48 protein-coding genes (2 of these 48 only partly in view) are annotated in these 57,671 nt (G+C 72.2%); 31 read left to right on the forward strand and 17 right to left on the reverse strand.

From position 1 onward, the window contains the following. The 4 genes from OG982_RS22370 to OG982_RS22385 form a co-directional block, all read right to left on the reverse strand. Positions 1 to 912, reverse strand: the 5' portion of a protein-coding gene (locus OG982_RS22370; protein WP_266949165.1) for a hypothetical protein. Its footprint begins 162 nt before the window's first position; the window shows 912 of its 1,074 coding nt (coding positions 1-912); the start codon lies at positions 910 to 912; its stop codon lies off the left edge, out of view. Then, the gene (locus OG982_RS22375) at positions 894 to 1,658 is read right to left on the reverse strand and encodes an ABC transporter ATP-binding protein (RefSeq protein WP_266784033.1); all 765 of its coding nucleotides are present in this window, start codon (positions 1,656 to 1,658) and stop codon (positions 894 to 896) included. Before OG982_RS22375 ends, OG982_RS22370 begins: the two co-directional genes overlap by 19 nt. Before the next feature lie 175 nt (positions 1,659 to 1,833). Then, positions 1,834 to 3,195 carry an aspartate aminotransferase family protein gene (locus tag OG982_RS22380; protein ID WP_030162551.1) on the reverse strand — a complete coding sequence of 454 codons (1,362 nt, stop codon included), beginning with the start codon at positions 3,193 to 3,195 and terminating at the stop codon, positions 1,834 to 1,836. A 3-nt stretch (positions 3,196 to 3,198) separates the two neighbouring features. After that, a complete protein-coding gene (locus OG982_RS22385) occupies positions 3,199 to 3,702 on the reverse strand; it encodes an Lrp/AsnC family transcriptional regulator (RefSeq protein WP_030298396.1) in 504 nt (167 codons plus the stop codon). 169 nt (positions 3,703 to 3,871) lie between these two features. Between OG982_RS22385 and OG982_RS22390 the strand changes: the two genes are divergently transcribed. The 3 genes from OG982_RS22390 to OG982_RS22400 all read left to right on the forward strand — a co-directional run bounded on the left by OG982_RS22390 (position 3,872) and on the right by OG982_RS22400 (position 7,147). Then, positions 3,872 to 5,311, forward strand: coding sequence for a gamma-aminobutyraldehyde dehydrogenase (locus OG982_RS22390; protein ID WP_266784030.1), 1,440 nt, complete (start codon positions 3,872 to 3,874; stop codon positions 5,309 to 5,311). Positions 5,312 to 5,404: 93 nt separating this feature from the next. After that, entirely contained in the window at positions 5,405 to 6,583 is a 1,179-nt protein-coding gene (locus OG982_RS22395) for a PotD/PotF family extracellular solute-binding protein (RefSeq protein ID WP_266784028.1), read from the forward strand. A gap of 96 nt (positions 6,584 to 6,679) precedes the next feature. Next, positions 6,680 to 7,147, forward strand: coding sequence for a hypothetical protein (locus tag OG982_RS22400; RefSeq protein WP_266949166.1), 468 nt, complete (start codon positions 6,680 to 6,682; stop codon positions 7,145 to 7,147). Here the strand turns inward: OG982_RS22400 and OG982_RS22405 are convergent. The 5 genes from OG982_RS22405 to OG982_RS22425 all read right to left on the reverse strand — a co-directional run bounded on the left by OG982_RS22405 (position 7,116) and on the right by OG982_RS22425 (position 12,120). Beyond that, positions 7,116 to 8,366, reverse strand: a complete 1,251-nt coding sequence (locus OG982_RS22405; RefSeq protein WP_266949168.1) for a serine hydrolase — start codon at positions 8,364 to 8,366, stop codon at positions 7,116 to 7,118. The two genes, OG982_RS22400 and OG982_RS22405, sit on opposite strands and share 32 nt — an antisense overlap. Positions 8,367 to 8,546: 180 nt before the next feature. After that, positions 8,547 to 9,215, reverse strand: coding sequence for a response regulator transcription factor (locus OG982_RS22410; protein WP_266949170.1), 669 nt, complete (start codon positions 9,213 to 9,215; stop codon positions 8,547 to 8,549). After that, positions 9,212 to 10,384 (reverse strand): sensor histidine kinase, encoded by a 1,173-nt coding sequence (locus OG982_RS22415; RefSeq protein WP_266949171.1) that lies wholly within the window; start codon positions 10,382 to 10,384, stop codon positions 9,212 to 9,214. Before OG982_RS22415 ends, OG982_RS22410 begins: the two co-directional genes overlap by 4 nt. Next, the gene (locus tag OG982_RS22420; protein WP_266784018.1) at positions 10,384 to 11,082 is read right to left on the reverse strand and encodes a glycerophosphodiester phosphodiesterase; all 699 of its coding nucleotides are present in this window, start codon (positions 11,080 to 11,082) and stop codon (positions 10,384 to 10,386) included. Before OG982_RS22420 ends, OG982_RS22415 begins: the two co-directional genes overlap by 1 nt. Before the next feature lie 12 nt (positions 11,083 to 11,094). Beyond that, the gene (locus tag OG982_RS22425; RefSeq protein WP_266784016.1) at positions 11,095 to 12,120 is read right to left on the reverse strand and encodes an adenosine deaminase; all 1,026 of its coding nucleotides are present in this window, start codon (positions 12,118 to 12,120) and stop codon (positions 11,095 to 11,097) included. Positions 12,121 to 12,230: 110 nt separating this feature from the next. On the opposite strand from OG982_RS22425, the gene OG982_RS22430 reads away from it, so the two are divergent. After that, a complete protein-coding gene (locus tag OG982_RS22430; protein ID WP_266949172.1) occupies positions 12,231 to 12,935 on the forward strand; it encodes a DUF4190 domain-containing protein in 705 nt (234 codons plus the stop codon). A gap of 77 nt (positions 12,936 to 13,012) precedes the next feature. On the opposite strand, the gene OG982_RS22435 is transcribed toward OG982_RS22430, so the two are convergent. Next, positions 13,013 to 14,647: a TROVE domain-containing protein gene (locus OG982_RS22435; protein WP_266784012.1), complete on the reverse strand. Its 1,635-nt coding sequence runs from the start codon at positions 14,645 to 14,647 to the stop codon at positions 13,013 to 13,015. 464 nt (positions 14,648 to 15,111) lie between these two features. After that, positions 15,112 to 15,681 (reverse strand): NADAR family protein, encoded by a 570-nt coding sequence (locus OG982_RS22440; protein WP_266949173.1) that lies wholly within the window; start codon positions 15,679 to 15,681, stop codon positions 15,112 to 15,114. Between the two features lie 194 nt (positions 15,682 to 15,875). Here OG982_RS22440 and OG982_RS22445 point away from each other — a divergent pair, with 194 nt between their 5' ends. The 8 genes from OG982_RS22445 (at position 15,876) to OG982_RS22480 (ending at position 25,654) form a co-directional block, all read left to right on the forward strand. Further along, positions 15,876 to 17,393: a gamma-aminobutyraldehyde dehydrogenase gene (locus OG982_RS22445; protein WP_266949959.1), complete on the forward strand. Its 1,518-nt coding sequence runs from the start codon at positions 15,876 to 15,878 to the stop codon at positions 17,391 to 17,393. A 72-nt stretch (positions 17,394 to 17,465) separates the two neighbouring features. Continuing rightward, positions 17,466 to 18,716: a spermidine/putrescine ABC transporter substrate-binding protein gene (locus OG982_RS22450; RefSeq protein WP_266949174.1), complete on the forward strand. Its 1,251-nt coding sequence runs from the start codon at positions 17,466 to 17,468 to the stop codon at positions 18,714 to 18,716. Between the two features lie 67 nt (positions 18,717 to 18,783). Continuing rightward, positions 18,784 to 19,953, forward strand: coding sequence for an ABC transporter ATP-binding protein (locus OG982_RS22455; RefSeq protein WP_266784006.1), 1,170 nt, complete (start codon positions 18,784 to 18,786; stop codon positions 19,951 to 19,953). Beyond that, complete coding sequence (locus tag OG982_RS22460) at positions 19,950 to 20,879, forward strand: ABC transporter permease (protein WP_266784004.1); 930 nt, start codon at positions 19,950 to 19,952, stop codon at positions 20,877 to 20,879. Before OG982_RS22455 ends, OG982_RS22460 begins: the two co-directional genes overlap by 4 nt. Further along, positions 20,879 to 21,673: an ABC transporter permease gene (locus OG982_RS22465; protein WP_266784002.1), complete on the forward strand. Its 795-nt coding sequence runs from the start codon at positions 20,879 to 20,881 to the stop codon at positions 21,671 to 21,673. The genes OG982_RS22460 and OG982_RS22465 overlap by 1 nt, the downstream gene beginning before the upstream one ends. A gap of 32 nt (positions 21,674 to 21,705) precedes the next feature. Beyond that, positions 21,706 to 23,124, forward strand: a complete 1,419-nt coding sequence (locus tag OG982_RS22470; protein ID WP_266784000.1) for an FAD-binding oxidoreductase — start codon at positions 21,706 to 21,708, stop codon at positions 23,122 to 23,124. 154 nt (positions 23,125 to 23,278) lie between these two features. Continuing rightward, positions 23,279 to 23,755 (forward strand): hypothetical protein, encoded by a 477-nt coding sequence (locus tag OG982_RS22475; protein WP_266949175.1) that lies wholly within the window; start codon positions 23,279 to 23,281, stop codon positions 23,753 to 23,755. Positions 23,756 to 23,893: 138 nt separating this feature from the next. After that, positions 23,894 to 25,654, forward strand: a complete 1,761-nt coding sequence (locus tag OG982_RS22480; RefSeq protein WP_266949961.1) for a chitinase — start codon at positions 23,894 to 23,896, stop codon at positions 25,652 to 25,654. Here OG982_RS22480 and OG982_RS22485 read toward each other — a convergent pair. After that, positions 25,639 to 26,460: a phosphatase PAP2 family protein gene (locus OG982_RS22485; protein ID WP_266783996.1), complete on the reverse strand. Its 822-nt coding sequence runs from the start codon at positions 26,458 to 26,460 to the stop codon at positions 25,639 to 25,641. The genes OG982_RS22480 and OG982_RS22485 overlap by 16 nt on opposite strands. A gap of 133 nt (positions 26,461 to 26,593) precedes the next feature. Then, a complete protein-coding gene (gene gabT, locus OG982_RS22490) occupies positions 26,594 to 27,928 on the reverse strand; it encodes a 4-aminobutyrate--2-oxoglutarate transaminase (protein ID WP_266783994.1) in 1,335 nt (444 codons plus the stop codon). 239 nt (positions 27,929 to 28,167) lie between these two features. On the opposite strand from gabT, the gene OG982_RS22495 reads away from it, so the two are divergent. The 11 genes from OG982_RS22495 (at position 28,168) to OG982_RS22545 (ending at position 44,895) form a co-directional block, all read left to right on the forward strand. Further along, positions 28,168 to 30,516 (forward strand): ATP/GTP-binding protein, encoded by a 2,349-nt coding sequence (locus OG982_RS22495; RefSeq protein ID WP_266949176.1) that lies wholly within the window; start codon positions 28,168 to 28,170, stop codon positions 30,514 to 30,516. A 206-nt stretch (positions 30,517 to 30,722) separates the two neighbouring features. After that, positions 30,723 to 32,303 carry a PucR family transcriptional regulator gene (locus tag OG982_RS22500; protein WP_266783990.1) on the forward strand — a complete coding sequence of 527 codons (1,581 nt, stop codon included), beginning with the start codon at positions 30,723 to 30,725 and terminating at the stop codon, positions 32,301 to 32,303. Positions 32,304 to 32,589: 286 nt separating this feature from the next. Further along, entirely contained in the window at positions 32,590 to 34,035 is a 1,446-nt protein-coding gene (locus OG982_RS22505) for an aldehyde dehydrogenase family protein (protein WP_266783988.1), read from the forward strand. Positions 34,036 to 34,188: 153 nt separating this feature from the next. Continuing rightward, positions 34,189 to 36,132, forward strand: a complete 1,944-nt coding sequence (locus OG982_RS22510) for an acyl-CoA dehydrogenase family protein (protein WP_266783986.1) — start codon at positions 34,189 to 34,191, stop codon at positions 36,130 to 36,132. A gap of 73 nt (positions 36,133 to 36,205) precedes the next feature. Continuing rightward, positions 36,206 to 37,561, forward strand: a complete 1,356-nt coding sequence (locus tag OG982_RS22515; RefSeq protein ID WP_266783984.1) for a hypothetical protein — start codon at positions 36,206 to 36,208, stop codon at positions 37,559 to 37,561. Between the two features lie 21 nt (positions 37,562 to 37,582). Then, positions 37,583 to 38,836 carry a 1-deoxy-D-xylulose-5-phosphate reductoisomerase gene (gene dxr / locus OG982_RS22520; RefSeq protein WP_266783982.1) on the forward strand — a complete coding sequence of 418 codons (1,254 nt, stop codon included), beginning with the start codon at positions 37,583 to 37,585 and terminating at the stop codon, positions 38,834 to 38,836. Further along, entirely contained in the window at positions 38,833 to 40,134 is a 1,302-nt protein-coding gene (locus tag OG982_RS22525; RefSeq protein WP_266783980.1) for an RIP metalloprotease, read from the forward strand. The genes dxr and OG982_RS22525 overlap by 4 nt, the downstream gene beginning before the upstream one ends. Before the next feature lie 186 nt (positions 40,135 to 40,320). Next, entirely contained in the window at positions 40,321 to 41,478 is a 1,158-nt protein-coding gene (gene ispG / locus OG982_RS22530; RefSeq protein ID WP_266783978.1) for a flavodoxin-dependent (E)-4-hydroxy-3-methylbut-2-enyl-diphosphate synthase, read from the forward strand. Positions 41,479 to 41,624: 146 nt separating this feature from the next. Next, positions 41,625 to 42,470, forward strand: a complete 846-nt coding sequence (locus tag OG982_RS22535; protein ID WP_266949178.1) for a GNAT family N-acetyltransferase — start codon at positions 41,625 to 41,627, stop codon at positions 42,468 to 42,470. 113 nt (positions 42,471 to 42,583) lie between these two features. Then, positions 42,584 to 43,153 (forward strand): GNAT family N-acetyltransferase, encoded by a 570-nt coding sequence (locus tag OG982_RS22540; RefSeq protein ID WP_266783974.1) that lies wholly within the window; start codon positions 42,584 to 42,586, stop codon positions 43,151 to 43,153. A gap of 44 nt (positions 43,154 to 43,197) precedes the next feature. Continuing rightward, complete coding sequence (locus tag OG982_RS22545) at positions 43,198 to 44,895, forward strand: proline--tRNA ligase (protein ID WP_266783972.1); 1,698 nt, start codon at positions 43,198 to 43,200, stop codon at positions 44,893 to 44,895. Between the two features lie 73 nt (positions 44,896 to 44,968). Here the strand turns inward: OG982_RS22545 and OG982_RS22550 are convergent, their stop codons facing one another. Genes OG982_RS22550 through OG982_RS22565 form a run of 4 tightly spaced genes read right to left on the reverse strand, consistent with a single transcriptional unit; the run spans position 44,969 to position 48,109 of the window. After that, positions 44,969 to 46,081, reverse strand: a complete 1,113-nt coding sequence (locus OG982_RS22550; RefSeq protein ID WP_266949179.1) for a slipin family protein — start codon at positions 46,079 to 46,081, stop codon at positions 44,969 to 44,971. A gap of 42 nt (positions 46,082 to 46,123) precedes the next feature. Further along, on the reverse strand, positions 46,124 to 47,026 hold the full coding sequence (locus OG982_RS22555; protein ID WP_266783968.1) for an aminoglycoside phosphotransferase family protein: 903 nt from the start codon (positions 47,024 to 47,026) through the stop codon (positions 46,124 to 46,126). A gap of 16 nt (positions 47,027 to 47,042) precedes the next feature. Beyond that, on the reverse strand, positions 47,043 to 47,501 hold the full coding sequence (locus tag OG982_RS22560) for a ferritin-like domain-containing protein (RefSeq protein WP_266783966.1): 459 nt from the start codon (positions 47,499 to 47,501) through the stop codon (positions 47,043 to 47,045). After that, positions 47,498 to 48,109 carry a hypothetical protein gene (locus OG982_RS22565; protein WP_266783964.1) on the reverse strand — a complete coding sequence of 204 codons (612 nt, stop codon included), beginning with the start codon at positions 48,107 to 48,109 and terminating at the stop codon, positions 47,498 to 47,500. The genes OG982_RS22560 and OG982_RS22565 overlap by 4 nt, the downstream gene beginning before the upstream one ends. Positions 48,110 to 48,234: 125 nt before the next feature. Between OG982_RS22565 and rimP the strand changes: the two genes are divergently transcribed. The 8 genes from rimP to OG982_RS22605 form a co-directional block, all read left to right on the forward strand. Next, positions 48,235 to 48,747, forward strand: coding sequence for a ribosome maturation factor RimP (rimP, locus tag OG982_RS22570; protein ID WP_266783962.1), 513 nt, complete (start codon positions 48,235 to 48,237; stop codon positions 48,745 to 48,747). Positions 48,748 to 48,749: 2 nt separating this feature from the next. Then, on the forward strand, positions 48,750 to 49,760 hold the full coding sequence (gene nusA, locus OG982_RS22575; protein WP_266783960.1) for a transcription termination factor NusA: 1,011 nt from the start codon (positions 48,750 to 48,752) through the stop codon (positions 49,758 to 49,760). 145 nt (positions 49,761 to 49,905) lie between these two features. Further along, a complete protein-coding gene (locus OG982_RS22580) occupies positions 49,906 to 50,193 on the forward strand; it encodes a YlxR family protein (protein WP_266783958.1) in 288 nt (95 codons plus the stop codon). Between the two features lie 148 nt (positions 50,194 to 50,341). Then, the gene (gene infB / locus OG982_RS22585; RefSeq protein WP_266783956.1) at positions 50,342 to 53,458 is read left to right on the forward strand and encodes a translation initiation factor IF-2; all 3,117 of its coding nucleotides are present in this window, start codon (positions 50,342 to 50,344) and stop codon (positions 53,456 to 53,458) included. Positions 53,459 to 53,636: 178 nt separating this feature from the next. After that, positions 53,637 to 53,930 carry a DUF503 domain-containing protein gene (locus tag OG982_RS22590; protein ID WP_008737690.1) on the forward strand — a complete coding sequence of 98 codons (294 nt, stop codon included), beginning with the start codon at positions 53,637 to 53,639 and terminating at the stop codon, positions 53,928 to 53,930. Positions 53,931 to 53,956: 26 nt separating this feature from the next. Next, positions 53,957 to 54,409 carry a 30S ribosome-binding factor RbfA gene (gene rbfA, locus OG982_RS22595; RefSeq protein WP_266783953.1) on the forward strand — a complete coding sequence of 151 codons (453 nt, stop codon included), beginning with the start codon at positions 53,957 to 53,959 and terminating at the stop codon, positions 54,407 to 54,409. After that, positions 54,406 to 55,314 (forward strand): tRNA pseudouridine(55) synthase TruB, encoded by a 909-nt coding sequence (truB, locus tag OG982_RS22600; RefSeq protein ID WP_266783951.1) that lies wholly within the window; start codon positions 54,406 to 54,408, stop codon positions 55,312 to 55,314. The genes rbfA and truB overlap by 4 nt, the downstream gene beginning before the upstream one ends. Positions 55,315 to 55,628: 314 nt before the next feature. Beyond that, on the forward strand, positions 55,629 to 57,671 hold the beginning of the coding sequence (locus OG982_RS22605) for a hypothetical protein (RefSeq protein ID WP_266949180.1). 2,064 nt of this gene lie beyond the right edge of the window; the window shows 2,043 of its 4,107 coding nt (coding positions 1-2,043); the start codon lies at positions 55,629 to 55,631; the stop codon falls past the right edge of the window.

Below are 57,671 nucleotides of genomic sequence, written 5' to 3' on the forward strand. Positions count from 1 at the left end.
GGCCTCCACCGCCGATGTGAGGAGTGTCGCTGCCGCGCACAGCACGACCAGCACGGCGGCGGGTCCCGTCAGCGGGCCCAGCGGAAGGAGCGCCGCGCCCCGCTCGGGCAGGGCCGAGACGGTGAGGGCGCCCGCGCCGACGGCGCACAGCACCCCGAGCGGGCGCCCCAGCCGGGGGGCCTCCTCCTGCAGGGCCCGGCCGGCCAGCAGGCGCAGCGCCCCGGGGCGGACGGCCTGGACCAGGGCTCCGCAGGCATAGGCCAGACCCGGCCCGGCCAGGGCGAGACCGACGGCGGTCAGGGACCAGCCGGCCGCCATGCCGGCATCGCCGTGCCCGAAGGCGGCTTCGACGGCGAGCCCGCAGGCGGTGAGGGCGATGCCCCAGGGCAGTCCGGTCTGCGGGGCGAGCGGCGGGTGCGGCCGCAGCGCGAGCGAGGTCGCGAGGGAGGCGGCCAGCGGGACCAGGGCCAGCAGGGTGAGGGCGGCCGCCAGGGGCAGTGGCCGGTCGGCGTGCAGTCGGGCGGCCGCGGCGCCGTCGAAGGGAAGCCCGGCGAGGTCGCCCCGTAGATGGAGGAAGGCGGCCAGCGCGAGCGCGCTGCCGAGCGCGCAGGCGACGGCGGTGGAGATCGCCGCGGCCAGCGTGAGCCGGACGGGCCCCAGCCCGACGGCGTCGAGCCCTTCCAGGGGCCGGGTCGCCGGGTCGGTACGGGCCACGGCGACCGCGAACTGCACGGTGGCGGCGACCGGCAGCAACGCCCAGAGCAGCTGAGGGAACGATCCGCCGGGCCGGACGGTCGCCTGCGCGAGGACGTACAGCAGCAGGAACCCGGTGCCGGCCGAGGCGGCCGCGACCAGCAGCCTGCGCAGCTGGACGAGCGGCCGGGAGCCGCGGGCTAGGCGGAGAGCGAGCACGCGGCCTGGTCCTCCGGGGTCTCGGTGGAAGCGGCGGCGGGCGCGGAACCGGCGGGCCTGCCGTCTACCAGGGCGACGCTGCGGTCGGCGACGGCCGCGGTGTCCTCGTCGTGGGTGGCCAGCAGCACGGTGATCCCGTGCGAGCGGGCCGCCGTGGTCAGCGTGCGCACGAGCAGGGCGCGCTCGGCGCGGTGCAGCGGGGCCGTCGGCTCGTCGGCGAAGATCACGGCGGGCTCGTTGACCAGGGCCCGGGCCAGGGCGACCCGCTGGCACTCGGCCCGGGTCAGGGCGCCGGGGCGCTTGCGGGCGAAGCCGCCGATGTCGAGGCGGTCCAGCCATTCGCAGGCGGCGGTCTTGGCGGCCCGGTGCGTGGCGCCGCCGATCAGCAGCGGCAGCGCGGCGTTCTCCCAGACCTTGAGCTCGGGAAGCAGCCGGGGCTCGGGGCCGATCCAGCCGAACCGGTCGCGGCGCAGCCGCTCGCGGACCAGCGCGCCCATGGTGTGCACCGGGACGCTGTTGAACCAGACCTCGCCCTGCTCGGGCACCAACTGCCCGGAAAGACAGCGCAGCAGGGTGGTCTTGCCGCTTCCGCGCGGGCCGGTCACGGCCAGGATCTCGCCTTGGCGGACGCCGACCGAGACCCCGATGAGGCCGGGCGAGCCGCTGTGGGAGTAGTGAAGGGACCGCGCCCAGAGGACATCATTGTCGGCTGGGGCAGTGTCCGGTGGAGCCACCATGGCGTACACCTCCGTCCGGGGGAACGAAGCGGAGCCCGTTGAGTCACTGGCGCCGCAATGAGATGTAAAGAGATGAACGTCTTGGATGGTGACAGCACACGGCCCGGACCCCCGCGTTCTCACTCGAACGGGCGGCCCGGGCCGGGTATCCGGACTAGGTGCAGCCTGGATGGTGGAGCTCGGGTTACAGCTTGGTCCACGCCTCGGTGAGCACCGAGCGCAGGATCCCCTCGATCTCGTCGAAGGTGCCCTGGTCCGCGATCAGCGGCGGGGCCAGCTGGATGACCGGGTCACCGCGGTCGTCGGCCCGGCAGTACAGGCCGTTCTCGAAGAGCGCCTTGGAGAGGAAGCCGTAGAGCACGCGCTCCGTCTCCTCGTCCGTGAAGGACTCCTTCGTGACCTTGTCCTTGACGAGCTCGATGCCGTAGAAGAAGCCGTTGCCGCGGACGTCGCCGACGATGGGCAGGTCGTGCAGCTTCTTCAGCGTCGAGAAGAAGGCGTCCTCGTTGTCCAGCACGTGCTGGTTGAGGCCTTCCTTGTCGAAGATGTCGAGGTTGGCCAGCGCCACCGCGGAGGACACCGGGTGTCCGCCGAAGGTGTAGCCGTGCAGGAAGGTGTTGTCGCCCTTGTAGAACGGCTCCGCGATGCGGTCCGAGACGATGCAGGCGCCGATCGGGGAGTAGCCCGAGGTCATGCCCTTGGCGCAGGTGATCATGTCCGGCACGTAGCCGAACTTGTCACAGGCGAACATCGTGCCGAGGCGGCCGAAGGCGCAGATCGTCTCGTCGGAGACGAGGAGCACGTCGTACTCGTCGCAGATCTCGCGGACCCGCTGGAAGTACCCGGGCGGCGGCGGGAAGCAGCCGCCGGCGTTCTGCACCGGCTCCAGGAAGACGGCGGCGACGGTGTCGGCGCCCTCGAACAGGATCTCCTGCTCGATCTGGTCGGCGCACCAGCGGCCGAAGGCCTCCGGGTCGTCGCCGTAGATCGGGGCGCGGTAGATGTTGGTGTTCGGCACCTTGTGCGCGCCGGGGACCAGCGGCTCGAAGGGGGCCTTCAGGGCCGGCAGGCCGGTGATGGACAGGGCGCCCTGCGGGGTGCCGTGGTAGGCGACCGCACGCGAGATGACCTTGTACTTGGTGTGCTTGCCCTGGAGCTTGAAGTACTGCTTCGCCAGCTTCCAGGCGGTCTCGACGGCCTCGCCGCCGCCGGTGGTGAAGAAGACCTTGTTCAGGTCGCCCGGGGCGTAGTCCGCGAGGCGCTCGGCGAGCTCCACGGCCTTGGGGTGCGCGTACGACCAGATGGGGAAGAACGCGAGTTCCTGCGCCTGCTTGTAGGCGACCTCGGCCAGTTCCTTGCGGCCGTGACCGGCGTTGACCACGAACAGTCCGGCGAGACCGTCCAGGTAGCGCTTGCCCTTGTCGTCGAAGATGTAGGTGCCCTCACCCCGCACGATGGTGGGGACGGGGGAGTTCTCGTACGACGACATGCGGGTGAAGTGCATCCACAGGTGGTCGTACGCGGTCTTGGAGAGGTCCTGGCTCACGGGCTATCGAGTTCCCCACATGTAGGTCTGCTTCTTCAGCTTCAGGTAAACGAAGCTTTCGGTTGATCGCACGCCGGGGAGCGCGCGGATCTTCTTGTTGATCGTCTCCAGCAGGTGGTCGTCGTCCTCGCAGACGATCTCCACCATCAGGTCGAACGAGCCCGCGGTCATGACCACGTACTCGCACTCGGCCATCTGGGTCAGTGCGTCGGCCACCGGATCGAGGTCGCCCTCGACGTTGATGCCGACCATGGCCTGGCGTCGCAGGCCCACGGTGAGCGGGTCGGTGACGGCGACGATCTGCATGACGCCCTGGTCGAGCAGCTTCTGTACGCGCTGGCGCACAGCCGCCTCCGACAGGCCGACGGCCTTGCCGATCGCCGCGTAGGGACGGCGTCCGTCCTCCTGCAGTTGCTCGATGATCGCCAGGGACACAGCATCGACCGAAGGGGACGGTTGTCTGTTCCTGGAATCTGCGCTTCGACTGACCACGACCTCACTGTGCACGAGGAGTCGTCTGTTCCGCAAGACGGAATCGATGAAATCCGTTGTCTGGGGACTCAGATCTCACTGATTTCGTAGTTCATGGCGTCTGGCCCTGCCGAAAGCGTCCGCCTAGGGGCTAGGATTGGGATTCGTCTCAATCGTTGGACATGTGATCAGGAGTGTGGCTGGAGTGACCACCGAACTGCGTCGTCTGCGCAACTACATCGGCGGAGAGTTCAAGGACGCCGCCGACGGGCGGACCACCGAGGTGGTCAACCCCGCCACCGGCGAGGCCTACGCCACCGCCCCGCTGTCCGGTCAGGCCGATGTCGACGCGGCCATGGCCGCGGCCGCCGCCGCCTTCCCGGCCTGGCGTGACACCACCCCCTCGGAGCGGCAGAAGGCCCTGCTCAAGATCGCGGACGCCTTCGAGGCGCGCGCGGACGAGCTCGTGGCCGCCGAGTCGGAGAACACCGGCAAGCCGCTGGGCCTGACGGCCAGCGAGGAGCTGCCGCCGATGGTGGACCAGATCCGCTTCTTCGCGGGTGCGGCCCGCCTGCTCGAAGGCCGCTCGGCCGGCGAGTACATGGACGGGATGACCTCGATCATCCGCCGCGAGCCGGTCGGTGTCTGTGCCCAGGTCGCGCCGTGGAACTACCCGATGATGATGGCCGTCTGGAAGTTCGCCCCGGCCATCGCCGCGGGCAACACGGTCGTCCTGAAGCCCTCGGACACCACCCCGGCCTCCACCGTCCTGATGGCCGAGATCATCGACTCGATCCTGCCCAAGGGCGTCTTCAACGTCATCTGCGGTGACCGCGAGACCGGCAAGGCCATGGTCGAGCACTCCACCCCGGCGATGGCCTCCATCACCGGCTCGGTGCGCGCGGGCATGCAGGTTGCCGAGAGCGCCTCCAAGGACGTCAAGCGCGTCCACCTGGAGCTCGGCGGCAAGGCCCCGGTCGTGGTCTTCGAGGACGCCGACCTCGCCAAGGCCGTCGAGGACATCGCCGTCGCCGGCTACTTCAACGCCGGCCAGGACTGCACCGCCGCCACCCGCGTGCTCGTGCACGAGTCGATCCACGACGAGTTCGTGTCCGCGCTGGCCAAGGCCGCCGCCGACACCAAGACCGGTCAGCCGGACGACGAGGACGTGCTCTACGGCGCGCTGAACAACCCGAACCAGCTCAAGCAGGTCGCGGGCTTCATCGAGCGCCTCCCGGCGCACGCCAAGGTCGAGGCGGGCGGCCACCGGGTCGGCGAGAAGGGCTACTTCTACGCCCCGACCGTGGTCTCCGGCCTGAAGCAGGACGACGAGATCATCCAGAACGAGGTCTTCGGCCCCGTCATCACCGTCCAGTCCTTCACGGACGAGGCCCAGGCCCTGGAGTACGCGAACGGCGTCGAGTTCGCCCTCGCCTCCTCCGTGTGGACCAAGGACCACGGCCGCGCGATGCGGATGTCCAAGAACCTCGACTTCGGCTGCGTGTGGATCAACACCCACATCCCGCTCGTCGCCGAGATGCCGCACGGCGGCTTCAAGAAGTCCGGCTACGGCAAGGACCTCTCCGCCTACGGCTTCGAGGACTACACGCGCATCAAGCACGTCATGACCTCGCTCGACGGCTGAGCGCGCTGAGCTGATCACAACACAGCGCTGACGGGGCGGGCAGTAGACAACATGTCTATTGCCCGCCCCCTCGCGTTCCCCCAGGCTTTGCCCATGCCTGAACTCCCCTTCTCCCGCCGCGCGGTGCTGCGCGGCCTGGGCGCCGCGGGCCTGGTGGCCGGCCTCGCCGGCTGCGGTGTGCCCGCGGCCTACGTCCCCGAGGACCGCCGGGAAGGCCCGGACCGCTCCGACCGGGACCAGAGCGTCGACTTCTCGAACTGGCCGCTCTACATCGACACCGATGAAGAGGACGAGTCGCGCCGGCCCACGCTGGCCGCCTTCACGCAGCGGACCGGCATCACGGTCCGCTACACCGAGGAGATCAACGACAACGACGAGTTCTTCGGCAAGATCAGCCCGGCCCTCATGAACCGCCAGGAGACCGGCCACGACATCGTGGTGGTCAGCGACTGGATGGCCGCCCGCTTCGTCCACCTGGGCTGGGCCCAGAAGATGGACCGGTCGGCACAGTCCAACGTGGCCCGGTACCTCGACCCGCAGCTGGCTTCCCCCGCCTTCGACGAGGGCCGCCTGCACACCGTCCCGTGGCAGTCGGGGATCACCGGCATCGCCTACAACCGCAAGGCGCTCGGCCGGGAGATCAAGTCCGTCAAGGACCTGTGGCACCCCGACCTCGCGGGCAAGGTCACCCTCCTGTCCGGGCTCGACGAGTCCTTCGCCCTCCTGATGCAGGGCGACGGCGTGGACGTCACCCGGTGGACCGAGTCCGACTTCCACCGGATGTGCGACCGGGTCGAGAGCATGGTGAAGAAGAAGCACATCCGCCGCTTCACCGGCAACGACTACACCTCCGATCTGAGCAAGGGCGACGTGCTGGCCTGCCAGGCCTACTCCGGCGACGCCATCCAGCTCCAGGCCGACAACCCGGACATCGAGTTCGTGGTCCCCGAGGAGGGCGCCGAGCTCTGGGCGGAGAGCCTGCTCGTCCCCAACCTCGCCCGGCACAAGGCCAATGCCGAGTCGCTGATCGACTACTACTACGACCCCGAGGTGGCCGCCGAGCTCGCCGCCTCCGTCAACTACGTCTGCCCGGTGCCGGCCGCCCGCGAGGTCCTGGCCGCCGCCGAGGACAAGGAGACCGCCGAACTCGCCGAGAACCAGCTGATCTTCCCCGACGACGACATGCGCAAGCGGCTCGTCGTGGCCCGGGACATCTCCTCGGCCGAGCGCCGGACCCTGGCCAAGCGCTGGAACTCCATCGTCGGACTCTGAGGGGGCCGCCGGTTTCCGATCACGGTCCGGGCACAGGATTGAACATGTTCAGGAAATTGACTGAACGTGTTCAGAAACAGGCGTACGCTTCCTTCCATGAGCGAGAGAAGCGCCCTTCGGCGGCGGATCCGTGCCTGGCTTGCCCTGTTCCTCGTCTGCCTCGTGCTCAGCGGGCTCACGGCCTTCCCCCTGGTCAGTGAGCTCCACTGGGCCAACTCCCTGGCGTCGAACGAGTGGCTGCGACGCGTGGGCGACGGCCTGGACCGTGCCGACGCGGACTACCCCTTCCTCCTCTACGGCACCGACTGGCTCGCCTTCGCCCACCTGGTGATCGCCGTCTTCTTCTACGGAGTCCACCGCGACCCCGTCCGCAACATATGGATCGTCGAGGCCGGCATGATCGCCTGCGTCGGGATCGTCCCGCTGGCCCTGATCTGCGGCCCCATCCGGGGCATCCCCTTCTGCTGGAGCGTGATCGACATGGCGTTCGGCGTCTTCGGGATCATCCCCCTGCTGGTGCTCCGCCGCATGATCAAGCGCCTGGAGTCGCTGCCGGCCTCGTGAAGGCGGCTGTGACGATTGCGAACGCCACCTTGTTCATGTCCGCCCCCTTGGCGTCCGTGGAGTTGACCGAGTAGACGAGGGTGCGCGAGAGGTCCCGCGTCCCGCCGATCACGGTGCTGTACCCGTACCGGGAGCCCGTCTTGCCGTAGGCCACGGTGCCGTCCGGCAGCACGAACCGCTTCATGCCCGCGGTGTGCACCGCCTCCTCCCCGGACTCGAAGTCCGCCACCTCGGGCACCGTGAACATCTCCTCCAGCTGAGCCTTCGGCACGACCTTCCCGCTGAACAGGGCCACGGTGAACTTCTCCAGGTCCGCCGTGGTCGATATCAGGTCCCCGGCGGCCCAGTTGGACGAGGAGTTCCAGTCGGTGACGTCGACCAGCGAGGTGCCGCCCCCGGGCCGCGCCACTGCCTGGTAGCCGTGGTGGTGCGGCCCCGGTATCCGGTTCTGGGTGCGGGCCGGGATCGAGGTGTCCCGCAGCCCCAGCGGCCTCAGGACCCGGTCGGACAGCGCCTGTTCGTACGACGTGCCCGTCAGCTTCTCGATCAGTACGGCCAGGATCGTGTAGTCGATGTTCAGGTAGTGCTGCTTCTCGCCCGGCCGGAACTCGGGCCCCTTCGCCGCCGCGGTGGCGATCAGCGTGTGCGGGTCCACCACGTCGAAGCGGTGCGCGTACTGCTCCTCGAACGAGTCCCCGGGGCCCTCGCCCGCCGGTATGCCGCTCGTGTAGTTCAGCAACTGCCGCACGCTGACGGGCTCGAAGCCCCCGCGGCCGGCGGGCAGCAGCCCCGGCAGGTACCGCTGTACCGGCCGGTCCAGATCCACCCGGCCCTCGGCCGCCAGTTGCAGCACCACCGCCGCGGTGAAGGTCTTGGTCACCGACCCGGCCCGGAACCGGGCGTCCTCGATGGGCCCGCGCCCCGTACGGAGGTCCGCGACGCCGGCGCTGCCCCGCCAGCCTCCGCTCGTACCGCCCACCCGGACCAGCGCGGCGGTGGCCTCCCCGCTCCGCGCGCCGACCCCGGCCAGCGCCTTCCGCAGCGCCACCGCGTCGGGCGGCGCCGTGAACACGGGCGCGGCGGCGACTCCCGCAGTTGCCGAAGCCGAAGCCGAAGCCGAAGCCGAAGCCGGGGCCGGGGCCGCGTGGGCGACGGTTGGCCCGGACGCGATGCCCAGGACCAGGGCGGCGGCGATCAGTGTGCGTGCGCGAGCGTTCATGGCGGGATCCCCCTCGTGGCCTCTCGGGGCGACGTCCGCCCCGATGACCTCAATGCTCCTGGTCAGAGGGGTCGTTGCGGATCACCAATGAGAGGGGTCTTCAGCAGTACGACAACTCACCTGCCAGAGGGAGCCGCCCCGCCACGTCTCACCCGCCAGAGCGAGATACCCCGGAGCCAGTCACGACCCGGCCGAGATCAGCCCCGTCTCGTACGCGCAGATCACGGCCTGGATCCGGTCCCGCAGCCCCAGCTTCGACAGCACGTTCCCCACATGGGACTTCACCGTGTGCTCGCTCACCGTCAAGGCCGCCGCGATCTCCGCGTTCGACAGCCCCCGCCCCAGATGCAGCAGCGTTTCCCGCTCCCGCGCCGTCAGCACCTCCAGCCGTTGCGGCGAAAGCACGGACCCCGCCGCCGGCCGCGCCGTCGCCGCCGTGTACTCCTCGATCAGCCGCCGCGCCACCGACGGCGCCAGCAGCGACTCGCCCGCCGCCACCACCCGTACCGCGTGCACCAGATCGTCCCGCCGCACGTCCTTCAGCAGGAACCCGCTCGCCCCCGCGTGCAGGGCCTCGTACACGTACTCGTCCGAGTCGAAGGTCGTCAGCATCACCGTCCGGCACGCGCCGTGCGCCGAGATCGTCCGGCAGGCCTCGATCCCGTCGAGCACCGGCATCCGGATGTCCAGCAGCGCCACGTCCGGGTCCAGCTCCCGCACCGCGGCCACCGCCGCCGCGCCGTCACCGACCTCCGCGACGACCTCGATGTCCTCCTGGGCGTCCAGGATCATCGCGAAGCCGCTGCGCACCAGCTCCTGGTCATCGGCCACCACCACACGGATCGTCAATTCCCCACCTCCAGCGGCGAGGTTACAAGCACCACCCGCACCGCGAACCCCGCGCCGCCGGGCCCCGGCCCGCACTCCGCCGTCCCGCCGTGGGCCGCAGCGCGCTCCCGGATCCCGATCAGCCCGTGGCCGCCCGAGGAACCCCCGGGCCCCCGCCCGTCGTCCACGACCGACACCGCCAGCGCCCGCTCCCCGTACTCCAGCCGGACCGTCACCTCCGAGGCCCCGGCGTGCTTCACCACGTTCGTCAGCGCCTCCTGCACCACCCGGTGCACCGTGGCCTCCAGCGCCGCCGGCAGCGCGCGCACCGCGCCCGTCCGGTCGTACGACACCGTCAGCCCGCTGCCCCGGACCCGCTCCAGCAGCCCCGTCAGCTCCTCGACACCCGGCTGCGGCCCGCGCGGGGAGGCCGGAGCGGCGCCGTCCGTCCGCAGCACCCCCAGCATCGTCCGCAGCTGCGCCATCGCGTCCCGCCCCGTGTCCGCGATCGCGTCGAACGCGGCCTCGGCCCGCTCGGGAGCCCGGCGCACCGCCACCGGTCCGGCCTCCGCCTGCACGATCATGATGCTGACGGCGTGCGAGAGGATGTCGTGCATCTCCCGCGCGATCCGGGCCCGTTCGCGCGCCGCCGCCTGCTCCGCCTCGATCCGGTTCGCCCGCTCCAGCTCGGCGGCCCGCGCCTCGATGGCCGCCGTGTAGGCCTGCCGGGTGTGCTGCAGCCGCCCCAGCGCGTACGCCGCCGCGAAGACGAACAGCGCGAACAGCAGCTCACGGGCCGTCCCGGTGTTGAACGCCACCGACGCCAGGATCAGCCCGGTCAGCGTCACGCCCATGGCGACCCGCACCCGCACCGGGCACAGCAGCGCCATCGTGTACACGCCGATCAGCGGGGCGTACGGCAGCGGCTGCCCGGGTCCGTCCAGCGCCAGCGTGTAGACCGAGCCGGCCGCGACCATCCCGAAGATCGCCGCCACGGGCGCCCGCCGCCGCCACACCAGCGGCACGTTGCCCAGCGTGGTCAGCAGGTACGCCGGCCAGGTGGCCGGAGAGTCCAGCGGATCGCGGGGCACGACGAACGGGATCGTCGTCGCCACCTGCACCAGCAGCGTCAGCCCCAGGTCCCGCCAGCGCGGATCGGCCCGCCGGATCCGCTCCCCCCAGGCGCGCATCACCGGCCGAACTCGGCCCGTACGTCCTCCAGCGCGTCCAGCCGGTTCGTGGTCACGGAGTCCACCCCGGCCGCGATGACCCGGCGCATCGCCCGCTTCGTGTCGGTCGTCCAGGCCGAGACCAGAAGGCCGTCCCGGTGCAGGGCGTCCGCCAGCTCGCGGCTGACCAGCCCGAAGCGGTAGTTGAGCCAGGCCGGGGCCAGCGCGTCGATCAGCACCCGGCGCGGCGGGGACAGGGACGTCCAGGTCAGCGCGATCTCCGCGCCCGGATCGGCGGCGCGTACCGCGAGCATGCTGTGCGCGCCCGCGCAGTAGTACGTACGGTCGCGCGCCCCGCACTCGCGGACCAGGTCGACGACCTTGCGTACTCCCTCGGGCGTCGCGCCCGGCAGGTCGATCATCAGCCGGCCCGCGCCGGCGGCCGCCAGGGCCGCGCGCAGCGTCGGGACCGCGCCCCCGGCCAGCTCCCCCAGCTGCGGGGCCGTGACGGCGTCGAGCCGCACGTCATGGCCCCACAGCCGCTGGAGCGTCTCGTCGTGGAGGAGCACCGGCACCCCGTCGCGGGTCAGCCGTACGTCGATCTCGACCGCGTCCGCCCCGCGGGCGAAGGCGGAGCGGATGGAGGGAAGGGTGTTCTCACGGGCACGGTACGGATCGCCGCGGTGGCCGACGGCAGTCAGGGTACGCATGCACCCCATTCTCCGCAGGCGTCAGCGCGCCAGCCAGGCGGCGGTGTACGTGTCGATCTCGGCGCTGATCCTCGCCTTGCCGGCCTCGTCCAGGAAGGAGGCCTCGACGGCGTTCTTCGCCAGCTGCGCCAGCCCCCGCTCGTCGAGGTCGAGGAGCCGGGCGGCCACCGCGTACTCGTTGTTGAGGTCGGAGCCGAACATCGGCGGGTCGTCGCTGTTGATGGTGACGAGCACGCCCGCCGCGACCATCTCCTTGACCGGGTGCCGGTCCAGGTCGGTCACCGCGCGGGTGGCGATGTTCGAGGTCGGGCAGACCTCCAGCGCGATCCGGTGCTCGGCGAGGTAGGCGAGCAGCTCCGGGTCCTGCGTGGCGCTGGTGCCGTGGCCGATGCGCTCGGCGCCGAGGTCCCGGATCGAGTCCCAGATCGTCTCCGGGCCGGTGGTCTCGCCGGCGTGCGGGACGCTGTGCAGGCCGGCGGCGCGGGCGGCGTCGAAGTACGGCTTGAACTGCGGGCGCGGCACACCGATCTCGGGGCCGCCGAGGCCGAAGGAGACCAGGCCCTCGGGGCGCAGGTCGACGGCGAGGCGCGCGGTCTCGGCGGCGGCCTCCAGGCCGGCCTCGCCGGGGATGTCGAAGCACCAGCGCAGGATGACGCCGAGCTCGGTCTCGGCGGCCTTGCGGGCGTCCTCGATGGCCTCCATGAAGGCCTTCTCGTCGATGCCGCGGCGGGTGGAGGAGTACGGGGTGATGGTCAGCTCGGCGTAGCGGATGTTCTGCCGGGCCATGTCGCGGGCGACTTCGAAGGTGAGCGTGCGGACGTCGTCCGGAGTGCGGACCAGGTCGACGACCGAGAGGTAGACATCGATGAAGTGCGCGAAGTCGGTGAAGGTGAAGTAGTCGGCGAGCGCCTCGGGGTCGGTGGGGACCTTCGAGTCGGGGTGGCGGGCGGCGAGTTCGGCCACGATGCGCGGGGAAGCCGAGCCGACGTGGTGGACGTGGAGTTCGGCCTTGGGCAGCCCCGCGATGAAGGGGGTCAGGTCGGGCATGAGGGGGCCTCCGGGAGGACGCGGTGCGGACAGAGCGGCTTCATCGTAGGCAGGCCCCCGGGAGTGTCGGTGCCAGCCCTTAGCATGGCTGTACGAGAGGGGGGCGCCGTATGACCGACCACAGCCCCGAGCCGCGCGATCCGTGGGCACCGCCGGAGCGGCCGGCCGTCGATCCGGTGAAGCAGCAGGGCACGCCGGGCGTGTCGGGCGCGCCGTCCGGGCCGTCCACGCCGTCCGTGCACGACCAGCCGACCATCGCGGGGATGCCCGGCGCCGAGTTCCCGCAGGCCTCCGCGCCGTCGCCGGCGACGCACCCGATGCCGATACCCGGGGCCTCGCCGGTGACCCCGCCCGGGTCCCCGGCCTACGGGTATCCGTCCCAGCCCGCCCCCGGCGGTTACGGCTACCCGGTCCAGCCGCAGGCCCCGGCGTCCTACGGCTATCCCGGCTACCCGGGCTCCACCGGCTACCCGGCGGCCTACCCGGGAGCGCAGCCGAACAACGGCTTCGGCGTCACCTCGCTCGTCCTCGGCATCCTCTCGGTCGTCGGATGCGTCACCAGCATCTTCGCGGTCGCGCTCGGCATCGCCGCCGTCGTCTTCGGCGCCCTGGGCCGGGGCAAGGCGAACCGCGGTGAGGCCACGAACGGGGGCATGGCGCTGGCCGGTCTGATCCTGGGCGCGGTGGGCATCGTGCTGGGCGGCCTGCTGCTCGCGATCATGGGAGTCGGCCTGCTCGCCGACCTCGGTGAGCTCGACGACGACTCGGGCTACGACAGCCCGTACTCGAACTCGCAGAACCACCAGCGGGTCTGACGCGCCGACAGGGCCGGCCCCGGGGGCAGTCGCCGCCCGGGCCCGGCCCCGTCGTCCGCGCCCTCGCGCGGGCGGTGCTACGCCGCGGCCCACGGCCAGTCGGCGTCCCGGCCGCCCTCGATCAGGGAGACCATGCGGAAGGCCGCGTCGGTCAGCCCGCCGAAGGTGTGCCGGTTGCCGGAGCCGGCGGGCGCGTGCCCGACCCGGTACCCGGCCAGGTTCCAGGTGTAGACCGCGACCGTGTCCGGCACCAGCGCCGTCGGGTCGCCGCCGTAGTGGTAGGTGGCCTGCTCGTCCGTGACGATCAGGACCCGGTCGTGGTCCGCGAAGTGCTGCCGGATCGCCTCGGCGGTGTAGGTGCCGCCCAGGTTCTCGAAGCGGTCCAGCACCTTGAGCACGGACTCGCCGCGCGCGTACGCGACCGCCTTGCTTCCGGTGCCGAACTGCACGAGGTCCGCGTGCTCGGCCCGCAGCGCCAGCGCCGTACCGAAGATCGCCGCCGCGTCCGCCCGGTTGAGCTGCGAACGGTCCGAGAGCGGGGACCACATCGACCCGGACCGGTCGACCAGGATCAGCGTCCGCCCCGGCAGGGCCGGTACGTTGGCCAGCGAGTGGCCGAGCGCCTGCTCCAGCGGATACGCCCAGCGCAGCGACGGCGCGTGCTGGTAGGCGGCGAGGTAGCGGAAGGGGAACTGCCGCGACCGCGCCACGACCTCGGGGTCGGAGATCTTCGCCGCGACGCCCGCCGCCACCGCGTCCGAGACCCCGGCCTGGTCGAAGTTGCGCAGGTTCCGCAGCAGCGCCATCACTCCCATGGACGGGATGACCGCCTCCCAGGCGGCCGCGTCCATCGGGCCCTGCAGCCACCCGGCCAGCGCCTCCCACGTCATGCCCGCCGCGGCCAGCCGCTCGGCCCCGTCGGGGGCGGTGACCACGGCCCGGCGCTCCGTCACGGGCAGCTCCATGAGCTCCCGGTGCGCGGCCAGGGTGCGGTTGCCGGCCGGCACCTCGGCGGTCTCGGGGTGGTGCCGGCGGTCGAGGGCGTACCGGAACAGCTCGCCCTGCCAGGCCTTGGCCGGGTCGGGGGAGGCGTGCACGAGATTGAGGACGTCGCCGAAGCGGAAGCCCTTGGAGGCGGTGTCGTACTTCAGCAGCGAGGTGCCGGAGTAGAGCCGGCGCACGGCGTCGGCGATTCCGCGCTTGACGGGCTTGGGCACGTTCCGCCCGTACGTCGCCGTCCAGTACGCCAGCAGCTCACCGGGCTCGTCCGCGCGGCGCAGCACGGAGTCCACGACCTGCCGGTTCGACGGGCCCCCGGTGACCGAGGCGTCGAGCCGCGCCCGGACGTACTCGGCGGCGCCGACGAGTGAGGCAGTGCGCATGTTGCCGTCGCCCCGGAGCCAGGCCAGCAGGCCGGCGGTCCACTCGGGATCCTCGACGGCGAGCCGTCGCACGAGCGCCGCGAACCGGTCGTCGCGGGCCTGGCCGCCCTCGTAGAAGGTCTGCTGCGTCACGAAGTTGGCGACGGCGAGCAGGAACAGCTCGGAGCGCGGGTCGCGGACGAAGCCCGCGCCGCCCTGGTGACCAGTGGCGCGCCGGCCGGTGGTCCGGACGGGTGAGGTGGCCGCGGCGGACGGAGCGGCAGCGGAGGCCGAAGTGGCCGCGGTCTTGGCGGACTTGGTCTTGGACGAGCGCAGGTTGAAACGAGCCATGTGAATCCCCCCGAATTCAGTGGAAACCGGGGGAGGCGTGACGTGCGGGATGCCCGAGATCAGAGGTCGGCGACGGACTGTAGCCGGGCGAGCTTCCAAGCTGCTCCACCAGCCGAGGCTGGGCGGGATTCGAACCCGCGACCTCCCGGTCCCGGAAGTAACCGTCGCCTGCGCACCGGACATACCGCACGCGTGCCTCCCGAGATCAGATGCGGCTGCGGCGGGCTTTTTGGAGAAGTAGCCGCTGCCGGGCGCACCGGGAGGTGCGTGACGTAGGTGTCCAGAGGTCGAGTTCGGCGAAACCACGTGGTGCTCTGCCAACTGAGCTACACCGGCTCGGAAGCCGGTGACGGGACTCGAACCCGCGACCGCCCCATTAAGAGTGGAAGTAGGTCTCGCCTTCGCACCTGGACGACTCCTACGTTAGGCGGCGGCCGCGGACCGCCGCGAACGGTTTTTCCGGCTCAGTCCCGCGCCGCCGCGTCCGCGCCCGACCGCAGCCGCTCGCGGGCCTCCATCAGGGCGAAGCCCAGCAGGTTCAGCCCGCGCCAGCGCGCCGGGTCCAGGGCGCGCTCGTCGTCGGCGGCGAGGCCGATGCCCCAGATCCGGTCCATCGGGCTCGCCTCCACCAGCACCCGGTTCCCGGTGCCCAGCAGGTACCCCCGCAGCGCCGGGTCGGAGCCGAACTTGTGGACGCTGCCCTCCACCACCAGGGCGAACCGCTCGCGCTCCCACATCGCGTCGTCGAAGCCGCGCACCAGGCGCCCGGCCTGCTTCGCCGCCGCCGGGCTCGTCGCTTCCAGCGCGGCGCGCTCCGCCTCGGCGTCCCCGAACAGCCGGGCCTTGCCCGCCATCATCCAGTGCTCCGCCGTCGCGTACCGGACGTCACCCACAGTGAAGGCGGACGGCCACCACTGGCTCAGACAGCTCGGCCCGAGCGACCCGTCGAGCCGCGGCCGGTGCCCCCAGAACGGCAGGAACTTCACCCGCTCACCGCTGCTGACCTGCCTGATCAAGCCATCGATCATTTCCATGCACGCGAGTCTGGCAGTCGCCACTGACACTTCGTACGGGATTTTCGTTGTGCCTCGACACATGGTCGACCGATTCCGTCGCGTAATCAAAAGGCAACAACGGAATCACTTGGCCGAGGGTCCCACCTCTGTCAGGATCGGCACTCAATTCGAGCTGTAGCTCGAACTGTAGCTACGGAGAGCGTGAGAGCGTGATGGGTAACCGCTTCCAGGTTAAGGACCGCTTCGCAGACGGCGCGCAGTACATCGACGGACGACTCACGTCCGGCACCTCGGGCCGGTCACACACGGTCATCGACCCGGCGACCGGCGACGAGGTCCTCACCTACGAGCTCGCGAGCACGGCGGACGTGGACGAGGCCGTCGCCGCCGCCAAGCGGGCCTTCCCCGGCTGGTCCGGCGCCACCCCCGGGGAGCGCTCCGACGCGCTGCACCGGCTGGCCGCCGTGCTGGCCGAGCAGGCCGAGGACTTCGCGTACGCCGAGTCGCTCCAGTGCGGCAAGCCGATCAAGCTGTCCACGGAGTTCGACGTACCTGGGACGATCGACAACACCGCCTTCTTCGCGGGCGCCGCGCGCCACCTCCAGGGGCAGGCGGCCGCCGAGTACTCCGGCGACCACACCTCCTACGTACGCCGCGAGGCGATCGGGGTCGTCGGCTCCATCGCGCCCTGGAACTATCCGCTCCAGATGGCCGCCTGGAAGATCCTCCCGGCCATCGCGGCGGGCAACACCATCGTCCTCAAGCCCGCCGAGCTCACCCCGCTGACCTCCCTGATGTTCGCGCAGGCGGCCAAGGACGCGGGTCTGCCCGACGGCGTGATCAACATCGTCACCGGCGCCGGCCGGGAGGCGGGCGAGCACCTGGTCGGCCACCCGGACGTGGTCATGACCTCCTTCACCGGCTCCACGGCCGTCGGCAAGCGCGTCGCGGAGATCGCCACCGCCACCGTCAAGCGGCTCCACCTGGAGCTCGGCGGCAAGGCCCCCTTCCTGGTCTTCGACGACGCGGACCTGGAGGCCGCCGCACACGGCGCCGTCGCCGCCTCCCTCATCAACACCGGCCAGGACTGCACCGCGGCCACCCGCGCCTACGTCCAGCGCCCGCTGCACGACGCCTTCGTCGCCCGGGTCGCCGAGCTGATGGAGACCGTCCGCCTCGGCGACCCCTTCGCCGCCACGACCGACCTCGGCCCGCTCGTCTCGCACGCCCAGCGCGACCGGGTCGCCGGCTTCGTCGAGCGCGCCCGGGCGTACGCCACCGTCGTCTGCGGCGGCGAGGTCCCCGGCGGCGAACTCGCCGAGGGCGCCTACTTCCGGCCCACCCTGATCGCCGGCGCCGCCCAGGACAGCGAGGTCGTCCAGTCCGAGATCTTCGGCCCGGTCCTGGTCGTCCTGCCCTTCGACACCGACGACGAAGGCATCGCGCTGGCCAACGACACCCCGTACGGACTCGCCGCCTCCGCCTGGAGCCGCGACCTCTACCGGGCGAACCGCGCCACCCGCGAGATCAAAGCGGGCTGTGTCTGGATCAACGACCACATTCCGATCATCAGCGAGATGCCCCACGGCGGCTACAAGGCGAGCGGCTTCGGGAAGGACATGAGCGCCTACTCCTTCGAGGAGTACACGCAGGTCAAACACGTTATGTTCGATAACACCGCGGTCGCCGAGAAGGACTGGCACCGCACGATCTTCGGGGACCGCACCTAACGAGACGCGGCCTCCGCCGCGTGGCCACCCCGCCGCCCGACCAGCGGCACCCATCCCGAAAGGGCACAGCCCATGGAGCAGTTCGAGCCCGACCGCCTCTCGGCGGCGCAACTCGCCGCGATGCGGCGCAGCCTCACCGACGGCCGCGGCGCCCTCACCCGCCGTTCGCTGTTGCGCGCCTCCGGAGTCGGAGCGCTCACCCTCGGCGGTCTGTCCTCCCTGACCGCCTGCGGGATCCCGCCCGCCAAACGGGAGGGCGGCGCGGCTGCGGCCTCCGACGACCGCTCGGCCCAGGAGAAGGAGATCAACTTCTCCAACTGGACCGAGTACATGGACACCAGCGACGACGAGAAGTCCCGTCCGACGCTGGAGGAGTTCACCAAGCGCACCGGGATCAAGGTCAAGTACACCGAGGACATCAACGACAACGTCGAGTTCTTCGGCAAGATCCGCCCGCAGCTCGCGGCGGGCCAGGACACCGGCCGCGACCTCATCGTGGTCACCGACTGGCTCGCCGCCCGCATCATCCGGCTCGGCTGGGCGCAGAGGCTGGACCCCTCCCACCTCCCGCACGCCTACGCCAACCTGATCCCGCAGTTCCGCAGCCCCGACTGGGACCCGGGCCGCGCCTACAGCTACCCCTGGACCGGCATCGACACCGTCATCGCCTACAACTCCAAGGCCACCGACGGCAAGAAGGTCGACTCCGTCACGCAGCTGCTCGACGACCCCTCCCTCAAGGGCCGGGTCGGCTTCCTCACCGAGATGCGCGACACCGTCGGCATGACCCTGCTCGACCAGGGCAAGGACCCGGCGACCTTCACCACCGCCGACTACGACGAGGCCATCGGCCGGCTCCAGAAGGGCGTGGACAAGAAGCAGATCCGCCGCTTCACGGGCAACGACTACACCTCGGACCTCGACAAGGGCGACCTGGCGGCCTGCCTGGCCTGGGCCGGCGACGTCATCCAGCTCCAGGCCGGAAACCCTGACATCAAGTACGCCATCCCGGCCCCCGGCTACATCAGCTCCAGCGACAACCTGCTGGTGCCCGCGCACGCCCGGCACAAGGCCAACGCCGAGAAGCTCATCGACTACTACTACGAGCTCCCGGTCGCCGCCCAGCTGGCCGCCTACATCAGCTACGTCTGCCCCGTCGAGGGCGTCAAGGACGAGCTGGCCAAGATCGATCCCGAGCTCGCGGACAACCCCCTGATCGTGCCGGACAAGGCCATGGCGGCCAAGGCCCACGCGTTCCGCTCCCTCACCCCCGAGGAAGAGACCGCGTACGAAGAGAAGTTCGCCAAGCTCATCGGAGCCTGACGGGCCCACGCACGGCACCCGCGCTCCCGCACCCTTCCGACGACACCACCACCGAAGGCCGCGACCCATGACTGACAAGACCGCGGGCGGCGACGTCCGCCTCGCCGGGATCAGCAAGCACTACGGCTCGTTCACCGCCGTGCACCCGCTCGATCTCACCATCCCCCAGGGCTCCTTCTTCGCCCTGCTCGGCGCCTCCGGCTGCGGGAAGACCACCACCCTGCGCATGATCGCCGGCCTGGAGGAGCCCTCCACCGGCACGGTCAGCCTCGGCGACCGCGAGGTCACCCAGCTGCCGCCGTACAAGCGGCCCGTCAACACGGTCTTCCAGAGCTACGCGCTCTTCCCGCACCTGAACATCTACGAGAACGTCGCCTTCGGGCTGCGCCGCCGCGGCATCAAGTCCGTCAAGAAGCAGGTCGAGGACATGCTGGAGCTGGTCGAACTCGGCCAGTTCGCCCACCGCAAGCCGCACCAGCTCTCCGGCGGCCAGCAGCAGCGCGTGGCCGTCGCCCGCGCGCTCATCAACCACCCCCAGGTGCTGCTCCTCGACGAGCCCCTCGGCGCCCTCGACCTCAAGCTGCGCCGCCAGATGCAGCTGGAGCTCAAGCGCATCCAGACCGAGGTCGGCATCACCTTCGTGCACGTCACGCACGACCAGGAGGAGGCCATGACCATGGCCGACACGGTCGCCGTGATGAACGGCGGGCGCGTCGAGCAGCTCGGTGCCCCCGCCGAGCTCTACGAGAACCCCAAGACCACCTTCGTCGCCAACTTCCTCGGCACCTCGAACCTCATCGAGGCCGAGGTCCTGGAGGCCGGCGCCGCCGACGTCGTCGTCTCCAGCGCGGGCACCACGCTCCGGCTGCCCGCGGCGCGATGTTCGACCACCCCCCGCGCCGGCGGAAAGCTGCTCGTCGGGGTGCGCCCGGAGAAGATCTCCCTGGTCCACGCGGACGAGGAGGACACCGTCGCGGCCGGCCGCAACAAGGTCCGCGGCACGATAGCCGCCTCCTCCTTCATCGGCGTCTCCACCCAGTACGTCATCGACAGCCCGGTCTGCCCCGAGCTGGAGGTGTACGTCCAGAACATCGAGCGGGACGCCCGCCTCGCCCCCGGCGCCGAGGTGGTCCTGCACTGGAACCCGGAGCACACCTTCGGCCTCGACGCCGCTCAGTCCATGCTTGCAGGGACGATGGGCGACGCGGGCATCGAGACGGTCGAGGAGGGCTCATGACCGCCACCGCCGCGCCGCCGCGGGCCGAGGCACCCGCCGAACCCCCGGTCCACAAGGCGTCCGCGCGCAAGCGACTGGTCCCGTACTGGCTGCTGCTCCCCGGCATCCTGTGGCTGCTGGTGTTCTTCGTACTGCCGATGATCTACCAGGCCTCCACCTCGGTGCAGACCGGCTCCCTCGAAGAGGGCTTCGAGGTCACCTGGCACTTCCAGACGTACTGGGACGCCCTCACCGAGTACTACCCGCAGTTCCTGCGCTCGCTGCTGTACGCCGGCACCGCGACCGCGCTGTGCCTGCTGCTCGGGTACCCGCTGGCCTACCTGATCGCCTTCAAGGCGGGCCGCTGGAGAAACCTTTTGCTGGTGCTGGTCATCGCGCCGTTCTTCACCAGCTTCCTGATCCGCACGCTGGCCTGGAAGACGATCCTGGCCGACGGCGGCCCGGTGGTGGAGGTCCTCAACACCCTGCACGTCCTCGACGTCACCAGCTGGCTCGGGATGACCGAGGGGGAGCGGGTGCTCGCCACGCCGCTCGCCGTCGTCTGCGGTCTGACGTACAACTTCCTGCCCTTCATGATCCTGCCGCTCTACACCTCCCTGGAGCGGATCGACACCCGCCTCCACGAGGCCGCCGGGGACCTGTACGCCCGCCCCTCCACGACCTTCCGGAAGGTGACCTTCCCGCTGTCGATGCCGGGCGTGGTCTCCGGAACCCTGCTGACCTTCATCCCCGCGAGCGGCGACTACGTCAACGCGGAGCTGCTCGGCTCCACGGACACCCGGATGATCGGCAACGTCATCCAGTCGCAGTACCTGCGGATCCTCGACTACCCGACGGCGGCCGCGCTGTCCTTCATCCTCATGGCCATCGTGCTGATCATGGTCACCGTCTACATCCGCCGAGCGGGAACGGAGGACCTGGTCTGATGCGTTGGCTCCGCCGCAATCTCGTCGTCATCTTCGGCCTCGGCACGCTCGCCTACATGATCCTGCCGAACGTCGTCGTCACGGTCTTCTCCTTCAACAACCCCACCGGGCGCTTCAACTACGCCTGGCAGGAGTTCTCGCTCGACGCCTGGAAGGACCCCTGCGGGGTCGCCGACATGTGCGGCTCCCTGTCCCTGTCGCTCCAGATCGCCCTGTGGGCGACCGTCGTCGCCACCGCCCTCGGCACGGCGATCGCGTTCGCGCTCGTCCGCTACCGGTTCCGGGCGCGCGGTGCGGTCAACTCGCTGATCTTCCTGCCCATGGCCATGCCCGAGATCGTGATGGCGGCCTCGCTGCTCGCGCTCTTCCTCAACATGGGCATCCAGCTGGGCTTCTGGACGATCCTGATCGCCCACATCATGTTCTGCCTCAGCTTCGTCGTCGCCGCCGTCAAGGCGCGCGTCCTGTCGATGGACCCGCGCCTGGAAGAGGCCGCCCGCGACCTCTACGCGGGACCGGTGCAGACCTTCGTACGGGTCACCCTGCCGATCGCCGCGCCCGGTATCGCGGCCGGAGCGCTGCTCTCCTTCGCGCTCTCGTTCGACGACTTCATCATCACCAACTTCAACTCGGGCAACACCGTCACCTTCCCCATGTTCGTGTGGGGATCGGCCCAGCGCGGTACGCCTGTACAGATCAACGTCATCGGCACGGCGATGTTCGTCATCGCGGTGCTGGTGGTCCTCGCCGGCCAGATGGTCGGCAACCGCCGCAAGAAGACTCAGCACCAGTAACGCCCAAGTAACTCTGTGGGGAGTTGGAAGACATGGCCCCAGTCGCCATGCGAAGTGTTGCTCAATCCCTTTCCGAAGCACTGCCGGTCTCGTACTGGCTGGACGACCCCGGCAAGCCCGCCGCCGAGCCGGCGCTGACCTCCGACGAGGCCTGCGACCTGCTCGTCATCGGCGGCGGGTACAGCGGACTGTGGACCGCGCTGATCGCCAAGGAGCGCGATCCCGCCCGGGACGTCGTCCTGATCGAGTCGAAGGAGGCGGGCTGGGCCGCCTCCGGACGCAACGGCGGATTCTGCGCCGCCTCCCTCACGCACGGCCTCGCCAACGGCATGGCCCGCTGGCCCGGCGAGCTCGCCAGGCTGGAGGAGCTCGGCGCCCGCAACCTCGACGAGATCGAGGCGGCGATCGCCCGCTACGGCATCGACTGCGACTTCGAGCGCACCGGCGAGATCGACGTCGCCACCGAGCCCCACCAGGTCGAGGAGCTGCGCGAGCTGTACGAGGAGGCCGAGAAGCTCGGCCTCGCGGGCGGCTCGCGCTGGCTGGAGCGCGACGAACTGCGCGCCGAGATCGACTCGCCGACCTTCCTCGCGGGCCTGTGGGACACCGACGGCGTCGCCATGCTCAATCCCGCCAAGCTCGCCTGGGGCCTGAAGCGGGCCTGCCTCTCGCTGGGCGTGCGGATCTACGAGAACACCCGCGGGCTGTCCCTGACCTCCTCGGGCGCAGGCATGGCCGTCCGCACCCCGTACGGGCGGATCTTCGCCCGCAGGGTGGCGCTGGGGACGAACATCTTCCCCTCCCTGGTCAAGCGGATCCGGCCGTTCACGGTCCCGGTCTACGACTACGCGCTGATGACCGAGCCGCTGACCGCCGAACAGCTGGGGGCCATCGGCTGGCAGAACCGCCAGGGCCTCGGCGACAGCGCCAACCAGTTCCACTACTTCCGGATCACCCCGGAGAACCGCATCCTGTGGGGCGGCTACGACGCCATCTACCCCTACCGCGGCAAGCTGGACTCCGAGTACGACCACCGCCCCGAGACGTACCTGAAGCTCGCGCAGCACTTCTTCACCGCGTTCCCGCAGCTGGAGGGCATCAAGTTCAGCCACGCCTGGGGCGGCGCCATCGACACCTGCTCGCGCTTCTCCGCGTTCTTCGGCACCGCGCACGGCGGCAAGGTCGCCTACGCGGCCGGCTACACCGGGCTCGGGGTCGGGGCCACCCGCTTCGGGGCCGACGTGATGCTGGACCTGCTGGACGGGGCCCGCACCGAGCGCACCGAGCTGGAGATGGTCAAGTCCCGGCCGATGCCGTTCCCGCCGGAGCCGTTCGCCTGGACGGGGATCACGCTGACCAAGTGGTCGCTGGCCCGGGCCGACGCCCGCGGCGGCCGCCGGAACCTGTGGCTGAAGGCCCTGGACAAGCTCGGCCTGGGCTTCGACAGCTGACCCCGGCCGCCGCGTACGCCCCCGGCGCACTCCGCCGGTCCCTCCCGTGAGCCGCGTCACCCCCACGGGGTGACGCGTTCCGCGTCATGGTCGCGCCCGGCCCCGCTCTCCCTCGGTGAGGACTCACCGACACACAGGGAACGGAGGCCGGGCGATGACGACCCCGGGGGACAAGACGGCGGTGGAATGGCTGGTTTCGGCGGCGCCGGATCCCGCTGCCTGCCGGTGGGAATGGGAGCGAAACCCCTTCGGGGTCGCCCTCCTGCCCGCCGGCCGGCACTGGGACGTACTGATCCTGCCCGGGGAGCTGGGGCAGGCCACCCTCGACGTACTGACCCGGCTCCTCGACGCGCCCGGCCCCGTGCTCGCCGATCTCGGCGACACGCGGCTGGGCTTCTTCGTGCCCGCGGGCACCGCCTCGCGCTGGCTCGCCACGGGGGTACGAGGGGCAGGTCGCGGCACCTGGATCGTGGTCCCGTACCCGGGCCGGGCCGCGGTCGGGGTGCGCTGGCTGGTGGTCCCCGACGGCCGGGGGACCCTGACCGACCCGGTGGTGCTGGAGCTCGCGATGCACGAGGCCGCGGCGCTGACCGCCGCGCGCGTCGCCGCAGGGGAGGGTCGGAAGCCTTGACAAGGGGATTGGTCTGGACCATGTTGGGCGCCGCTGTCGCCTCACCGGCGGCCTGGCTCCATCCCCCATGCACCGGAGGCAGTTGTGCGCAGACCCCCAGGAAGATTCACGGCCCTCCTCACGGCCACCGCCCTCGCGGTGGCCGCCTTCCTCGCCGCGGGCCCGCCCGCCGCGGCGGCCGACGCGGACCTCGCCCGCAACGGCGGCTTCGAATCCGGCCTCGACGGCTGGAGCTGCTCCGGCGGCAGCGGAGCCGTCGTCAGCGCCCCCGTCCACGGCGGGACTTCCGCCCTCAAGGCCACCCCGGCCGGCCAGGACAACGCCCGCTGCGGCCAGAGCGTCACCGTCAAGCCGGACTCCACGTACACCCTCAGCGCCTGGGTGCAGGGGGCGTACGTCTACCTGGGCGCGAGCGGGACCGGCACCACCGACGTGTCGACCTGGACGCAGACCCCCGGCGCATGGAAGCTGCTGAGCACGACCTTCCGTACCGGCGCGGCCACCACCTCGGTCACCGTCTACACCCACGGCTGGTACGGCCAGCCCGCGCACCTCGCCGACGACGTCTCCGTGGTCGGCCCGGACCCCGGCCAGAGCCCGCCCCAGACGCCGGCCGCCCCCACCGGCCTCACGGCGTCCGGCGCCACGGCGAGCAGCGTGAACCTGTCCTGGGCGACGTCCCAGGGCGCCACCTCGTACAAGGTCCACCGCGACGGCGCCGCGCCCCTGACCGTCACCGGGACCTCGGCGACCGTCACCGGGCTCGCCGCCTCCACCGCGTACTCCTTCCAGGTCAGCGCGGTGAACGCGGCCGGCGAGTCACCCAAGAGCGCCGCCGTCTCCGCGACCACCACCAGCGGCGGCGATCCGGGCAACCCGGGGCTGCCGGCCCACGCCCTGGTCGGCTACCTGCACGCGAGCTTCGCCAACGGCTCCGGCTACCTCCGGATGGCCGACGTGCCCGCCTCCTGGGACGTCGTCAACCTCGCCTTCGGCGAACCGACATCGGTGACCTCCGGCGACATCCGGTTCTCGCTCTGCCCGGTGAGCGAATGCCCGAACGTGGAATCCCCGGCCGAGTTCAAGGCCGCCATCAAGGCGAAGCAGGCGGCGGGCAAGAAGGTCCTGATCTCGATCGGCGGGCAGAACGGCCAGGTACAGCTCGCCACCACGGCCGCCCGCGACGCCTTCGTCTCCTCCGTCAGCAAGATCATCGACGAGTACGGGCTCAACGGCCTCGACATCGACTTCGAGGGCCACTCCCTTTCCCTCGCGACCGGCGACACCGACTTCCGCGCGCCGACCACCCCGGTGATTGTCAACCTCGTCTCGGCCGTCAAGACCCTCAAGGCCAAGTACGGCCCGGACTTCGTCCTGACCATGGCGCCGGAGACGTTCTTCGTCCAACTGGGCTACCAGTACTACGGCTCCGGTCCCTGGGGCGGCCAGGACCCGCGCGCCGGCGCGTACCTCCCGGTCATCCACGCCCTGCGCGACGACCTCACCCTGCTCCACGTCCAGGACTACAACTCGGGCCCGATCATGGGCCTCGACAACCAGTACCACTCCATGGGCGGCGCCGACTTCCACGTAGCCATGACCGACATGCTGCTCACCGGCTTCCCGGTCGCGGGCAACACCGCCCGCGTCTTCCCGGCGCTGCGCCCGGACCAGGTGGCCATCGGCCTCCCGGCCACGACGAACGCCGGCAACGGCCACACCTCGCCCGCCGAGGTGAACAGGGCGCTGGACTGCCTGACGAAGAAGACCGACTGCGGCACCTACCAGACCCACGGCACCTGGCCCGCCCTGCGCGGTCTGATGACCTGGTCGATCAACTGGGACCGCTTCGGCGCCTGGGAGTTCTCGAAGAACTTCGACGCCTACTTCGGCGGCTGACCGTCCTCCGGTCCGGGGCCCCGCGCGGCTCCGGACCGGCCGGGCGGGCCGGCGCCGCGGCGTACGGACCGCGCGACGGCCAGCAGCAGGGGGAGGCAGAGGAAGCAGCTGGCCAGGACGTCCAGGGGCCAGTGGAAGCCGCGGACGATCAGGCCGGCGGCCGTGGCGGCCGTCAGGGTGAGGGCGGCGGCCATCGGCCACGGGCGGCGGGTGTACGGGGCGATCAGCAGCGCCGCGCCGAGGTAGGCGACGGCGGCGGTGGCCGTGTGGCCCGAGGGGTAGTAGCCCGCGGCCCAGGGCTCCAGCGGGCCCGGGCGGGCGGTCCACTCCTTCAGCGGGATGATCAGCGCCGGCACCAGGGCCATCGCGAGGCCCGCCGTCAGGGCCGGGGCCCAGGCGCGGGAGCGCCGCACGGAGTACGCCATCGCGAGCGCGAGGACCGGCAGCGCGACCGGGATGTTGCCGAGGTCCGCGAGGCGTTCGGTGACCGCGTCGGGGACGGTGCGGACGAGGGCGCGGCTGAGGTGCTCGTCCGGCGTGAGCAGCGGGCCCGTGACCAGGACCTGCCAGGTCGTCAGGGCGAGGCCCAGCAGGGAGAAGAGGAGGAGAGTGGCCGGCCGTCCCGGAACAGGGGGGATGGTTCCGGGACGGCCGCCCGGATCGGGTTGCCGCGCGCCCCGGGGGGTTTGGGGCGGACGGCCGTCCGATCGGTGAGGAGCGTGCGCGAACGCATGCCCGGTACGGCGCTGGGGAAGCCCGGTACCGGGATCGTCCCCGGTTTCCCGGGAACGGGCTGTCTCACTCATCTGCAGAAACCGTACGGCAGCGAAAGGGGGACCGACAGCGGGAACGCGCTCCCGCCATCGGCCCCCCACACCTTCTTCACAGTGCCCGACCGTTACCGGCGGTATGGATTGGTCACCGTGTTCGGGCGTTCGCTCAGATGCCCGCGAACGCGGCCTCGATGATGTCCAGGCCCTCGTTCAGCAGGTCCTCGCCGATGACGATCGGGGGGAGGAAGCGGAGCACGTTGCCGTAGGTGCCACAGGTGAGGACGAGCAGGCCCTCGGCGTGGCAGGCCTTGGCGAGCGCGCCGGCCGCCTCCGGGAACGGGGTCTTGGACGCGGGGTCCTTGACCAGCTCGATCGCGATCATGGCGCCGCGGCCGCGGATGTCGCCGATGATGTCGTACTTCTCCTGCATGGCCGTCAGGCGGGCCTTCATGAGGGACTCGATCTTCTTCGCCGCGGCGTTGAGGTCGAGCTCCTTCATGGTCTCGATGGAGCCGAGCGCACCGGCGCAGGCCACCGGGTTGCCGCCGTAGGTGCCGCCCAGGCCGCCCGCGTGCGCGGCGTCCATGATCTCGGCGCGGCCCGTCACGGCGGCGAGCGGCAGGCCGCCCGCGATGCCCTTGGCGGTGGTGATCAGGTCGGGGACGATGCCCTCGTCCTCGCACGCGAACCACTGGCCGGTGCGGCAGAAGCCGGACTGGATCTCGTCGGCGACGAAGACGATGCCGTTGTCGTTGGCGAACTTCACGATCTCCGGCAGGAAGCCCTTGGCCGGCTCGATGAAGCCACCCTCGCCGAGGACCGGCTCGATGATGATCGCGGCGACGTTGTCGGCGCCGATCTGCTTGGTGATCTGGTCGATCGCCTGGGCGGCGGCCTCGGGGCCGCAGTTCTCGGCGCCGGTGGGCCAGCGGTAGCCGTAGGCGACCGGGACGCGGTACACCTCGGGGGCGAACGGGCCGAAGCCGTTCTTGTACGGCATGTTCTTCGAGGTCAGAGCCATCGTCAGGTTCGTACGGCCGTGGTAGCCGTGGTCGAAGACGACGACCGCCTGGCGCTTGGTGTACGCGCGGGCGATCTTGACCGCGTTCTCGACGGCCTCGGCGCCGGAGTTGAACAGAGCCGACTTCTTGGCGTGGTCGCCCGGGGTCAGCTCGGCGAGGGCCTCGCAGACCTCGACGTAGCCCTCGTACGGCGTGACCATGAAGCAGGTGTGGGTGAAGTCCGCGAGCTGCGCGGAGGCGCGGCGCACGACGGCCTCGGCGGAGGCGCCGACGGAGGTCACGGCGATGCCGGAGCCGAAGTCGATCAGGCGGTTGCCGTCGACGTCCTCGATGATGCCGCCGCCCGCGCGGGCGGTGAAGACGGGGAGCACGGAGCCCACGCCGCCGGCGACCGTCTCGAGACGGCGGGCCTGCAGCTCCTGCGACTTGGGGCCGGGGATCGCGGTGACGATGCGGCGCTCCTGCGGGACAGCGGTCATAGAGGGCTCCTGGGGGGTGTTTTCGGACGCACTTGTGTCTTTGTCCGCAGGCTAGGCCCGGGGGAGGGGGTACGGCATGCTCCGTTCGGGAGTGGTGTCCGCGTGTCCTTGTCCGTGACGGCCATAGGAGTGGGCGGGCGTGTGTCTTGTGGACAGTGCCGTGGTACGCGCCCGTGGGCTGCGCGGGGCAACTACATTGAGCGCCGCAGGGCATGGCACGGGTAGGGGGCAGGGGTTTCATGGACACCGACGGCACGTACGACGGACGGACGACCCGCGAGGGCCGCGTACCGAGGCCGTCCGCGCCCCCCGACCACCCCCCGAGGCCTCGTCACGCCCCGGGCCAGACCACGAGCCTGGCGGACTGGCTGCGGGCGGACCGCCCGGCGGCCGAGCCGGGGGTCTGGCGGTACGGGCACACGCCGCGTGCCGACGAAGAGCCGGTAGACGCCCCCGCGCGCGCCTTGCTCAGCGGCGCCGTCATCTCGCTGCTCGCCTGTGTGCTCGTCTGGTCGCTGCTGAGCAACAACTACATTCCGTACTGGCGGGTCCCTCCCCGGCTGGTCACCCCGAATGACTGGTGGCCGCCCCTGGGCCGGGACCCGATGCTCGGCACGGCCGGTGATGTTGCCCGGCGGGTGTACGAAATGCTGGTCGTCGCCGGTCTGCTCTACGGATTCGGCAGGCTGGGCAACTGGCGACTGGCCTGGCGGCGCCTGGTCGTCGCCCGGGGCCGGCTGCTCCAGGCGGCGGTAGCGGCCATCGGCGCCCTGATCGGGCTCGCGCTCGTATCGCGCGACGCGGTGCCCCTGCGGAGTCTGGCGAATTCCATGCTGCCGGTGGAGGGCGTCGGGCGCGAGCGCGCCCTGTCCCTCGTGGACAACGCCAACACCGTCGTCTACGCGATCGTCATCCTGTCCTTCGTCTGGCTCGGCCTGTACCGGCCGTCCGCCGTCGCCGCGTCCGTAACCAGTGGCGGTCAGGCCCGGCAGCAGACCCGTATCGCCCCCGGAGCGGCCGAGGACGACCCCGCACAGTGGCCGCAGGTCAGGGCGGCCGGGATGGGGGACGTCGCCGAGCGGTTGGCGGCGGAGGTTTCGGGCGGGGGGATGAACGATGTGGATTACGCGCGGATCCGGCGGGCCTGGGAGGGGGTGCGGGTCGATCCCTCGCGGGCGAGGGTCTTCGGCGATGCCGTGCGGGAGCGAGGGGCGGGGGCTTGCGTGCATCCGTCCGGGGCGCGGGACCTGCCCGTGCGGGCCGCGCGGCACGATCTGCTCGCCCGGCAGGTGCTGCTCGGCACCGTGGACGACAGCGCCCGCAACCCGTACGCCCGCCGCGGCACCCGGCTCGCGCTCGACCCCGCCGTGCTCGGGACCTCCCTGCTCGCCGTCGGGCCCTCCGGGACCGGGAAGACCCGCCAGCTCGTGCGGCCCGTCGTCGAGTCGCTGGCGCTCCAGGCGCTCGCCGGCCAGGCCGCCGTCATCGCCGTCGGCGCCGCCGGGTCGCAGCTCGGGCCGGACGCCGCGTACGACGTCGTCGTCCGGATCGGCGACCCGGCCTCCGTCTACGACCTCGACCTCTACGGCGGCACCACCGACCCCGACGAGGCCGCCACCCTGCTCGCGGACGCCTTCGTCGGGGACGTCCCCGGCACCGACGTACGCCGCGCCGCGACCGCCCTCGCCCAGCTGCTCGGCCCGTTCCGCGCCGTGCACGGGCGCTTCCCCGCCGTGCCCGAGCTGCGCGAGCTGCTGGAGCGGGTGCCCGCGGCCGTCGACGGCCTGCGGGCCGCGCTGGAGGGCGCCGGGCAGTCCGCCATGCTCCGCGAGCTCGACGCCCGCGCACGCCAGAACGGCGCCCCCGGCGACCCCGGCGCGGTGCTCGCCGACCGGGTGGCGCTGCTGGACCGGCCCGCGTTCGCCGGCTTCTTCGACACCACCGCCCAGTCGCGGCTCTTCTCGCTGCGCTCCCTCGAACACCCCCTGCGGGTCCGGATCGACCTCCCCGAGCGGGGCCACGCCGACGCCTCCCGGATGCTCGCCCGGCTGCTGCTCGCGCAGTTCACGGCCTCCGCCTCGGCCCGCGCCGACCGCTCGCTCTTCGCCTTCCTGGCTTTCGACGACGCCTCGCGCACCCTCACTGCCGAGACCGTGCGCGGGGTCCAGCGGCTGCGCTCGGTCCACGCCGGTGTGCTGCTGACGCTGCGCACGCTGGACGACGTACCGGAGGCGCTGCGGACGCCGCTGCTCGGGGCGGTCGGCTGCCGGATGGTCTTCTCCGGGGTGACCACCTGGGACGGGCAGCGGTTCGCCGAGGCGTGGGGCACCGAATGGGTCGAGACCCGCGACGTCACCAGCCGGACGGTCTTCGCCGACCAGCCGCTGACCCGGGCCATCCACGCGTTCCGCAAGCTGGTCACCGGCAAGGCCGTCACCACGGACGCGGTGACCGTACGGCAGGTGGAGCGCGAGCGCTGGTCCGCCTCGGACCTGGCGAACGCGGTGCCGCCGGGGCACGCGGTGCTCTCGCTGACCACCGTCCGGGGGGAGCGGGCGGCTCCGCTCCTCGTCCACCTGGCGGGCTGAGCCGGATCCGGACGAGGCGAGCCGGACGAGGCGATCGGGACGGGGTGATCGGGACGGGGTGATTCGGACGGGGCGATCCAGATGAGGCGACCCTGCCGAGGTGGCAGAATCGAGGGGAGCCGTTCATACGCCATGGCGAAATCGCCCCGCCCGGCTCCGCTTCCCTTGGCTCCTCCTCCTTCCTCCTGTTAGGCCCCTGGTACCCGATGCCGCTCACCCTCGCCTCGCTCGTCCAGCACTCGGCGCTCAAACTCAGCGTCCGCGCGGGGGAGGACCGCCTCGACACCCCCGTGCGCTGGGCCCACGTCAGCGAGCTCGCCGACCCCGTCCCGTACATGGAGGGCGGCGAGCTGCTCCTGATCACCGCGATGAAGCTGGACGCGGACGACCCCGAGGAGATGCGGCGCTACGTACGCCGCCTGGCCGCGGCCGGGGTCGTCGGGATCGGCTTCGCCGTCGGCGTCAACTACGAGGCCGTCCCCGAGGCGCTGGTCGAGGCCGCGCGGGCGGAGGACCTGCCGCTGCTGGAGGTACCGCGCCGGACCCCGTTCCTCGCGATCAGCAAGGCCGTCTCGGCGGCGCTGGCGGCCGACCAGTACCGCGCCGTCACCGCCGGCTTCGAGGCGCAGCGGGAGCTGACCCGGGCCGCGCTCTCCGCCGACGGCCCCGCCGAGCTGCTGGCGAAACTGGCCGCGCACGTGCACGGCTGGGCGGCCCTGTACGACACCTCGGGCGCGGTCGTCGCGGCCGCCCCGGACTGGGCCGCGCGCCGGGCCGCCCGGCTGACCCCGGACGTGGAACGGCTGCGGGAGCGGCCCGCGCCCGCGAGCGCGGTGGTCGGAGGCTCGGAGGACCGCGTCGAGCTCCAGTCGCTGGGCACCGGGCGGCGGGCGCGCGGGGCCCTGGCGGTGGGTACGGGCGCCCCGCTGGGCACCGCCGAGCGGTACGCGGTGCACTCCGCGGTCGCGCTGCTGACGCTGACCACCGAACGGTCGCGGTCCCTGCACGACGCCGAGTCCCGGCTGGGCGCGGCGGTGCTGCGGATGCTGCTGGCCGGGGAGGCGGAGCACGCGCGGGCCGTCGCGGGGGACCTGTACGGGGCCCTGCTGGAGGCCCCGTTCCGGATCATCGTGGCCGAGCCGGCGCTGCCGGGGACCGCGCAGCCGGCGGGGCTGGCGCTGCTGGCCGACGCGGTGGAGTCGGCGGCGGCCCGCACCGGGGAGGCGCTGCTGGTGGTGCCGGAGCCGGGGCGACTGGCCGTACTGGCCGCCGACGGGGGCTCCGCCGTGCAGGCGTGCGCGGACCACGCGGAGGCGCTGGAGTCGCGGCGCGGGCGGGAGTCCACCGGGCCGGAGCCGGACGAGCTGGTGGTGGGGCTGTCCGCGGCCGCGGGGCCGAGCGGGGTGGCGGCCGCGTTCAAACAGGCCGACCAGGCCCTTTCGGTGGCACGGCGGCGGGGGCGGGCGCTCGTGGAGCACGAGGACCTGGCGACGGGGTCGGTGCTTCCGCTGCTCGCGGACGACGCGGTGCGGGCCTTCGCGGACGGCACGCTGCGGGCCCTGCGGGACCACGACGCGACCGGGCGCGGGGATCTGGTGGCCTCGTTGCAGGCGTGGCTGTCGCGGCACGGGCAGTGGGACGCGGCGGCGGCCGATCTCGGTGTGCACCGGCACACGCTGCGGTACCGGATGCGGCGGGTGGAGGAGATCCTGGGGCGGTCCCTGGACGACCCGGACGTCCGGATGGAGCTGTGGCTCGCCCTCAAGGCCAGCCCGCCTGCGGCGTAGCCACAGCGCCCCGCCGCGCGGAGCCTCCCCCCGACCCGACCCGACCCGAATCCGGGGCTCCCCCCCGGACCCCGTGCCGGGCGGAGCTCCCCCGTCCCGCCCCGAAACCGGGGCTCCGCCCCGGACCCCGCGCGCCTGAGGGCCCGGGTCCGCCGAGCGACAGTGACAAAGCGGCGCGGGGGGAGCTCCGCATACTCCATGCCGGACAATCACCGAATCCGCGACGGAGTCCTACCGTGGTGGGGACAACGACCCACCGCACGAACTCCGAAGGGCCGGGATTCGCATGACTTCCACCCACGCCTTCTGGCTGGCCGGCCGCCAGGCCACCGGCGAGTCCAGCTTCGACGTCCACAACCCGTGGGACGGCCGGCTGGTCGGCACCGTCAGCGTGCCCACCGACGCCCAGGTCGAAGAGGCCGTGGCCGCCGCGCACGCCGTGACGGCGGAGTTCTCCGCGACGCCCGCGCACGTACGGGCCGCCGCCCTGGACCACGTGTCCAAGCGGCTCGCCGAGCGCACCGAGGAGATCGCCCAGCTGATCTCCGCCGAGAACGGCAAGCCCGTCAAGTGGGCCCGCGGTGAGGTCGGCCGTGCGGTGTCCGTGTTCCGTTTCGCCGCCGAAGAGGCCCGCCGCTTCAACGGCGGAGACGCCCAGCGCCTCGACACCGACGCCGGTGGCGTCGGCCGCCTGGCCCTGACCCGCCGCTTCGTCAAGGGCCCGGTCCTCGGCATCGCGCCGTTCAACTTCCCGCTGAACCTGTGCGCCCACAAGGTGGCCCCGGCCATCGCCGTCGGCGCGCCGATCATCCTCAAGCCCGCCCCGGCCACGCCGCTCTCCGGCCTGATCCTGGGCGAGCTGCTCGCCGAGACCGACCTCCCGGCCGGCTCCTGGTCCGTCCTGACGGTCGCCAACGACAAGATGCCGGCCCTGGTGAAGGACGAGCGCCTGCCCGTCATCTCCTTCACCGGTTCCGACACCGTCGGCTACGCCATCCAGCAGTCGGTGCCCCACAAGCACTGCACCCTGGAGCTCGGTGGCAACGCCGCCGCCGTCGTCCTGGACGACTGGTCCTCCGAGGCCGACCTCGACTGGGCCGCGACCCGTATCGCGACCTTCTCGAACTACCAGGCCGGCCAGTCCTGCATCTCCGTGCAGCGCGTGATCGCCGACGCCTCCGTCTACGACCGCCTCGTCGAGAAGGTCGTCGCGGGCGTCCAGGCGCAGGTCACCGGCGACCCGTCCGACTCGGCCACCGACGTCGGCCCGCTGGTCTCCGAGGACGCCGCCAAGCGCGTCGAGGCCTGGGTCGAGGAGGCCGTGTCCGCCGGCGCGAAGCTGCTCACCGGCGGCAAGCGCGACGGCGCCACGTTCGAGCCGACCGTCCTCGCCGACGTCCCGGCGGGCGTCAAGCTGGCCACCGAGGAGGTCTTCGGCCCGGTCCTGACCCTGACGAAGGTCGAGAACACCGACGAGGCCTTCGCCGCCGTCAACGACTCGAAGTTCGGCCTCCAGACCGGCGTCTTCACCCGCAACGTCCAGACGGCGTTCCGCGCCCACCGCGAGCTCGAAGTCGGCGGTGTGATCATCGGCGACGCGCCGTCCTACCGCGCCGACCAGATGCCGTACGGCGGCGCCAAGCAGTCCGGCGTGGGCCGCGAGGGTGTCCGCTACGCGATGGACGACTACACGTACGAGCGAGTCCTGGTCCTGACCGGCCTCGACATCTGATCCTCGTACGGCCAAAAAGCCGACGGCCGGAGCCTACTGTGCGGGGGCTCCGGCCGTCCCCCTTTTCCCGGCGGCCCGAAGCGGGTACGACTCACAGGTAGCACCGGCCAGTAGGCCGGTACCACCGACTCCGGCGGCGAGGTGAGTCCCCGCATGTCCGCAACACAGCCCAAGGTGACCGAGCGCGAGGCACGGCAGGTCGCGGAAGCGGCCCGGGAACAGGACTGGCGTAAACCCAGTTTCGCCAAGGAACTGTTCCTCGGGCGGTTCCGGCTCGACCTGATCCACCCCCACCCGCTGCCCGCCGACGAGGACGTCCGGCGCGGCGAGGCCTTCCTGGCCCGACTGCGGGAGTTCTGCGAGAGCGAGATCGACGGCGCCCGCATCGAGCGCGAGGCGCGGATCCCCGACGAGACCGTGCGCGGGCTCAAGGAGCTCGGCGCCCTCGGGATGAAGATCGACCCCAAGTACGGGGGGCTCGGCCTCACCCAGGTCTACTACAACAAGGCCCTCGCCCTGGTCGGCTCGGTCAGCCCCGCCATCGGGGCGCTGCTCTCCGCCCACCAGTCGATCGGCGTGCCCCAGCCGCTGAAGATGTTCGGCACGCAGGAGCAGAAGGACGCCTACCTGCCGCGCTGCGCGACCACCGCGATCAGCGCCTTCCTCCTCACCGAGCCCGACGTCGGCTCAGACCCGGCGCGGCTGGCGACGACCGCCGTCCCGGACACGGAGGGCGGCGAGGACGCGTACATCCTCGACGGCGTGAAGCTGTGGACCACCAACGGGGTCGTCGCCGACCTGCTGGTGGTGATGGCCCGGGTGCCCAAGAGCGAGAACCACCGCGGCGGGATCACCGCCTTCGTCGTCGAGGCCGACTCGCCGGGGATCACCGTCGAGCACCGCAACGCCTTCATGGGCCTGCGCGGCCTGGAGAACGGCGTCACCCGCTTCCACCGCGTCCGGGTCCCCGCCGCCCAGCGGATCGGCGCCGAGGGAGCCGGCCTCAAGATCGCCCTGACCACGCTCAACACGGGCCGGCTGTCGCTGCCCGCCATGTGCGTCGGCGCCGGGAAGTGGTGCCTGAAGATCGCCCGCGAGTGGTCCGGCGTACGCGAGCAGTGGGGGCGCCCGGTCGCCCGCCACGAGGCCGTCGGCGCCAAGATCTCCTTCATCGCCGCCACCACCTTCGCCCTCGAAGCGGTCGTCGACCTCGCCTCCCAGATGGCCGACGAGGACCGCAACGACATCCGCATCGAGGCCGCCCTCGCCAAGCTCTACGGCTCCGAGATGGCCTGCCTGATGGCCGACGAGCTCGTCCAGATCCGGGGCGGGCGCGGCTTCGAGACCGCCGAGTCGCTGGCCGCCCGCGGCGAGCGGGCCGTGCCCGCCGAGCAGATGCTGCGCGACCTGCGCATCAACCGGATCTTCGAGGGCTCGACGGAGATCATGCACCTGCTGATCGCCCGCGAGGCCGTCGACGCCCACCTGTCCGTCGCCGGCGACCTCATCGACCCCGACAAGGACCTCGGCGACAAGGCCAAGGCGGGCGCCCGCGCCGCCGGGTTCTACGCCCGCTGGCTGCCCAAGCTCGCCACCGGACCCGGCCAGGTCCCCGGCACGTACCGGGCCTTCCACCCGGCCGGACACCCCGACCTCGCCACTCACCTGCGCTACGTCGAGCGCAGCGCCCGCAAACTCGCCCGGTCCACCTTCTACGCCATGTCGCGCTGGCAGGGCCGCATGGAGACCAAGCAGGGCTTCCTCGGCCGCGTCGTGGACATCGGGGCCGAGCTGTTCGCGATGAGTGCCGCCTGCGTGCGCGCCGAGCACCTGCGCGCGAGCGGCGACCACGGCCGCGAGGCCTACCAGCTGGCCGACGCCTTCTGCCGGCAGTCCCGGATCCGCGTCGAGGAGCTCTTCGGCCGGCTCTGGTCCAACACCGACGACCTCGACCGCAAGGTCGTCGCGGGCGTCATGTCCGGCACCTACACCTGGCTGGAGGAAGGGGTCCTCGACCCGTCCGGCGACGGCCCCTGGATCGCGGACGCCACCCCCGGCCCCTCTACGCACAAAAACGTACACCGCCCCCTGCGCTGACCTGAGATCATCGAAGTATCAGTCGGACGGACGTACGGGTAGCCGTACGGGTACGAAGGCAAGGCGGGCAGCGATGTCGACGGCCGTGGAAGACCGCAACAGCCGGCGGCTGGCCTGGTGCGTGGCGCAAGTGCTGCGCCACGCACCGGACCACATCGCGCTGGCCCTCCTCGGCCGGCTCGACTGGCCGACCCGCAAGTACCTCACCCGCGACGAGTGGCTCCCCGCCTCGGCCGTCACCCTGCTGCTGCGCCACGGCAGCGAGGCGGACCGCCACTTCATCGCCCGCAACCCGCGCGTCGTCGGGCGGCCGCTGCCCGGCCTGCCCGGCCCCGCCCGGTACGCCCGCCGCCGGACCCCGCCCGAGCTGCTGCCCGTCCTACGGGCCGAGCTGGGCCGGGACCCCGCCGACGGCCCCCTCACCGGCACGGAGCTGATCGGCCTGCTGCGCCGGCACGGCATACGCCGGCCGCGGGTCGCCCTCGACATCCTGCGGCTCCCGTACGACCTCGACCCGGAGCTGCCGGCCTCCGAGCACGCCCGCCGGCCGCTGCCGGACGGCTCCGCCGAAGCCCTGCTGCTCGTCGCGGACCTGCCCGCGCACACCGTCCGCGCGCTGCTCGCCGCCCCCGTCGCAGATGCCGTCGCCGATGCCGGCACCGCCCCGGACGGCCGCTCCTGGCACCGGCCCGCCGTCCGCGCCGTCCGGATGGGCCGGCTCACCCACGAGGAACTCGTCGGCTGCGTCGCGCCCGCCCGCCGCACGCTGCTCCTCGGCCACCTCCCGGCCTACCCCGGCCTGCGCTGGACGCTGCCCGAGCAGGCCGGGATGCGGACGGCCGTGACCCGGGCGCTGGCCCCGCTGGGGGACGACCCCCGGCTGTGGTCGGAGCTGCTGCGGCACGCCCCCGGCTTCCCCGGGCCGCTGCCCGAGCTGGTGGCCGCCGTCCTCGCGGGAGGCCCGTCCGGGCCGGCCGGCCCGGCGGCGCCGGACGAGGCGCTGGTCCGGGCCGTGCGGCAGCTGGCGCCCACCGCCGCCGAGCCGGCGACCGGGGGCGTGGAGCGGGAACTCGCCCTGGCCAGCCTCGCCGTCCCGATGGAGACCGTCGAGGAGGACATCCGCTGGGTACGGGACTGCCTGGACCGGGGCCTGCTCACCGGCGCCGACGTGGTCCGGCACAAGCTGCCCGCCTGCTGGGCCCTGGACGAGGACCACTGGCTCGGCGACGTGGACCACCCCGACCACCACGACCGGCCGCAGGCCGTGCTCGCCGCCCGCGCCGAGGCGGACCGGCTGTTCGCCCTGGCCCTCGGCGAGGACCCGGAAGCCTGGTGGCGGGTGGCCCGGACGCTCCCCGACTTCGCCGGAACGCTGCCCCACCTCCTCCTGCGCGTCACCGACGGGGACTCCGTGTCAACGCGTCCGTGAGTTGCGGCAACAATGGGGGGCATGAGCGACAGTCCAGCCCCCCTCGCCGACCCGCACCTCCTCTTCGACGCCGCGGCCGGCCGCCGGGACATCGTCATCCTCGGGTCGACCGGGTCCATCGGGACCCAGGCCATCGATCTCGCCCTGCGCAACCCGGACCGCTTCCGGGTCACCGCGCTGTCCGCCGCCGGCGGGCGCGTCGGGCTGCTGGCCGAGCAGGCCCGGCTGCTGCGGGTGAACACCGTGGCCGTCGCCCGGGAGGACGTCGTACCGGCCCTGAAGGAGGCGCTGAGCGCCCAGTACGGGGCCGGCGAGCCGCTGCCGGAGATCCTCGCCGGTCCCGACGCGGCGACCGAGCTGGCCGCCTCCCCGTGCCACACCGTCCTCAACGGCATCACCGGCTCCATCGGTCTCGCGCCCACCCTCGCCGCGCTGCGGGCCGGCCGGACCCTGGCCCTGGCCAACAAGGAGTCGCTGATCGTCGGCGGCCCGCTGGTCAAGGCGCTGGCGAAGCCCGGCCAGATCATCCCGGTCGACTCCGAGCACGCGGCCCTGTTCCAGGCGCTCGCCGCCGGCACCCGGGCCGACGTGCGCAAGCTCGTGGTCACCGCCTCCGGCGGGCCCTTCCGCGGCCGCACCCGCGCCGAGCTGGCCGGAGTGACCGTCAAGGACGCCCTCGCACACCCCACCTGGGCCATGGGCCCGGTGATCACCATCAACTCCGCGACCCTGGTCAACAAGGGCCTGGAGGTCATCGAGGCGCACCTGCTCTACGACATCCCCTTCGACCGCATCGAGGTCGTCGTGCACCCGCAGTCCTACGTGCACTCGATGGTGGAGTTCACGGACGGCTCCACGCTCGCCCAGGCCACTCCGCCGGACATGCGCGGCCCCATCGCGATCGGCCTGGGCTGGCCCGAGCGGATCCCGGACGCGGCCCCCGCCTTCGACTGGACCAAGGCCTCGACCTGGGAGTTCTTCCCGCTGGACACCGAGGCCTTCCCGTCGGTCGGCCTGGCCCGGCACGTCGGCACCCTGGGCGGCACCGCGCCCGCCGTGTTCAATGCGGCGAACGAGGAGTGTGTCGAAGCCTTCCTCGCCGGTCGGCTGCCGTTCACAGCAATCATGGATACGGTCTCTGCCGTGGTCGATGAGCACGGGACACCGGACGCGGGAACTTCCCTCACCGTCGCGGACGTCCTCGAAGCGGAGACCTGGGCCAGGGCCCGGGCACAAGAGATGGCGGCCCGGGCCGCCGTGGAGGCGAGCGCATGACCCTACTGCTGACCTTGCTGGGAGTGCTCGTCTTCGTCGTCGGGCTGCTGTTCTCCATCGCCTGGCACGAGCTCGGCCACCTCTCCACGGCCAAGCTCTTCGGCATCCGCGTGCCCCAGTACATGGTCGGATTCGGCCGGACCATCTGGTCGCGGAAGAAGGGCGACACCGAGTACGGGATCAAGGCCATCCCCATGGGCGGCTACATCCGCATGATCGGGATGTTCCCGCCCGGCGAGGACGGGAAGGTCACCGCCCGCTCCACCTCGCCCTTCCGCTCCATGATCGAGGACGCTCGTTCGGCGGCCTACGAGGAGCTCCAGCCGGGCGACGAGTCGCGGCTCTTCTACACGCGCAAGCCCTGGAAGCGCGTGATCGTGATGTTCGCGGGCCCCTTCATGAACCTGGTGCTCGCCCTGGCGATCTTCTTCGGCGTCTGGATGACCTTCGGGATCAGCCGGAACACCAACGAGATCGCCGGCGTCACGCCCTGCGTCATCCAGCAGAGCGAGAAGCGCGAGGAGTGCAAGGCCGGCGACCCGGTCGCCCCGGCCAAGAAGGCCGGGCTGAGGGCGAACGACCGGATCGTCGCCGTCGGCGGCAAGAAGGTCGCCGACTGGACCGCGCTGCAGAAGCAGATCCGCGACACCGTCGGCTCCACCACCGTCACCATCGTGCGCGACGGCGGGCGGATCGAGGTCCCGGTGGACCTGGTCGAGAACCGGGTCGCCAAGAGCGACGGCCGCGGCGGCTACGTCAAGGGCGAGTACGTGACGGCTGGCTGGCTCGGCTTCAGCCCCAAGACCGAGATCGCCGCCCTCACCTTCGGCGAGTCCGTGGACCACATGGGGGAGATCGTCGAGGGCAGCGTCCAGAGCCTGGTCAACCTGCCCGCCAAGATCCCCGCCCTGTGGAACGCCGCCTTCAGCGGGGCCGAGCGCGAGCCCGACTCCCCGATGGGCATCGTCGGCGCGGCCCGCATCAGCGGCGACATCGCCGCCCTCGACCTGCCCAGCGAACAGCGGATGTCGATCCTGCTGAACGTCCTCGGCATGTTCAACCTGTCGCTCTTCCTGTTCAACATGCTGCCCCTGCTGCCGCTCGACGGCGGGCACATCGCCGGCGCCCTGTGGGAGTCGCTGCGACGGCACGTGGCCCGGATCTTCCGCCGTGCCGACCCCGGCCCGTTCGACGTGGCGAAGCTGATGCCCGCCGCGTACGTGGTGGCCGGCGTGTTCGTCTGCTTCACGCTGCTGGTGCTCGTGGCGGACGTGGTGAACCCCATCAAGATCACCTAGGCGGGTCCCGCGCGGCGCGCTCGTATCACCGCGCGTACGGGAGCCGGGCACGCTTCGTGCCCGGCTCCCTACGTTCGGGTGGCGGGGCCCCTCGGATGCGAGGAGCACGCGGTCATTGGCGTAATCTCGAAGCCTGGAGCCCGCCGATCTCGGGACCTTGATCCACACCTTGGGGTTGCACAGCAGATGACTGCCATCTCTCTCGGAATGCCGTCCGTGCCGACGAAGCTTGCCGACCGACGCGTCAGCCGCAAGATCCAGGTCGGTTCCGTGGCCGTCGGTGGCGACGCGCCCATCTCGGTGCAGTCGATGACCACCACCCGCACGTCCGACATCGGCGCGACGCTCCAGCAGATCGCCGAGCTGACCGCGTCCGGCTGCAACATCGTCCGCGTGGCCTGCCCCACGCAGGACGACGCCGACGCCCTCGCCGTCATCGCGAAGAAGTCGCAGATCCCGGTCATCGCCGACATCCACTTCCAGCCCAAGTACGTCTTCGCCGCCATCGACGCCGGCTGCGCCGCCGTCCGCGTGAACCCGGGCAACATCAAGCAGTTCGACGACAAGGTCAAGGAGATCGCGCGCGCCGCCAAGGACGCGGGCACCCCGATCCGGATCGGCGTCAACGCGGGCTCCCTCGACGCCCGCCTGCTGAAGAAGTACGGCAAGGCCACCCCCGAGGCGCTCGTCGAGTCCGCGCTGTGGGAGGCGTCCCTCTTCGAGGAGCACGGCTTCTCCGACATCAAGATCTCGGTCAAGCACAACGACCCCGTCGTGATGGTCAACGCCTACCGCCAGCTCGCCGCCGCCTGCGACTACCCGCTGCACCTCGGCGTCACCGAGGCCGGCCCCGCCTTCCAGGGCACCATCAAGTCCGCCGTCGCCTTCGGCGCGCTGCTCTCCGAGGGCATCGGCGACACCATCCGCGTCTCCCTCTCGGCCCCGCCGGCCGAGGAGGTCAAGGTCGGCATCCAGATCCTGGAGTCCCTGAACCTCAAGCCGCGCCGCCTGGAGATCGTCTCCTGCCCGTCCTGCGGCCGCGCCCAGGTCGACGTCTACAAGCTGGCCGAGGAGGTCACGGCGGGCCTGGAGGGCATGGAGGTCCCGCTGCGCGTCGCCGTCATGGGCTGCGTCGTCAACGGCCCGGGCGAGGCCCGCGAGGCCGACCTCGGCGTCGCCTCCGGCAACGGCAAGGGCCAGATCTTCGTGAAGGGCGAGGTCATCAAGACCGTCCCGGAGTCGAAGATCGTGGAGACCCTCATCGAAGAGGCGATGAAGATCGCCGAGCAGATGGAGAAGGACGGCATCCCCTCCGGCGAGCCGACCGTGGCCATCGGCGTCTGACGGCCGCCCCGCACCTTCCGGCCCCGGCCCCGTTCCCGCAGCTCGCGGGCGGGGCCGGGGCTTTTTCGTGACCTGCGAGAGACGGCATCCGAAGGCGACGCCGGGTACAGTGCGGAGATCAGCAGACTTGTACGGTGAGGCCCCCAGTGTTGACGCAGACCACCACCCGGGTCCTTGAACCCAGTGATCTCGACGCCGCGCTCGCCATCCTCGGACGCGAGCCGGTCGAGAACGCGTTCGTCACCTCCCGGGTCCAGGTCGCCGGGCTCGACCCGTGGCGCCTGGGCGGCGAGATGTGGGGCTGGTACGCCGACGGCGAGCTGCGCTCCCTCTGCTACGCGGGCGCCAACCTCGTCCCCGTCTGCGCCGGACCCGACGCCGTGCGCGCCTTCGCCGACCGGGCCCGCCGCACCGGCCGCCGCTGCTCCTCCATCGTCGGCCCCTCCGCCGCCACCCGGCTGCTGTGGCAGCTCCTGGAGCCCACCTGGGGCCCCGCCCGCGACATCCGCTCCCACCAGCCGCTCATGGTCACCGAGCAGCCGTCCGCCGAGGTCCGCCCCGACGCGCTGGTCCGCCGGATCCGCAAGGACGAGATGGACCTGATCATGCCCGCCTGCGTGGCCATGTTCACCGAGGAGGTCGGCATCTCGCCGATGGCCGGCGACGGCGGGCTGCTCTACCAGGCCCGGGTCGCCGAGCTCGTCGCCGCCGGCCGCTCCTTCGCCCGGGTCGAGGACGGCAAGGTCGTTTTCAAGGCGGAGATCGGCGCCGCGACTTCCCGCGCCTGCCAGATCCAGGGCGTCTGGGTGGCCCCCGAGTTCCGCGGCCGCGGCCACTCCGAGAGCGGCATGGCCGCCGTCGTCGAGTACGCGCTGCGCGACGTGGCGCCGGTGGTCAGCCTCTATGTCAACGACTTCAACACCGCCGCGCGGGCGGCCTACCGGCGGGTCGGCTTCCGCGAGGTCGGCGAGTTCATGAGCGTCCTGTTCTGACGCCGCGCCGGCCCGCCGGCCCGCCGCCGAGGCCCGGACCGGGCGGCCGGAATGCCCGCCACCGGACCCCGTCGCCATACCGGCCCGCCGGGGCCGCGAAGTAAGGTCGCCGCATGCTGCCTACGCCCGGGCTCGACCCCGACCGGCCCGCCGGACTCCGCATCGGCCCGCTCGATCTCGCCGCCCGGGTGGACGAGGCGCTGCGCGTCCAGGCCGTCGCCTTCGGGCTCAGCGAGGAGGAGGTCGGCATCCGGCGCTACATCGTGCAGCGCCACATGACCTGCTCCGGAGCCCGCGCGCTCGGCGCGTTCACCGACGACGGCGCGCTCGCCGCCTTCGTGTACGGGATGCCGAACGACCGTACGCACTGGTGGTCCACGATCGTCGAGCCGTACCTGCGGGCCGGCGGCCACGACGACTGGCTCGACGGCTCCTTCGTGATCACCGAACTGCACGTCCACCCCGGCTTCCAGGGCCACGGCGTCGGCCGCACCCTCATCACCCGGATCACCGACAGCGCCGACGAGCGCCGCTCGATCCTGTCCGCCATCGACACCGACAGCCCGGCGCGCTCGCTCTACCGGGCGCTCGGCTACACGGACCTCGCCCGCCGGGTGCACTTCCCGAGCGCGAGCCTCCCGTACGCCGTGATGGGCGCCCCGCTGCCGCTGCCGAGGCCCTGAAATCCCGTTTCGGGGCCGGCGGGCGCTCCCGGTAGCCTCCCGGCATGGCAACGCAACACGTACAGCGCATGTCCCGCCTCATGGCCAAGACGCTCCGCGAGGACCCGGCGGACGCCGAGACCCTGAGCCACAAGCTGCTGGTCCGCGCCGGCTACGTCCGCCGCAGCTCCGCCGGCGTGTGGACCTGGCTGCCGCTCGGCAAGCGGGTCCTGGACAACGTCTCGCGCGTCGTCCGGGAGGAGATGGACGCGATCGGGGCGCAGGAGGTGCTGCTGCCCGCGCTGCTGCCGAAGGAGCCGTACGAGGTCAGCGGGCGCTGGTCGGAGTACGGGGACCTGCTGTTCCGGCTCAAGGACCGCAAGGGCGCCGACTACCTGCTCGGCCCGACGCACGAGGAGATCTTCACCCTGGTGGTGAAGGACCAGTGCACGTCCTACAAGGACCTGCCGGTCATGCTCTACCAGATCCAGACCAAGTACCGGGACGAGGCGCGGCCGAGGTCGGGCGTGCTGCGGGGCCGCGAGTTCCAGATGAAGGACTCGTACTCCTTCGACGTCTCCGACGAGGGCCTCGCGCAGTCCTACGCGCTGCACCGGGCCGCGTACCGGCGGATCTTCGAACGCCTCGGGCTGGACCACCGGATCGTGTCGGCGGTCTCGGGGGCGATGGGCGGCTCGGCGTCGGAGGAGTTCCTGGCGCCCGCGGAGGCGGGCGAGGACACCTTCGTGGACTGCCCCTCCTGTGACTACGCGGCGAACACGGAGGCGGTGACGTTCGCGCTGACCCCCGTCGAGGGCGGCGGGCACCCGGCGCTGGAAGAGATCCCGACCCCCGACACCCCGACGATCGAGACCCTCGCCGCGCACCTGGGCGTGCCGGCGTCGGCGACGCTGAAGAACCTCCTCGTGAAGGTCGACGGCGAGATCGTGGCCGTCGGCGTACCGGGGGACCGGGAGGTGGACCTCGGCAAGCTGGGCGAGCATCTCGCCCCGGCGGTCGTGGAGTTGGTGACGGCGGAGGACTTCGTCGAGCGGCCCGATCTGGTACGCGGGTACGTGGGCCCGCAGGGCCTGGAGAAGGTGCGCTACCTGGCCGACCCCCGTGTGGCGCCCGGCACTTCATGGGTGACCGGCGCCAACAAGGCGGACACGCACGCCCGGAACGTGGTGTGCGGGCGGGACTTCGAGGTGGACCGCTACCTGGACGTGGTCGTGGTCGAGGCGGGCGACCCCTGCCCCTCCTGCGGGGCCGGGCTCCGTCTGGACCGGGCCATCGAGATCGGTCACATCTTCCAGCTGGGGCGCAAGTACGCGGACGCGTTCGGGCTGGACGTGCTGGGCCGGGAGGGCAAGCCGGTCCGGGTCACGATGGGCTCGTACGGCATCGGCGTCTCGCGGGCGGTGGCCGCGCTGGCCGAACAGACGGCGGACGAGCGGGGCCTCTGCTGGCCGGCGGAAGTGGCCCCGGCCGACGTCCACGTGGTGGCGGCGGGCAAGGCCGTTCCCCTCGCGCTCGCGGAGCGGGCGGCCGATGCGCTGGCGTCTTCCGGGCGGCGGGTCCTGCTGGACGACCGCCCCGGGCTGTCGCCCGGCGTGAAGCTGACGGACGCGGAGCTGATCGGCGTCCCGTGGATCCTGGTCGCGGGCCGCCGCTCGGGCGACGGGGTCGTCGAACTCCAGCACCGCCCGACGGGCACCCGCGAGGAACTCACCCTGGACGAGGCGCTCGCCCGGCTGACCTGATCGCAGGGGGTGGGCCGCTGGTCCCCTGCGGTACGGCCGGACGCGGCTGGTGCGCCGTCAGGCGGACGGGGTGTCAGGCGGACGGGGTGTCAGGGGCGGGCTCCTGGGCCGGGAGTGCCTGGGGCGACCCGTTCACGGTCGGAAGGCTCGGGGACTCCGGGTCGGGCACGGCCGGCGCGGGCGGCGCGGACCCCGGTGTCGAGGCGGCGCCCGGGGTGTTCGGCGGCGGGGCGGCGCCCGCTCCCCGGCCGGCGCCCAGCACCGGGGTGCCCGGTGCTCCCGCGGGGCCTTGTGCTCCCGGGATGCCCTGTGCTCCCGCGGGCCCCGGTGCTCCCGCGGGCCCCGGTGCTCCCGCGAGCCCCTGCGCTCCCGCGGGCCCCTGTGCTCCCGGGGTGCCTTGAGCTCCTGCGGCTCCCGCGGCGTCCGACGGCGTCGCGCGTTCGAGGAAGCGGAGGAGTTCCACCGGGAACGGCAGGACCAGGGTGGAGTTCTTCTCCGCGGCCACCGCCACCACCGTCTGCAACAGCCGCAGCTGCAGCGCGGCCGGCTGGTCCGACATGACCTCCGCCGCCTCGGCCAGCTTCTTCGACGCCTGGAGCTCCGCGTCCGCGTTGATGACCCGGGCGCGGCGCTCCCGGTCCGCCTCCGCCTGGCGGGCCATCGAGCGCTTCATGGTCTCCGGCAGCGAGACGTCCTTGATCTCGACCCGGTCGATCTGCACGCCCCACCCCACCGCCGGGCTGTCGATCATCAGCTCCAGCCCCTGGTTCAGCATCTCCCGGTTCGACAGGAGATCGTCCAGGTCCGACTTTCCGATGATCGACCGCAGCGACGTCTGCGCCATCTGCGACACCGCGAACCGGTAGTCCTCCACCGCGATGATCGCGTTCGCCGCGTCCACGACCTTGAAGTACACGACCGCGTCCACCCGCACCGTGACGTTGTCCCGCGTGATGCCCTCCTGCGCCGGCACCGGCATCGTCACGATCTGCAGGTTCACCTTCTTCAGCCGGTCCACGAACGGCACGATCGTGGTGAACCCCGGCCCCCGGATCCCGGGCCGCAGGCGGCCGAGGCGGAACACCACGCCCCGTTCGTACTGCTTGACCACCCTGGCGGCGGCGCCCAGGTAGACGACGGCTCCCACTCCCGCGGCGATCCCCGCGGCCAGCAGTTCTTCGACCATGACGGCCCCCTGCCGGACATACGTTCCTACCTACGGTATGCCCTACAACCAGGCCGCGAACTCCAGCAGCAGCTCCGCGTCCCGGCGCCGCCCCGCGGCCAGCGCCCGGTTGCCGGACTCCACCGCCCGGAACAGCGTCCAGCCCCGCAGCCGGTCCCGGTCCACCTCCAGCGAGTCCGCCAGCTTGTTCACCCGCCGCCGTGCCCCCGCCGCGCCCGCGGAGGAGGCGACCTGGTCCTCCAGCCGGTCCCGGACCAGCCGCGCCAGGTCGTACGCCCGCTCGCCGACCAGCGGGTCCGGGCCCACTGTCAGCCACGGCGCCCGCTCGCCCGCCAGTACCTTGCCCTGCCGGAAGTTCCCGTGCAGCAACAGCTCCTCGCCCGGGACCGCCGTCAGCTCCTCCCGCGCCTCCAGAGCCGCCCCGGCCAGCGCCCCGACCTCCGCCGGAGCCGACCGCAGCGCCTCGGACTGCGCCTTCGTCCGCTCGGCCACCGTCTCCCAGTCGTGCGCGTCACCCGGCGCCACCCACAGCCTGCGCAGCGTCCCGCACGCCTCCAGCAGCGCCTTCGCCTCCGGCAGCGACCGCAGCGACACCTCCGGGTGCAGCCGCTCCAGCAGCAGCGCCCCGTCGTCCGCGTGGTGGCGGGTGTCCAGGACCCGGACGGCCCCGAACCCGCCCCAGTGCGCCAGCGCGGCCAGCTCCCGGTCCGGGCGCGCGGACGGAGGAGCCAGCTTCAGCGCGGCGGGGGTCCCGTCGGCGTACCGGACGAGGACGAGCAGACTGCTCCGGCCCCCCGGCGCCTGCACCCGCTGGGCCAGCACCCCACGCCGGGCCAGCGCCGCCCCGGTGAGCTCGGGCAACTGCCCCAGCCAGTCCGCGTCCTGCGCCGATTCCGGCGTCTCGCCGAGCGCCCGTACAAGCCGCTGCGGCGGTTCGAAAGCCATGCGTGCGTGGTCCCTTTCAGCTGGTCCGGGCTCCTTCGGAGCGTTCCGTGAGCCCAGGGAAGGCTACGCCGACACCGCGCCAGCGTGCCGCGCGCACGGCCGCGGCGGTCAGTGCGTCGGCCGCCTCCCGGCGCAATCCGCCCTCCGCCGCCCGCACCAGATCGGAGTACGCGCCGGCCACCCGGTCCTCGATCTCGGCGGCGAGCCGCCGGGCGTCGGCCGGGCCGCGCACCTCGAACGGCAGGGCGTACGCGGCCTCCGCCGGCCGCGGCGCACCGCCCAGCTCGCGCACCGTCCGGGTGAGCGCGTCGCGCCGCGCGACATGGGCGCCGTACGCCTCGCGGGCCTCGCTCGCGCGTGCCCCGCCGCTCCGGGCGCCGATCACGCCGTAGCCGTACGCGGCCGCGTGCTCGGCCGCGAGCGCGGACTGCGCCGCCTCCAGGGCCCGGCCGGCGGGGGAGGGTTCGGGCTTCACGACGTGGCTCCCGGGGTCGAGGTCAGCAGGTACGCGTGGACGGCGCCGCACGCCGCCACCGAGGCCAGCATCCGCGCCAGCTCCCCGGGAGCCCCGGCCAGGGCCATCGTCCGGGCCTCCGACAGGGACCGCTCCGCATCGGCGAGGGCGGCCAGGGCCTCGGCGGGCTTCGCGGGAACGGGCTCCGCGCCGGGCGCGGCCGCCCCACTGGCCGACGTCGACGACGTGGAAGACGCCGAGCCGGACCGGGCCGGCGAGGGCGAGGAGGAGGGGGACGGCTTCGTGCCCGAGGGCCCCGCGAGCGCCAGCGCCTCGCCGTGCGCCGCCACCGCCCCGCGCAGCGGACCCAGCCGCCCCGCCAGGCCGGGGTGGGCGGCGACCGTCGCGTCGTAGCGTTCCAGCAGTCGCTCACTGTCACGGACGGCGGCCTCGCGCATCCGCCGTTCGAGTGGAATGCCGGTGTCCGCGTCCGACGGGCCGCCGCCGGAGCACCCTCCGAGCAGCGTGGCACCGGCCACACCGGCGGCGCCGGCGAGCAGCCTCCTTCGCGAGGGCCGGGGGGGCTGGGTCCAGGGCACGGCGACGTCCTCGGGGTGATGGCGGGACAAGGTGTGATCACGGTACCCGGGGCCCCCCGCGGAGTGCGGACGGCAACACCCTCCGCGACCGGATACCCTTTGACCTGACACACGACGGAAACCACAACAGCACACGCGGCCGAGGAGTCACCCGGATGAGCACCACCCAGAGCGACAGGCTGCGCGGACTGCTGGAGCCGCTCGTCGCCGCCAAGGGCCTGGACCTCGAAGAGATCGAGACGTCCAAGGCGGGCAAGCGCCGGATGCTGCGGATCATCGTGGACTCCGACGAGGGCGTGGAGCTGGACACCTGTGCCGAGCTGAGTCGCGAGATCTCCGACAAGCTCGATGAATCCGACGTGATGGGCGAGGACGAGTACGTCCTCGAAGTGAGCTCCCCGGGCGCCGACCGCCCGCTGACCGAGCACCGCCACTACGTCCGTGCCATCGGCCGCCTCGTGAAGTTCCAGCTGACCGCCGAGGACGCGAAGGGTGCCGGGGAACTGGTCGCCCGCATCCTCGACGTCGACGACGAGGGCATGGACCTCGAAGTTCCGGGCGTGAAGGGCCGCAAGGCGACCGCCCGCCGCATCGCGTTCACCGACATCGCCAAGGCGCGTGTCGAGATCGAGTTCAACCGCAAGGACAAGAAGGAAGAGGAGGCGTAGCCGTGGACATCGACATGAGTGCCCTGCGGGGTCTGGTCCGGGAGAAGGAGATCTCCTTCGACCTGCTCGTCGAGGCGATCGAGTCGGCCCTCCTCATCGCGTACCACCGCACCGAGGGCAGCTTCCGGCGTGCCCGCGTCGTGCTCGACCGCACCAACGGTCACGTGGTCGTATGGGCGACGGAAGACCCGAAGGACCTCGAAGAGGGGCAGGAGCCCAAGGAGTTCGACGACACCCCGTCGGACTTCGGCCGGATCGCCGCGACGACCGCCAAGCAGGTGATCCTGCAGCGTCTGCGCGACGCCGAGGACGACCTGACGTTCGGTGAGTTCGCCGGCCGTGAGGGCGACGTCATCACCGGTGTCGTCCAGCAGGGCAAGGACCCCAAGAACGTCCTCGTCGACATCGGCAAGCTGGAGGCCATCCTGCCCGTGCAGGAGCAGGTCCCCGGCGAGGAGTACACGCACGGTCTGCGTCTGAAGACGTACGTCGTGCGGGTGGCGAAGGGTGTCCGCGGTCCGTCCGTGACCCTGTCGCGGACCCACCCCAACCTGGTGAAGAAGCTGTTCGCCCTGGAGGTCCCGGAGATCGCCGACGGCAGCGTCGAGATCTGCGCGATCGCCCGTGAGGCCGGTCACCGCACCAAGATCGCCGTACGGTCCACCCGCGCGGGCCTCAACCCGAAGGGCGCCTGCATCGGCCCGATGGGCGCCCGCGTGCGCAACGTGATGGCCGAGCTGCACGGCGAGAAGATCGACATCGTCGACTGGTCGGACGACCCGGCGGAGATGGTCGCCAACGCCCTGTCACCCGCCCGGGTGAGCAAGGTCGAGGTCGTCGACTGGGACACCCGCTCCGCACGGGTGACCGTCCCCGACTACCAGCTGTCGCTGGCCATCGGCAAGGAGGGCCAGAACGCCCGCCTCGCCGCGCGCCTCACCGGCTGGCGCATCGACATCCGCCCGGACACCGAGGTGTCGCCCGACGCCGACCGGGCCCGCGCCGGGGAATAAACCACTACCGGCCGGTGTTCCCGGCCGGTAGACAGGGATCCCGCAGGCCGGGATCCCTTCCATCTGGTCCCGCAAGGATCACGACAACGTCCGTTCGATTTTTCGCCCGAAGGGGTGAGGTCGGTGCGGGGAGGTAGACTTAGGCGTGTCTGGCCGGACGCAAGCCCGCGCATGCCCCGAACGCACCTGTGTGGGGTGTCGGGAGCGAGCGGCCAAGAGCGATCTGCTGCGCATCGTGGCGATCGAGGACGAATGCGTCCCCGATCCACGCGGTACGCTGCCCGGCCGGGGTGCCTACGTGCACCCCGCCGCGGTCTGCCTCGACCAGGCGGTCCGCCGCAGAGCGTTCCCCCGGGCCCTTCGGTCCGCCGGAGCGCTCGACACGACGGAACTGCGCAAAGCCCTGGCCGGTGAGGCCGGGGCGACACCGTAAGAAGTAGTACGGCACGGATACCCCGTGCGGTCAGGTACCTCGCGAGTTGGAAGTAGGTCGAGATTGCGATGAGCACTCGATGAGTACGCGATGAGTACGCCCATGAAGTAGCGACGGTCCGGCGTAACCCGGACCTAAAAGGAGCGAAGTGGCTAAGGTCCGGGTATACGAACTCGCCAAGGAGTTCGGGGTAGAGAGCAAGGTCGTCATGGCCAAGCTCCAAGAACTCGGTGAATTCGTCCGTTCGGCGTCCTCGACGATCGAGGCGCCGGTTGTACGCAAGTTGACTGACGCACTGCAGGGGCCCGGCACCGCCGGCAAGTCCGCTGCAAAGCCCGGCGCGCCCCGCAAGGCCGCGCCCGCCAAGCCCGCGGCGCCCTCCCCGGCCGCCGCGGCACGTCCTGCTGCCCCGAAGCCCGGCGCACCGGTGGCTCCCAAGCCCCCCGTTGCCGAGGCTCCGGCCGTCAGCGCCCCGGTGACCCCGGCCGCACCCGGCCCGCGTCCCGGTCCCAAGGCTCCGGCCGCCCCGAAGCCCGCTCCGGCGGCTCCCGTGGCGACCGAGTTCTCCGCGCCTCCGGCGGCCCCGGCCGCCCCGGCGCGCACCGAGCGTCCCGCCGCGGCCCCCGGCCCCCGTCCGGCGCAGCAGCGTCCGGCTCAGGGTCAGGGTGGCCAGGCCGGTGCCCGTCCCGGCGCCCCGCGTCCGGCCGGCGCCACGCCCGGTGCCCAGGCCCCGCGCCCCCAGGGCGCTCAGGCCCCGCGCCCCCAGGGCGCCCGTCCGGCCGGTCCCCGTCCGGGCAACAACCCGTTCACCTCTGGTGGCTCCACCGGCATGGCGCGCCCGCAGGCGCCCCGTCCGGCCGGCGCTCCCCGTCCCGGTGCCCCCGGCGCCGGTGGCGGCCAGGGTGCTCCCCGCCCGCAGGGTGGTCCCGGTGGCGCTCCGCGTCCGCAGGGTCCCGGTGCGGGTCGTCCGACCCCGGGCGGCATGCCCCGTCCGCAGGGCGGCGCCCCGCGTCCGGGTGGTGCCCCCGGTGGTAACCGTCCGAACCCGGGCATGATGCCGCAGCGTCCCGCTGCCGGTGGTCCCGGTCCCCGTCCCGGTGGCGGCCCCGGTGGCCGTGGTCCCGGTGCGGGCGGTCCGCGTCCCGGTGGCGCCGGTCGTCCCGCGGGCGGCGGCTTCGCCGGTCGTCCGGCCGGTCCGGGCTCCCGTCCCGGCGGCGGTGGCGGCTTCGGTGGCCCCCGTCCGGGTGGCGGCGGCTTCGGCGGCGGTCCGGCCGGTGCCGGTGGCGGCGGTCGTCCCGGCTTCGGCGGGCGTCCCGGTGGTCCCGGTGCCCGTGGTGGCACGCAGGGTGCCTTCGGCCGTCCCGGCGGTCCGGCCCGTCGTGGTCGCAAGTCCAAGCGTCAGAGGCGCCAGGAGTACGAGGCCATGCAGGCCCCGTCCGTCGGCGGCGTGATGCTGCCCCGCGGCAACGGCGAGACCGTTCGCCTGTCGCGCGGTGCTTCCCTCACCGACTTCGCGGAGAAGATCAACGCCAACCCGGCGTCGCTCGTCGCCGTGATGATGAACCTCGGCGAGATGGTCACTGCCACGCAGTCCGTCTCCGACGAGACGCTCGAGATGCTGGCCGGCGAGATGAACTACCAGGTTCAGATCGTCAGCCCGGAGGAAGAGGACCGCGAGCTCCTCGAGACCTTCGACATCGAGTTCGGCGAGGACGAGGGCGGCGAGGAATACCTCATGCCGCGTCCGCCGGTCGTGACCGTCATGGGTCACGTCGACCACGGTAAGACCCGACTGCTCGACGCCATCCGCAAGACGAACGTCGTCGCGGGCGAGGCCGGTGGCATCACGCAGCACATCGGTGCGTACCAGGTCTCCACCGAGGTCAACGACGAAGAGCGTCGCATCACCTTCATCGACACCCCGGGTCACGAGGCGTTCACCGCCATGCGTGCCCGTGGTGCCAAGTCGACCGACATCGCGATCCTCGTGGTCGCGGCCAACGACGGCGTCATGCCGCAGACGATCGAGGCGCTCAACCACGCCAAGGCCGCCGGCGTCCCGATCGTCGTCGCGGTCAACAAGATCGACGTCGAGGGTGCCGACCCGGTCAAGGTGCGCGGTCAGCTCACCGAGTTCGGTCTGGTCGCTGAGGAGTACGGCGGCGACACGATGTTCGTCGACATCTCCGCCAAGCAGGGTCTGCACATCGACTCCCTGCTCGAGGCCGTCGTCCTCACCGCCGACGCCTCGCTCGACCTGCGTGCCAACCCGGAGCAGGACGCTCAGGGTATTGCGATCGAGTCCCACCTCGACCGCGGCCGCGGCGCCGTCGCCACCGTCCTCGTCCAGCGCGGTACCCTCCGCGTCGGCGACACGATGGTCGTGGGCGACGCCTACGGCCGAGTGCGCGCCATGCTCGACGACAAGGGCAACAACGTCGAGGAAGCGGGTCCGTCGACCCCCGTCCTGGTCCTGGGTCTCACCAACGTCCCCGGCGCCGGCGACAACTTCCTCGTCGTGGACGAGGACCGTACGGCCCGTCAGATCGCCGAGAAGCGTGCTGCGCGTGAGCGCAACGCCAACTTCGCCAAGCGCGTCCGCCGGGTGTCCCTGGAAGACCTCGACTCGGTCCTCAAGGCCGGTCTCGTCCAGGAACTCAACCTCATCATCAAGGGCGACGCGTCCGGTGCGGTCGAGGCTCTCGAGTCCTCGCTGCTCCAGCTCGACGTCGGTGAAGAGGTCGACATCCGCGTCCTGCACCGCGGTGTGGGTGCGGTCACCGAGTCCGACATCGCCCTGGCGATGGGCTCCGACGCCATCGTCATCGGTTACAACGTCCGTGCGGCCGGCCGTGCCGCGCAGATGGCGGACCGCGAGGGCGTCGACGTCCGCTACTACTCGGTGATCTACCAGGCCATCGAGGAGATCGAGGCGGCCCTGAAGGGTCTCCTCAAGCCGGAGTACGAAGAGGTCGAGCTCGGTACGGCGGAGGTCCGCGAGATCTTCCGCTCGTCCAAGCTGGGCAACATCGCGGGTGTTCTCATCCGCTCCGGCGAGGTCAAGCGCAACACCAAGGCGCGCCTGCTGCGCGATGGCAAGGTCATCGCGGAGAACCTCACGATCTCCGGTCTGCGCCGCTTCAAGGACGACGTCACCGAGATCCGCGAGGGCTTCGAGGGTGGTATCAACCTCGGTTCCTTCAACGACATCAAGATCGACGACGTCATCGCGACGTACGAGATGCGCGAGAAGCCGCGCGCGTAAGCGCGAGGCGGTTCGCACCGTGTCGTAACACCGGGGCCGGTCGGCGGAATATCCGTCGATCGGCCCCGGCCGTTGCGTGTACGGTTCTGGTGACCCGGCCGCGCGAGCGCCGGGTGATCCTGCCGGACGACGGCCCGGCAGGCCACCGAACCCGCACCGGCGGGATATCCGGAACTGCATGTACGTGGGGACTCTGTCCTTCGATCTGCTCCTCGGCGACGTTCACTCGCTGAAGGAGAAACGCTCCGTCGTCCGGCCCATCGTGGCCGAGCTCCAACGCAAGTTCTCGGTGAGCGCGGCCGAGGTGGGCGACCAGGACCTGCACCGCAGGGCCCGCCTGGGGGTCGCCCTGGTGAGTGGGGACGCGGGGTTCGTGTCGGACGTACTGGACCGCTGTGAGCGGCTGGTCGCGGCGCGTCCGGAAGTGGAACTGCTGTCGGTACGACGGCGGCTCCACGGTGATGAAGACTGACTGCAAGAAAAGAAGGAGACGGACCAGTGGCCGACAATGCGCGGGCGAAGAAGCTGGCAGACCTCATCCGGGAGGTGGTGGCCGAGAAGCTGCAGCGTGGTGTCAAGGACCCGCGGCTCGGTACGCACGTGACCATCACGGACACCCGGGTCACCGGCGACCTGCGGGAGGCCACGGTCTTCTACACGGTCTACGGCGACGACGAGGACCGTGCCAGCGCGGCGGCGGGCCTGGAGAGCGCCAAGGGCGTCCTGCGCTCCGCGGTCGGCCGGGCGGCGGGAACCAAGTTCACGCCCACCCTGACCTTCGTCGCCGACGCCCTCCCGGAGAACGCGAAGACCATCGAGGAGCTCCTCGACAAGGCGCGCGCCTCCGACGCCCAGGTGCGGGAGGTGTCCTCCGGTGCCCAGTACGCCGGCGAGGCCGACCCGTACAAGAAGCCGGGCGAGGACGACGACGAGGACGCAGCCGCGGAATGAGCAGCAACGCAGGGAAGACGCCGGACGGCCTTGTCATCGTCGACAAGCCGTCCGGCTTCACGTCGCACGACGTGGTGGCCAAGATGCGCGGGATCGCCAAGACCCGCCGCGTCGGGCACGCCGGCACGCTCGACCCGATGGCCACGGGCGTCCTCGTCCTGGGCGTCGAGAAGGCGACCAAGCTGCTGGGCCACCTGGCGCTGACGGAGAAGGAGTACCTCGGGACGATCCGTCTCGGGCAGAACACCCTCACCGACGACGCCGAGGGCGAGATCACCTCGTCGGCGGACGCCTCCGCGGTCACCCGCGAGGCCGTCGACAAGGGCATCGCCAAGCTGTCCGGCGAGATCATGCAGGTCCCGTCCAAGGTCAGCGCCATCAAGATCAAGGGTGTGCGCTCCTACAAGCGCGCCCGCGACGGCGAGGACTTCGAGATCCCGGCCCGGCCGGTGACCATCTCGTCGTTCCGCGTGTACGACATGCGGGACGCGGAGGCCGAGGACGGCACCAAGGTCATCGACCTCGTCGTCTCCGTCGTCTGCTCCAGCGGTACGTACATCCGCGCCCTGGCGCGCGACCTCGGCGCCGACCTCGGCGTCGGCGGGCACCTGACGGCGCTGCGCCGCACGCGCGTCGGGCCCTACAAGCTCGACCGGGCGCGGACGCTGGACCAGCTCCAGGAGGAGCTGACCGTCATGCCGATCGGCGAGGCGGCGGCCGCGGCTTTCCCGCGCTGGGACCTGGACGCGCGGCGGGCCTCGCTGCTCGCCAACGGCGTGCGGATCGAGATGCCGGAGGAGTACGAGGAGGGCAAGACCGTCGCGGTCTTCGGACCGGGTGGGCAGCTGCTCGGGCTCGTGGAGAGCAAGGGCGGCAAGGCGAAGTCGCTGGCGGTCTTCGTCTGAGGCGCCGTCTTCGTCGGAAGCGCCGTCTCGTCCGAGGCGCCGTTTTCCCCTGCTCCGCTGCTCTGCCGCGCTGTTGATCTGCGCAGTGCCGATTGACGTGGAGCGGTGAGCGCACATGGTCTGCTGCTCACCGCTCCACGACCCCCCTCGGGTAGGTCTCTATCCATCCGGGGCCTCGTATTCACCCGTCCGAGCAGGCGCTCGGAGTGAATGGAGGGAGCGTTAGGGGGCGCTTTCGCCCCGCGTGCTTTTCCTGCTGATCTTCACCTGCCTACCGTCATGAGCACGGGGCGTGGCGGGGGAGTGGTGCGGCAATGGCGGAGCTCGTGAGGATCTGCGATCTTGCCGGGCGGCCGCGCGGCAGCGGATTCGTCGCGGACGACCGCGGGACGGTGATCACCAGCCACGAGGCCGTCGACGGACTGGCCCGGGTGGTCCTGCACGGCCCCGGCGAGCGGACTTGGCTCGCGGAGGCGCAGGACGTGACCCCGCTGCCGGGGCTGGCGCTGGCGCTGGTGCGGACGGACGGGCTCGGGGTGGCGCCGCTGCCCGTCGCGATGTGCGAGCTGATCCTTCCGGGGACTTACGTACGGCTGCCCGCGCGGGGCTGGCGCCAGGCGCGGGTGCTCTCGGCGGACGCGGAGGCCACCTACACCGCGACGGACCGTTTCCATGTGCTGCCGGCGGTGGTCGAGCTGGCCATCGGCACCGACGGGCGGGATGCGCTGCGGCTGGGGGGCGAGGCCTGCGGCGGGCCGGTGCTGGACGCCGAGACCGGAGCGGTGCTCGCGGTCCTGGGCACCGCTCTCCAGGCGGAGCGGCGCTCCGGCGGTTTGGCGGTGCCGTTGCGCGCGGCCGCGGCGGCCGATCCGGGCGGTGCGCTGGCGGCGCTGCTGGAGCGCAACGCGGCCAGTGTCCCCGGGTACGGGGCGGACCTGAACCTGGCGGGCGCGCTCGAACTGACCGGGACCACGGTCGGCGCCGCCCTCACCCCGGAGCAGCCCGAACCGGTGCCCCGGCCGGGGATCGCGGCCGAGCTGGCCGCGTTCACCGCCGGGGACCGGCCCGTCCTCGGCCTCGTCGGAGACCCCGGGACCGGCCGCACGACCGCCCTGGCCGCCCTCGCGGCGGCCCGCGCGCGCGGCGCGTACCCGGCGCCGACCCTGTGGCTGCGCGGCGCGGACCTCCTGGCGGGGGACGCCTCCCTGGCCGACGCCGTCACCCGCACCCTGGAATCGGCGGCCCGGATCGTCTCCTGTGCCACCCCCGCCGCCGCCCCGGCCGGGCCTGACGACGACGGCACCGGCCCGCCGGCCCCCGACGCCGCCCGCCGGAACTCCGACCGGTCTGCGAAGCCGAGCGCCCACGCCCGCCGCCGCACCCGCCCGTGGCCGAGCCCCGGCGGGGCCGCCGCCGGCCGAGCGCAGGCGCCGGCCCCCGACACCGGCCGCCGACCCGCCGCGCCCGCGCACGAACCGGACCCCGCAGGGTCTGCGGGCGGTTCCGGTGGGGTGGCCGGCGGGTGGGGCGCGGGGTCGGGCGATGCCGGAGGCGGACGCGGCGGTGTTGCGTCGGCGTCTGAGGGAGGCTCTGCGGGGGCTGCCGCGAGGGCGTCCGGGGTGGGGCCTGGGGGCGGTGCCGGTGGGGTGGCCGGCGGTCGGGTGCCGGAGCAGCGCAGCGGCGCGGGTGCCGGAGAGGCTGCGGGGGTGGTGGCCGGGCCGGAGCCTGCTGGGGTTGGCGCGGGGGCGTCCGGGGCGGCGCGCGGGCCGGGGGCCGAGGGGGCGGGTGGCGGTGTGGGTGGTCGGCGGGTTGCCGGGGCCGTGGGGGAGCGGGGTTCTGACGGGGCGTTCGGAGGCGGGTGTGGGGGGTGGGGAGCGGCGCGGGCTGTCGGCGCCTCGGGCCGGGGTGGAGCTGCGACAGCTCCCGCGCGGTCGGCCGCGCCGTCCGGGGCGGACCCGGGCGAGGGGATCGCCGGGCGGGTGGCGCGGTTGGCGGGCGGGGCCGGGCGGGCGTTGCTGGTGGTGCTGGACGCGCCCGAGGAGATGCCGTCGCAGCTGACCCACCGGCTCGGGGAGTGGACCGACGCCACCACCGCCTGGCTGCGCGGTACCGGGGCGCGGCTCGTCGTAGGGGCGCGGCCCGAGTTCTGGGAGCGGGCCGGCGCGCTGTATCCGCCCGAGGCACTGCACACCCCGGCCCGCGCCGCCCGGCGGATGCCGCCCGCGCTCGCGGTCGGCGATCTCACCCCCGCCGAGGCGGAACTCGCCAGAGCCCGCCTCGGGATCCCCGCCGGCGCCGTACAGGAGGCCGACGCGCGGCATCCGCTCACCCTGCGCCTGCTCGCCGGTGTCCGCGCC

Source organism: Streptomyces sp. NBC_01551 (assembly GCF_026339935.1).
GTDB lineage: Bacteria > Actinomycetota > Actinomycetes > Streptomycetales > Streptomycetaceae > Streptomyces.

Excerpts from the sequence above, each read along its gene's own strand:
- OG982_RS22505 (WP_266783988.1), top strand. The coding sequence starts at position 32,590 with ATGACTTCCACCCACGCCTTCTGGCTGGCCGGCCGCCAGGCCACCGGC.
- OG982_RS22470 (WP_266784000.1), top strand. The coding sequence starts at position 21,706 with ATGGCCCCAGTCGCCATGCGAAGTGTTGCTCAATCCCTTTCCGAAGCA.
- OG982_RS22590 (WP_008737690.1), top strand. The coding sequence starts at position 53,637 with ATGTACGTGGGGACTCTGTCCTTCGATCTGCTCCTCGGCGACGTTCAC.
- OG982_RS22475 (WP_266949175.1), top strand. The coding sequence starts at position 23,279 with ATGACGACCCCGGGGGACAAGACGGCGGTGGAATGGCTGGTTTCGGCG.
- OG982_RS22550 (WP_266949179.1), bottom strand. The coding sequence starts at position 46,081 with ATGGTCGAAGAACTGCTGGCCGCGGGGATCGCCGCGGGAGTGGGAGCC.
- OG982_RS22485 (WP_266783996.1), bottom strand. The coding sequence starts at position 26,460 with ATGAGTGAGACAGCCCGTTCCCGGGAAACCGGGGACGATCCCGGTACC.
- ispG (WP_266783978.1), top strand. The coding sequence starts at position 40,321 with ATGACTGCCATCTCTCTCGGAATGCCGTCCGTGCCGACGAAGCTTGCC.
- OG982_RS22400 (WP_266949166.1), top strand. The coding sequence starts at position 6,680 with ATGAGCGAGAGAAGCGCCCTTCGGCGGCGGATCCGTGCCTGGCTTGCC.
- OG982_RS22420 (WP_266784018.1), bottom strand. The coding sequence starts at position 11,082 with ATGGGGTGCATGCGTACCCTGACTGCCGTCGGCCACCGCGGCGATCCG.
- OG982_RS22405 (WP_266949168.1), bottom strand. The coding sequence starts at position 8,366 with ATGAACGCTCGCGCACGCACACTGATCGCCGCCGCCCTGGTCCTGGGC.
- OG982_RS22545 (WP_266783972.1), top strand. The coding sequence starts at position 43,198 with ATGGCAACGCAACACGTACAGCGCATGTCCCGCCTCATGGCCAAGACG.
- OG982_RS22515 (WP_266783984.1), top strand. The coding sequence starts at position 36,206 with ATGTCGACGGCCGTGGAAGACCGCAACAGCCGGCGGCTGGCCTGGTGC.
- OG982_RS22445 (WP_266949959.1), top strand. The coding sequence starts at position 15,876 with ATGGGTAACCGCTTCCAGGTTAAGGACCGCTTCGCAGACGGCGCGCAG.
- OG982_RS22435 (WP_266784012.1), bottom strand. The coding sequence starts at position 14,647 with ATGGCTCGTTTCAACCTGCGCTCGTCCAAGACCAAGTCCGCCAAGACC.
- gabT (WP_266783994.1), bottom strand. The coding sequence starts at position 27,928 with ATGACCGCTGTCCCGCAGGAGCGCCGCATCGTCACCGCGATCCCCGGC.
- OG982_RS22540 (WP_266783974.1), top strand. The coding sequence starts at position 42,584 with ATGCTGCCTACGCCCGGGCTCGACCCCGACCGGCCCGCCGGACTCCGC.
- OG982_RS22495 (WP_266949176.1), top strand. The coding sequence starts at position 28,168 with ATGGACACCGACGGCACGTACGACGGACGGACGACCCGCGAGGGCCGC.
- OG982_RS22555 (WP_266783968.1), bottom strand. The coding sequence starts at position 47,026 with ATGGCTTTCGAACCGCCGCAGCGGCTTGTACGGGCGCTCGGCGAGACG.
- OG982_RS22510 (WP_266783986.1), top strand. The coding sequence starts at position 34,189 with ATGTCCGCAACACAGCCCAAGGTGACCGAGCGCGAGGCACGGCAGGTC.
- OG982_RS22415 (WP_266949171.1), bottom strand. The coding sequence starts at position 10,384 with ATGCGCGCCTGGGGGGAGCGGATCCGGCGGGCCGATCCGCGCTGGCGG.
- OG982_RS22465 (WP_266784002.1), top strand. The coding sequence starts at position 20,879 with ATGCGTTGGCTCCGCCGCAATCTCGTCGTCATCTTCGGCCTCGGCACG.
- OG982_RS22450 (WP_266949174.1), top strand. The coding sequence starts at position 17,466 with ATGGAGCAGTTCGAGCCCGACCGCCTCTCGGCGGCGCAACTCGCCGCG.
- OG982_RS22455 (WP_266784006.1), top strand. The coding sequence starts at position 18,784 with ATGACTGACAAGACCGCGGGCGGCGACGTCCGCCTCGCCGGGATCAGC.
- OG982_RS22500 (WP_266783990.1), top strand. The coding sequence starts at position 30,723 with ATGCCGCTCACCCTCGCCTCGCTCGTCCAGCACTCGGCGCTCAAACTC.
- OG982_RS22460 (WP_266784004.1), top strand. The coding sequence starts at position 19,950 with ATGACCGCCACCGCCGCGCCGCCGCGGGCCGAGGCACCCGCCGAACCC.
- OG982_RS22395 (WP_266784028.1), top strand. The coding sequence starts at position 5,405 with ATGCCTGAACTCCCCTTCTCCCGCCGCGCGGTGCTGCGCGGCCTGGGC.
- rimP (WP_266783962.1), top strand. The coding sequence starts at position 48,235 with ATGAGCACCACCCAGAGCGACAGGCTGCGCGGACTGCTGGAGCCGCTC.
- OG982_RS22440 (WP_266949173.1), bottom strand. The coding sequence starts at position 15,681 with ATGGAAATGATCGATGGCTTGATCAGGCAGGTCAGCAGCGGTGAGCGG.
- OG982_RS22425 (WP_266784016.1), bottom strand. The coding sequence starts at position 12,120 with ATGCCCGACCTGACCCCCTTCATCGCGGGGCTGCCCAAGGCCGAACTC.
- truB (WP_266783951.1), top strand. The coding sequence starts at position 54,406 with ATGAGCAGCAACGCAGGGAAGACGCCGGACGGCCTTGTCATCGTCGAC.
- OG982_RS22525 (WP_266783980.1), top strand. The coding sequence starts at position 38,833 with ATGACCCTACTGCTGACCTTGCTGGGAGTGCTCGTCTTCGTCGTCGGG.
- dxr (WP_266783982.1), top strand. The coding sequence starts at position 37,583 with ATGAGCGACAGTCCAGCCCCCCTCGCCGACCCGCACCTCCTCTTCGAC.
- OG982_RS22430 (WP_266949172.1), top strand. The coding sequence starts at position 12,231 with ATGACCGACCACAGCCCCGAGCCGCGCGATCCGTGGGCACCGCCGGAG.